This window comes from Novosphingobium sp. CCH12-A3, from assembly GCF_001556015.1.
Classification (GTDB): Bacteria; Pseudomonadota; Alphaproteobacteria; order Sphingomonadales; family Sphingomonadaceae; genus Novosphingobium; species Novosphingobium subterraneum.
This window is the reverse complement of record NZ_LSIA01000254.1, coordinates 1-54,846: the sequence shown is the minus strand read 5'-3', so window position 1 is coordinate 54,846 and position 54,846 is coordinate 1. Positions and strand designations below refer to the sequence as shown.

Sequence of the window (54,846 nt, the reverse complement as noted above, 5' to 3'; positions counted from 1 at the left end):
GCTGCACAAGCAGGCCGGTGATCGGCCCGGCCAGCTGGAGCATGGGCAACTGGGATTCATCAGCACCGAGATAACTGTAGATCGGCCCCATGTTGCCCTGTTGCAGGCCGAAACTGAACTGCAGGCCGAGGAATCCAAGATTCATTTCGAGAATGCGCGCCAAGGACAGTTTGGGTCTGGCGATGTTACTGGTTCCCACGTCCGGCTCTCCCATCGACCTATTTCGGCCCTCTCGCCGCTTCTTGCCACAGCATGTCGAGCCTTACAACAATCGATTGCAGAAATACCTGACCCCACACTCGAGGCTGTGATCGGAAGCTTTGATGGAATGCAATAAGTTACCAGAAAACAGACCTTTGCGAAATATATGCAAACTCAAGCCAGGTCTTGGTGAAGGGTTTCGATCCGCAGGACGTTAGACATCGGCAAACGATGATATCAGCGGGACAAAGGGACAGACATCCAATGCAGCATGGCGACATCACCGAAGACACCTCGCACGACCATCAGTCCGAGGGTCTTGCTGCCGATCTAGCCCAGATCGAACGCCTGCGAGTGGGACGGCGTCGCGCCCTTGCCCTCTTCGGCTCGGCCGGCGGCAGCGCATTGCTGTTTGGCTGCGGCGGCAGCGATGGGGCAGCATCAAGCACAACGACAGTAACAACCAGCACCGCAACGGCAACGGCGACAGCTTCGGCGACTGCAACTGCGACAGCTACTGCGACTGCTGGCACCTGCACCGTCCCCGCGACCGAGACCAACGGTCCCTACCCGGCAGACGGTACGAACACCACCTCTGGCCTTACCTCGAACGCTCTTACAGCCAGCGGAATCGTCCGAAGCGACATCAGGTCCAGCTTCCTCGGCAGTTCGACAGCCACCGCCGTCGGCGTTCAACTGACGCTTACGCTGACCGTGGTCGACGTGAACAACGGTTGTGCCCCACTTGCCGGTTACGCCGTATATATCTGGCACTGCACGGCAGATGGGTATTATTCGCTCTATACCCTGCCGAATGAAAGCTACCTGCGGGGCGTGCAGGTAACCGATACCAACGGGCAGGTTACATTCACCACGATCTTCCCGGGGTGCTATTCCGGCCGCTACCCGCACATCCACTTCGAGGTGTTCTCAAGCCTCGCCAACGCGACCAACGCGAATTACGCCCGACTGATTTCGCAGCTCGCACTGCCTGCGGCAGCCTGCAACGAAGTCTATGCACTTTCGGCGTATCCAAGCAGCAAGACGAACTTTGCAAACGTTACGCTTTCCAGCGACAACGTCTTCGGCAACAACACCGACGCGCAGCTCGCAGTAATGACACCCACGGTGACCGGCTCGACAACTACGGGGTACACGGGCACGACGACCATCGGCATCGCAACCTGACGGTCCTGCGATACCGAGCCTAGCCTTCAGCTCGGCCCTGAAAAGGCTCAGCCTCGGCAAGTCTCACACATCATTGCCCGGGATCTATCAGCACCTTGCACTGATGTGTGCGCTTGCGCAGGCTCTCGAACACGTCGGGCGTTGCATCGAGCGTAATGGTGTCGGTCACCAGCAGACGTGGTTCGACGGCGCCACGGTCAAGCGCGTCAAGCGCAACCTCGTACTCCTGCCGGGTGAAGAAGGCAGAGGTCACCAGCTTCACCTGCTTTGACAGCATGGCGAAGCTGTTGATGCTGTCAGGACGGGTGCAGAGGCCTAGCAGTGTGATCGTGCCATCGTTGCGCACCTGATCCACAGCCTGGGCGATAAGACCCGGAACCCCGACGCATTCGAACACGACATCGGCCTTGCCGCCGAGCGCGCGGTCGGCGCTGCCAACGGGATCGGCGGGCTCTACCACGAAATCATGGGCACCCATCAGCAGCGCACGATCGCGCTGCCAGTCGGCAAGGTCCTGCACGACTACGCGCCCCGCCCCGAACCTCCGCGCCCAGAAAGCCACAGCAAGACCAATGGGCCCCGCCCCCAGGACCAGCACCTTGTCACCGATCTTCATTCGGCTGAGCACGACGCCGTGGAGTGCAACGGCCAGCGGTTCGACGATCGCGCCATCGGCGAGGCTGGCGCTGGATGGCAGGCGCACGCACTGGTTCGGACGGGTCAGGGCGTATTCGGCGTACCCCCCGCCCTGCAAGCCGAAGCGCTCGCACCACTGGACTTCGCCAGTCTGGCAGGCATGGCAGTGGCCGCAGCTTTGCAGCGGTATTACCGAGACCAGATCGCCGTTGCGCAAACCTTCGACGCCCTTGCCGAGAGCGACGACCTCGCCAGCGAATTCATGGCCGAGCACCGAACCGGCACCCTGCCCATAGGCCGGGTCCTCGGTCATGTGCAGATCCGAACCGCAGATGCCGCAGCGGCCGACCTTTACCACGACATCGCCCTCCCCCGGCGTCGGGTCGGCGATGGTCTCGACGGCCAAGGGCTTGTGCAGCCCCTGCATCACGGCGGCGCGCATAACGGGGTCCTTACTTGTACTTGCCGAGCATCATGCCACCGTCGATCACCACGTGGCTGCCGGTCATGTAGTCCGAAGCATCCGAGGCGAGCAGCAGCGCAAGCGGCTTGAGTTGGTCTGTCTCTGCAACCGAACCGAGCGGGACGATGGCGTCCCATGCGGCCCGAGCGACCGGGTCTTTCTTGAGCCAACCGCCGCCGATGTTGGTGACGAACGGGCCCGGAGCAATGGCATTGATGCGGATCTTGAACTCGGCGAGTTCGAGGCCGAGCGCGCGCACCATGTGAAGAACGCCAGCCTTGGCGGGCATGTAGGGCAAGCCGACAATCGGTTCGGTGACGAGCCCGGCGTTGGACGCGGTGGTGATGATCGAGCCCCCGCTACGACCGCTGGCACGCCCCCCCTTCTTCATGATCCGCACGGCGTTGCTCACGGTATAGAACACGCCGTTGAGGTTGACCTGGATCGAACGGTCCCAGCGGTTGTGATCGTAAGTATCGACCTGGCCATCATCGTTGCGGTGGCCTGCCGGGTTCCAGAAGCCGGCGCCGGTGTCGATGCCGGCGTTGGCGAAACAGATGTCGAGCCCACCATAAGCGCTATCGTGCGCGTCGAAGGCGGCGACGACGTTCTCCCAGTTGGAAACGTCCAGTTGATCGGAGCGGACTTCATACCCCTCGCTCCGCAACCTTGCCGCTTCCCGGGCAGCGCCATCGGCATCGATGTCGGTCAGCGTCACTGCAGCGCCCGCCTCCGCCATGGCCTCGGCATAGGCGAGGCCGATCCCCGATGCGCCGCCGGTTACAAGCGCCGAGCGCCCCTTGATGTCGAACTTGTCGAGCGTTCCCATTTGCATCCTCTTGTTCTTAGTTTCGTTCAGGCAGCGGCACTGGCCTCGCGCTCGCGGTCGATCAGGCGCTGCAGCATACGGCGGGCACGCACGCCGCCGCCGTCTCCACCGAGAATGAGCGGGCGCAGATCCCAGAAGTCTGCCCCGCGCATCAGGCGGTGGCTGTCACGGATGATCGGCATGTCCTCCTGCTCGAACGCGAATTCGAGCGCGCCGCGCATGGCCGCCGTGAACTCGGCATCGCCCAGCTTGTAGTCGCGGGCCGTTGCCCAGAAATAGTGAGTGGTGTCGGGGGTTTCTGGCGTGAAGGCATGCAGCGAGGGCAGCAGCGTGCACTCCTCACGCGGGGTACCAGGATCGCCGGCGCGGAAGTCGAAGTAGAGCACTGCGGGTGCGTGCCATTGCACGAGGCCGTAGAAGTCCTGCCGGCGCCCCTCGGTCCCCATGACCGCGGCAATGCCGACCGAGAGGCGATCGTTCAGGCGGATGTATTCGGCGAAGACGCTGCTGCCATCCTGCCAGAATTTGCGCTCCCCCTCCGTGAAAGCACTGGCGACCAGCGCGGGGTGGACGAAATTGGCGTGGCTGAGATCGAGGATGTTGTCGCTGTAGAGCTCGTAATGCCCTTCGGCGACGGTTACGCCGCGGACGGCTTCCCACTTCGGGTCCGAGAGCCAGGAGAAGTCCGGGATCAGTGAGGCGTCGGCCTTGGCCGCGTCGCCCATCCAGATCCAGAGCAGGGCATGGCGTTCGACAAGGGGGTAGACCTGAAGGTTCGCATCGGGCAGCTGGCCGCCCGGGTGCGGGTTGTGGACGCACACACCGGCGCCGCTGAAGCGCAGACCGTGATACGGGCACATCAGCGCGCCATCCACCACCGTACCATGACCGAGCGGCGCGAAGCGATGGGGGCAGCGGCCGGTAATGGCCTGCGCCACGCCTGCTGCGTCGCGGAACAGGGCTACCGGCTCTTCAAGGAACGTGCGCTGCTGCGACTGTGTACCGAGATCGCTCGCCCAGCCTGCCACGTACCAGGTGTTGCGCAGGTATGTCCCCCGTGGCTCCTGCCCGAGCCGTGGAACCGGTGCCCTCTCCTCGCTCACGATCGCAGCGTCAGAGATAGAGGGCGGGGTTGATCGCGATGTTGTGCTCGCGGCAGTAGCTTTCGTAGTGGTTCATGAACCACCACACATCGAGCGTTTCGACGTGATTGCCCTGCTCGTCGAAGAACTCGTTCGCACCCTGCATGTGGAACAGCGCCTTCATACCGTTCGGGTCGTCAGTGACGAGGGTGTGTGCGGTTCCGGGCGTTTCGGTAATAAAATCGCCGGGGTGGCAAACCCAGTCATATTCGAGATAGCGGAACGTGCCTTCGAGGCCGATCGCCCAGACCTTGCCGCGGTGCTTGTGCGTGCCGATGACGCCCGGTCCCTTGATCCACAGCACGTTGACGTAGACGTTCTCGCGGACGTCGAATGCAAGGTGACGGATGGCGGCGTTGTCACCGAAGGGAACCCACGGGCTCTCGACTTCCGACGAGCCGACATAGGTGCCTTCAACACCCTTGGCGCGGATCAGATCACCGTAGAGTTCGGGAACGTTGACGATCTTGTAGGCACCCGATGGGGGTGCGGTCATGGTACCCATGGCAGCCTCAGAGATAGAGCTTGGGGTTGATGGCGATGCCGTTCTCGCGGCAGTACGTCTCGTAGTGGTTGATGAACCACCAGACGTCGGTGGTGTCGACCAGAACGGCGTTCTCGTCGTAGAATTCGATAGGGCCCTGCATCCAGCCGAACAGCTTGCAGCCTTCCGGGTGGTCGGTGACGAGCGTATGGCTCTCGCCGGGCGTCTCAAGGATCAGGCCACCAGGTGTGGCAACCCAATCGTACTCGAGATAGCGGACGCTGCCTTCGAGGCAGACCATGGTGATGGTGCCGCGATGGAAGTGCGTGCCGATGACGCCCGGCCCCTTCACCCACAGGATGTTCGAGAACAGGTTCTGGCGCACGTCAAACGCGAGGTGCTTGATCGCGGCGTTTTCACCGAACGGCACCCATGGACTGTCGACGTCGGTCTGCGCGTCAATGTAGCGACCGCCGGGGCTGAGGCGTTTGACCAGGTCCTTGTGCGCGAAAGGAACGTCGACGATCTCGGCCTTGTGCGAGGGCGGCGCGGTCATCACGGTGGCGGTGCTCATTGTGCAGCTCCTCTCAACGGATCAGCGTGTCGACATAGTCGGCGCCGATTCCGACGGCGTCATAGTGTTCGCGCGCTGCCTTCATGTAGTCGAACACGTCGTAGTGGCCGACAGTGTTGCCCTCTTCATCGAGCCACATGAGCGGGCCGGAGACGACGAAGAAGACCTTCATCGGGTCCTCATGCTCGTAGCAGACCAGCGTATGGCTCTCGCCCGGGGTTTCGTAAACGAAGTCACCGGCAGTGGCGGTCCAGCTGTGCTCGAGGTAGGCCCACTTGCCGCTGATCGTGTAGGCCCAGATCGGATGCGGGTGATAGTGGCGGTTCACCAGACCCGCCTGCTTGCTCATCAGGACGTCCGCCCACATGTTCTTTGCCGGGCTGATCCAGACGGGCTTCGAAAATACCGTTTCGGAGATTGGCACCCAGTAGCGCTCGTCGCCCTCGGCGATCTTGGGCATGTAGACTTCGGGCAGACCGCCTTCACGGAAGACCTTGTCGACCGGCTTGATGTCCTTCCAGAACTCTGTGTGCGCCGCTTCAGGCATTGTCTCTCTCCGTATTGATGGACGCGGGCGAAGCCGAAGGGGATACGACCCCGCCCGCGCACTCGTTCAGTTTATCAGAACTCCACGCCGAGACGCGCGAACCACTCACGCGGGCGGCTGTAGGTGCCGTAGAACTGACCACCGGCAATCTGGGCCTGGCCGGTGACCAGATAACGCTCGTCGGTGATGTTGGTCATGCCCACAGTCAGGTCCCAGTGGTTGCCCGACTTGTAGGTGATGTTGCCGTTGATGATGTCAGTCGGCCCACGCTGGAGCAGGTAGGCGCGCTCGGTATCATTCCAAAGCGACGTGGTGTGTGTCCAGTCAGCCAGCACGACAAGCTTGGAATCCCCGCCCATCGAAAGTTCGTAGCGCGGGCTGACGTTGAACTTCCACTTCGGCGTCTTGGGCAGATCGGCACCCGGGAACACGCCAGCCTGGAACGGATTTGCAGCAACCTGCGCTCCTGCAAGAACCGCAGTATAGTACGAGTCCGTGTAACCGACCGAGGCATTGATCAGGAAGCCATCCGTCGGAGCTGCGACGACCTCGACTTCAAAGCCCTTGATGCGCGCATCGCCGGCGTTCTGAATGGTCGGCGAAACGCCCTGCTGGAAGTTCAGCTGGATGCCCTTGTAGTCGGTGAGGAACGCAGCTGCGTTGATCTGCAGGCGACGATCCAGAAGCATCGACTTCACGCCCACTTCCCAAGTCGTTGCCTTCTCCTCGTTGAAGTCAGGCGCGGTTGGCAGCGGGTTGGAGAGGCGTGTCGTCCAGCCACCGGTCTTGTAGCCCTTCGACCAGCTGGCGTAGAGCATGGCGTCTTCGGTCGGGTGATACTGAAGGCCGATCTTGGGCGAGAAATCGCTGAACGACTTACGCTGCGTTCCGGCGACGTAGTAGCGCAGTGGCTGACCTTGATTGGGGAAACCGGCAGCGATACGGCATGCATCGGAGATCGGATTGATCGAGGCGCACTGCGGCACGCCGATCTGATTCAGGATCTTGTAGGTCAGGCCGTTGGCATCCGATTGGAAGCCCTCGAAGGTCTTGTTTTCCTTGGTGTAGCGACCGCCGATGGTGATGCCGAACTGTTCGGTGGGACGGTAGTCGATCTGGCCGAAGAAGGCATAATTCTTGGTCGAAAGATCGTTCGGACCGTCAACCTGCAGCAGACCTTCGGCGAACGTCACGTAGTCGTGAAGGTCGCCCGCTTCCTTGAAGAAGTATGCGCCCAGAACGTAATTCAGCTTCTTGTCCATCGCCGAACCATTGAGCTGCAGTTCCTGGCTGAACTGCCACTGGTTCATGGTGAAGCTGGTGTGCAGGAAGTTCAGCGGCGAACCGTCGAGGTCCATGCCGGCGTTCCAGTGCAGTTCGCGATAGGCCGTGATCGACTTGACCATCATCGTGTCCGAAAGATCGAACTCGATGGTGCCCGAACCGCCGTAGGTCTTCAGCTTCGAGTAGTTGTTGCCGTTCGCATACGACACGTCGATGTCCTTGGACACGAAACGGTCGTCGTAAGGCAGGCGATTGTTGGCCGGATTGGCATCGGCGTTGACGCCGAAGACGGTCGGATTGTCAAAAATGCTGTTCAGGCCGCCGATGCCACCAATGTACGCAAACGAGGGCGGACCACCACCGCAATCGCCAACGACAACGCCCTGAATGGCGCAGTTGTAGGTGCCTGCGAACACGGCCGGGGTCGTCTTGATCAGCGTATTGGCGAGCTGGGACTGGTCGATGTTGCTGTAGTCACCCGAAACGGTGACCCGCAGGTTCGACTTGTTGTCGTAGCGCAGCTTGCCGCGCAGGTTCCAGCTGTTGTCGCCGCCTTCGCTGCCGTAGCCGATATTGTTGTAGCCAGCGGCCTTATAGTTGGTGATCGGCGTAGATGCGAAGTTGTTCGCGCCGGGGAACGCAACGCGCTTGACGTAACCGTCGCGGTTCTTGGTTGCAAAGCTGACCGACGCTGCAAGACCGTCAGTCAGCGGCAGGTCCGCTGTGCCACGGGTCTGTACGAGGCCGAAACGGCCAGTCGTGATATCACCCTTGAAACGGAACTCGTCGCCCGGATCGTGCGTGACGATAGAGATTGCGCCGCCGATGGTGTTACGACCGAACAGCGTGCCCTGCGGGCCCTTGAGCACTTCGATGCGCTCCACGTCGGGAAGATCCTGGTTCGCACCGACCGAACGGGCGAGATAGACGCCGTCGAGATAGACACCTACGCCCGGATCGATGTTGAACGCGAAGTCGTTCGCGCCGATGCCACGGATATAGGCCGAGAGAACCGCCGACGAACCCGAGAACGGCGTACCGGCGTCCAGCGTGACGTTGGGCGAAATGTTCGAAAGACCCGCAACGCTGCCGACGGCACGTTCCTGCAGAGCATCTGCGCTGAATGCGGAAATCGCGATCGGCACGTCCTGGACGTTCTCCGCGCGCTTCTGTGCAGTCACGACAATCTGGGCGATGCCGCCGCCGCTGTCTTCGGCCTGAGCCTGATCCTGTGCAAACGCTGGCGCCGCAAGGACCGTCGCCATGGCTGCAATGGAAACCGATGCTATTCTCATGGTTTTCCTCTCCCTGTTTATGTCCGAAAGGGGCCGCTGCCCCGGAATTTCGCCAGCTTGATAGGCACTGGCGGAACTTGTCGCTTGCACTCACGCGCAAGCTGATCAGGACTGCCGCGCAAAAGTCCTGCTGCGCGGCATTCCCTTACGTCATGCTGGTGACTTTCTGCCCATTCGCCAGTCGCGCGGGGCAGCGCCGAACTGCTGCCGGAAGCAGCGGGTGAAGTAGGCACTGTCATTGAAGCCCAGCTCGAATGCGATCTCGGTTATGCTGGAATCGGGTCTGGCCACCAGCCTGTCAGCCGCGCGGCGCAGGCGCTGATCAAGGATGTAGGCCGTGGGCGTAGTACCCATCGCCGCGAAGATGTTCTGCACCGTACGAACCGATATGCTGCAGGCATCGGCTATGGACGTAGTGCGCAGGGCCGGGTCCTCGAGGTTGGCTGCAACCATGGCCAGCACCCGGCGGCGCATGTCGGCCTCGCCTGCGTCGGTTGAAGGACGCTGCGCCCCGCGTACGGCCATTGCGGCGAGATCATAGAATACGGCGTTGACACCGATTTCCCATTCCGGATCCTCTGAGGCGCGCTCGCCCTGCTGCCACAACGAAAGCAGGAAATCGTGGAACACGCGCCCGCCAGGCGTCGCGCCGCACATGCGTTGCATCAGCGCATCATCGATGCCCGGAAAACGCTCGGCCAGAGGCGCTCGCGGAAACTCGACCACAAGCAGTTCGTGGCCCGTGAGGCGGATCGCATAAGGATGGTGCGGACTGGCCAGAACGAAGTCACCCGGCTGGAGTGTGCATTCGCTGCGCCCCTGCATATGCTCGCTGTTGCCGCGGCATTGAAGGTGGAGGATCAGGCGCTCGTCATTCTGTGGCAGAGGATTGCGCCCTACTGCCGAGTGGGATGAATCCGTACGGATCATGTCGAGCTCGCCGACGCGCCAGGACAGCATCTTCCCCGCGAAGTCTTCTCCCGGCACGTTGACGAATGTGCCCGTAAAGGCCCGATCGGCAATCTCGTTCCAATATCGTGCCCGATCAGGGGGAGCCACGTCAGCAGTGTGAAATTTGAGAAGCGCACCCATGGTTCTTCTCCGTCGTGTCAGGCGATCGAGGGGATCGCATTGCCGGAGCGCCGCGCAACGATGCGCGGTGCGGATTCGATAAGTCCAAGTGTCAGGAAGCCCGCCAGCACGGTGCAGCCGAGCATCAGCCACAGCGGGGCAGCAAGACCGTAAGCGTCAGCCAAGGTTCCGGCGAGGAACGGGGACAGAACCCCGCCGAGCACCTCGCCTGTCCCCATGACGACGCCTGTGAGCGTTGCGGTCAACCGCGGGTCGACCGATTCCGACGGGATCGTGGCCATGAACATCGGGAAAAGCCCGTTGAGGCCCCAGCCGAAGAAGAAGATCGCTGCGAGGACCCACGCAGACCCTTCGTAATAAAGGCCACCCAAGGGCAGGATCACACCAAGGAAAGAGAAAAAGATCATCACCGGGCGGCGGCCAATGACGTCGGAGATCGCCGGTACAGCGAAGCTGCCCAGACCCGCGGAAATCCCGAGCGTTGCCATCAGCCAGCTCATTGTGTCCGGATCAAACCCGCGCACCTTGGTCAGGAACAGCGGCATGAAGGCCCAACACACAACCAGATAGGAAACCAGCAGGATCGAGATCAGGGCACAAAGGATCACGTTGCGATGGCCAAATGCCTCACGCAGCGTGACTTTGGGTGCGGTGTCGTCATGCGCCTCCACCGGCGGCTCGCGCAGCGTGAACCAGATCAGGGCCGCCGTCACGAGTCCGGGGAGCGCAGCCAGGTAGAAGCCGGTTCTCCAACCAACGGCAACAGCGACGGGCACCAACAGCAAGGGCGCAAGTCCCGAACCGAGCAGATTGGAACCCAGGTTCTGCGCAACCCCCATGGCAAGGCCGCGGCGCTCAGGGGCGACCTCGGCAACAATGATAGAATGGCTGACCGGCATGACACCACCCTCGGCAGCCCCCATCAAGAGGCGCGCGCCAAGCAGCATCAGAAACGAAGAGGCGGCGCCAGAGATGAAGGAGCACAAGCAGAATGCCACCGTCGCCACTACAACCACGGGCTTGCGCGACCCCAGCTTGTCCGAGATGCGCCCGACCAACAGGCCCGACAGCGCCCAAGTGAGCGACAGGGCCGAGCTGAACATGCCGACTTGCGTGTTGCTCAATTGCAGGTCCGGCTGGACGAACGGCATCAGGAAGTTGAGCGCGTTCCGGTCAAAGAACAGGATGCCGAAATTGAGGCTGAGGAGCGCGGTAACCCACACCTGATAGCCGCTGCCTCTTGCCTGTGTGCCCTTCATCCCGATCTCCCGTCCCTGCTATCGTTGTTATGGTTCAGATGAATGGACGGACCGGGTCGGCGCCATCCCACCCTTGCGAAGCCTGCCACATTGCCGTGAAATGCGCGTCCATCCCGGGCGTGGCCGGGATCAGTTCAAGAAAGCCCGGTGCCGCAGCATTCCCGCCTTCCAGATAGGCGACGCTGCCGCCTGTCGGCACAGCAGCCTTGAACGCAAGCTTGTAGCCCCGTGCGAGATAGCCGGGCAGTTCAGCCTCTACGTCCTCGCAGGCGATGCCGAAGTGGTGGAAGCCGTAGCCGCTCTTCTCGATGGTTTCGCGGTAAACGGACGGGTTGCCGTCGAGAGGCTGTATCAGTTCGACCTGCATGTGACCGATGAAGCCCATCGCGATCGTGACATCTGCGTTCGATGGCGCGCCCCGATAAAACTGGTCGGGACCGAGAAAATGGTCGAGCAGGAAGAACGGCCCGGCGGCGCAATCCTTCTGGAAGTGCGCGATCGACGCGCGGACATCCTCGACCACGAACGCGGTCTGCATGACGCCGCCGAACGGCTGGCCGAAGCCGAGCATCCTTGCCATTTCTGTCCTCTCCGCACGCCCCGCCTCTGGCGGACGGAAGCGTACCAAATGCTGCTAAAGCGTGATTGCGACCTTGCCGAACAAGCCTGCCGATGACTGGTAAGCGTAAGCGTCGCGGGCCTTCTCGATGGGGAATACCTTGTCGACCACGGGCTCGATCCCATGCTGGTCAATGAAGGCATTCAGGCGCTCGGCCATGCCTTTGGAACCGACGAAAATGCCGCGGATCGAGGCCCCCTTGAACATCAGGCCGTGCGGGTTGGTGTCGCCCTCGCGCGTCAGCACGCCGATCAGGGCGATTTCGCCCGCGAAGCCGACCGCGGCGATGGATTGCTTGAGCGTACCTGCGCCTCCCACCTCGACGACCTTGTCAACGCCGCCACCAGCGAGCCGTGCTGCTTCGGCACCCCACTCGGGCGTGGTGCGGTAATTGATCACATGATCGACACCCAGCGCTTTCACCCGCTCGAGCTTCTCGTCCGAGGACGAAGTGGCGATGACGGTGGCACCTGCCGCCTTGGCAATCTGCAGCGCCAGGAGAGAGACGCCCCCGGTGCCAAGAACCAGGACGGTGTCCCCCGCCTTTACCGGGCGCGGTCCCTCCATGAGGGCGTTCCACGCTGTGACACCGGCGCAGGGCAGACAGGCCGCCTGCGTGAAGTCCAAGGTTTCAGCCAGCGGGACAACGCCATGCTCGGGCAGGACAACATAATCCTGCAGCATGCCCGGCGCAGGCGGTGCGCCAAGGGCTGCGCCCATGCCGGGGTTGGGCGGGCCGTCCATCCAGTCCTGGAAGAATATACCGGCCACGCGGTCACCCACCTTGAGCGAGGCAACGCCCTCGCCCACCGCGGCAATCTCGCCGGCGCCGTCGGAAAGCGGTACGGTATCCTGCTGTACGACACCGCCCATGTAGAAGCCGAGCGGAATGATCTGGTCGCGGTAGTTCAGCGAGCACGCACGAACGCGCACCAGCACTTCGCCCGGACCGGGCTGCGGAATGTCGGTCTCGTCCAGCCGCAGATCATTCAGCGACGTAGAGCCTGCGGCTATCACCCACTGGCGCATCGGCATTTTCTCCCTATGAGACGATCATCACCGATCCAGCGTCACAAATTAATCAGTTGGACAAACCGATTTCACGGAGTGAAACCTAGTTTGGGTTGGCTTCGAGCGCCGCCGCGATTGCTCGCGCAGTTGCCTTCAAAGCTTCCAGATGTCTCTGGACAACTGCTTCGTCCGCTCCCCGCCTGCCCGGCCAGGTCACGTTGATGGTTGCTATTGGCGATCCACCCACCATGATCGGTACAGCCATCGACCGTCGCCCGTCTCGCAAGACGAGTTGCTTCGACCGATCTGGCCAGGGCAGCAGCGGATCGCGGGTTGCATATCCCCGCTGCTTTACCTGCTGCAGCATCTGCCGAAGCTCAGCCTCGCTGCCGTCAGGTGGATTGGCGGGGCGAAGGCGATCGATGATCGAGTCGCGCTCGGCATCTCCGCATGCCGCCAAGTATGCTCTCCCAGTCGCGGTATGGATGTAGGATAGCTTGACGCCCACTGGACCGAGAATAGCAGAATCCAGCCGGAAAAGCGGGCTGTTGGTCTCGAGGATCTCCATGTGATCAAGCCGCGGGGCGGCCAGCACGGACGGCCAAGCCACCCTTGTCGAAAGCGCCTTCAGGTGTGGAGAAGCGACTTCGGCAATATGCGCAGCTGAGGTGAAAGACGCGCGTTCGATCCGATCGACATGCGGAAGGTAGGCACCATCTGCCAGACGCTGCCAAACCAGCCCTTTTTGCCCAAGGGTGACAAGCATTCGCAGCAAGGTCGCTTTGGGCAACCCCGTCGCCTGGTGAAGTTCGTGCAGGCTTGCCGCCTTGCGCGTCTGCACCTCAATCAACACGTCCAGTCCACGCTCGAGCGCGCGCACGGTCTTGACCCTGCGTTCCAGCATCCATCCTGCTCCGGCAAATTCTGCGTTTCACCTTATGCAACGCAAAATCACGAAACCCCCGTGCAAAGTCAACCGCGCTGTCGCAGCAATAGGGGACGGAGAGGAAAACCTGACGATGACGAAGCCAAGCGTCCTGTTCATCTGCACGCAGGATACCAAGGAAGAGGAAGCCCGATTCACCCGAGCAGCCCTGGAGGCGGCAGGCGTTGACGTGGTCCACCTAGATCCCAGCGTCCGCCGCACTGTCGGCGGTGCGGAAATCTCGCCCGAGATGGTTGCGGAGGCCGCCGGCATGACGATCGAGGAGGTCCGGGCACTTGGCCACGAAGGCAAGTGCCAGGATGCGATGATTGGCGGTGCAATCGCAGCAGCCCACGCATGGGACGCCAAATCGCCCGTCTCGGGCATTCTTGCCGTCGGCGGCTCGATGGGCTCGGCGCTTGCCGGGGCACTGATGCAGAGCTTTCCCTATGGCTTGCCCAAGCTGATCGTCTCGACCATGGCCTCGGGATTCACCAAGCCATACATGGGCGTGAAGGACATCGCGATGATGAACGCGGTGACCGACATATCGGGCATCAACACCATCAGCCGCGACGTCTTCCGCAATGCCGCCAACGCCGTTGCAGGGATGGCCAAAGGCTATGATCGCGACAAGGGCCCGGAAAAGCCGCTGGTCTTGATTACCACTCTCGGCACCACCGAAGTCAGCGTGAAGCGCATCCGACAGGCTCTGGAAAGCGATGGCTGCGAAGTCATGGTATTCCACTCCTCTGGCGCGGGCGGGCCGACCCTTGATGGTCTGGCTACCGACAAGGACGTGGCGCTGGTGCTGGATCTTTCGCAGACCGAGATCCTCGACCATCTCTTCGGCGGGCTGGCAGATTCCGGCCCCGATCGCGGTCGCGCAGCGCTGCGCAAGGGCATACCGACGATCCTGGCACCGGGTAATGCCGATTTCATCATCGGCGGACCGATCGATGCAGCAGAAGTGCAGTTCCCCGGCCGCCGCTACCATCAGCACAACCCGCAGCTGACAGCGGTGCGAACCAAGGTGGATGATCTCAAGAAGCTGGCCGACCACCTTGCCGCAAACGTGCGCGAAGCCAAGGGGCCGGTTCGGGTTTTCACCCCGCTCAGGGGCTTTTCCAGCCACGATAGCGCAGCCGGACATCTGCAGGACCTCAGCGTGCCAGGCCCGTTCGCCGAGTACCTCGCGCAGGTGATGCCCGATCATGTGTCTGTCACCGCGATCGATTCCCACTTCAACGACGAAGCATTCTCGAGTGCGGTGATCGCCGCTGCCCGTGAATTGCTGGCCGCAAAGAACTGATCCGATGATGACCGACGACATTCCCCTGACCCACGAAGACATCGCCGAGATCGCCGAGATCCTGGAGAAGTCAGGCTACCGCGAACTCGACCTTTCGACGCGGCGCTTCCGGCTGCGCGTGGCCAAAGGCGAAGATGCTCAGGGTGGCGTGACCCAGGAATGGCAATGGGCCGGATCGGGACCCGAAGTCTCGACCGAAGCAAGCGCGGCAGTCGTCGATCCGAACGCAATCTGCTCGCCCCTGCCCGGCACCTTCTACCATGCCCCACAGCCCGGAGCGCCGCCGTTCGTGCAGCCGGGCGACGAAGTCGGCCCCGAAACAGTGATCGGCATCGTCGAAACGATGAAACTGATGAACCCGGTGCACGCCGGCCGCAGCGGCACGATTGCCGCGATCGTCGTCGCGAACGGAACCTTGGTCGCCAAGGGCGAAGCTCTGGTCCGGCTGACCTGAGATGATCCACAAGCTGTTCATCGCCAACCGCGGGGAGATTGCACTCCGCGTGATCCGCACCGCGCGCGCAATGGGGATCGAAACCGTCCTCGGAGCTTCCGAAGCCGACGCTGCATCGCTTCCGGCGCAGCTTGCAGACCATGTCCAGATCGTTGGCCCCGGGCCATCATCGCAAAGCTACCTGGCCATCGATGGCGTGGTTGACGCGATGGTGAAGTCAGGCTGCGACGCGGTGCATCCGGGCTACGGTTTTCTGTCCGAGAACGCCGCGTTTGCGCGCGCAGTGCAGGCCGCAGGCGTCCGCTTTGTCGGACCGGACATCAAGACACTCGAAGGCATGGGCGACAAGCTTGCTGCCCGTGCGCTTGCGGTTGAAGCCGGGCTTCCGGTGCTTCCGGGCGGCGAGGCGGCAACGCGCGCCCATGTGCACGCTCGCGCAGCGCAGACGGGCTATCCGCTGCTGCTCAAGGCCGTGGCAGGCGGCGGCGGCAAGGGCATGCGCCGCGTGGATCGCGCCGAAGATCTCGACAGCGCTCTCGACATGGCTCAAGCCGAGGCGCAGGCCGCTTTCGGCAATGCAGCAGTCTATGTCGAGCGGTTCGTCGCGCGGGGGCGCCACGTCGAAGTGCAGCTTCTTGGCGATGGCACGCAGGCCATCCACCTTGGTACGCGCGATTGCTCGATCCAGCGCCGCTTCCAGAAGCTGGTAGAGGAAGCACCTGCCCCGGCCATGCCCCCAGAGGCCCGTGAAGGTATCGAACAGGCGGCCGTACGGCTCGCCCGACACATCGGCTATCGCGGCGCGGGAACGGCCGAGTTCCTTGTCGATGCCGAGGACTTCTCGTTCTACTTCCTTGAACTGAACGCACGCATCCAGGTCGAACACCCGGTGACCGAGGCAATTACCGGCGTCGATCTTGTCGAGCAGCAATTGCTGGTTGCCATGGGCAAGCCGCTGTCCCTCACGCAGGCGATGGTGCGTCCGCACGGCCATGCTATCGAAGTACGCATCAATGCCGAGGACCCGGACGCCGATTTCCGCCCGTCGCCCGGACGTGCAGTCCGCGCCGCGTGGCCGGCCGGCGAGGGTATTCGTGTCGACACTCACATCGGCATCGGGGGCGAGGTGCCACCGTTCTACGATTCGCTGATGGGCAAGCTGATTGTGCACGGCGATACGCGCGAACAGGCCGTGACACGGCTCTCCGACGCGCTGCGCTCGCTTCACATCGAAGGACTGCCAACCACCGCTTCACTCCACCGCCGTATCGTCGCCGATCCGCGCTTTATCGCTGGCGGCGTCGATACCGGCTTCCTCGCGGGACTTGCCCAATGACCGAGATCCGTCTCGTCGACGTCACCATGCGCGACGGCAACCAGAGCCTGTGGGGCGCGACCGGCCTCAACACCGCACACATGCTGCAAGCTGCTGCGCTGACTGAAGCGTGCGGATTCAGGGCGATTGACTTCACCTCATCGAGCCACATGGCCGTGGCGGTGCGCTACTTCCAGAACAATCCCTGGGAGCGTCTCCGCCGCATGTCGGCTTCCATGCCGACAACGCCGCTTCAGTTCATCACCACCGGCCTGCGGTTCATTGCCTGGCAGCAGGCGGATCCCGAGTTCATGCGCCTTGTATACCGCGCCTTGCAGGCCAACGGGGTCGGGCGCTTTGTCCTGCTTGACCCGATGCACGAAGTGCCCGCGGTGATCGAGGCGGCAAAGCTGGTGAAGGAAGAGGGCAACGCCGAGGTCATGGCAGCCCTCACCTTCACGCTTTCCGAAATACACACAGACCAGTTCTACGCCGATTTTGCCCGCGCGGTGGGGCAGAGCCCGAACATCGACCTGTTCTACATCAAGGACCCGGCAGGCCTGCTATCTATGGACCGTGCGCGCACGCTTGTCCCGGCAGTGAAGGCCGTGATCGGCAATCGCCCGCTCGAGATCCACGCGCACACCACGGTGGGCCAAGGCATGTTGGCGAGTCTCGAAGCCGCCAAGCTCGGCATTTCGGCCATTCACGTTGGCGTCGGTCCAGGCGGTGATGGCTCGTCGCTACCCGAAGCAAACCGTACGGTCGCCAACCTCGAAGAAGCAGGCTTCTCTGTCGGTGTCGACAAGGCCGCGCTCAAGCGCCTGACCGCCTACTGGCAAAGCGTCGCGCTGGCCGAGGGCCTGCCACCGGGCACACCGCAGAACTTCGACGCCAGCTTCCTTCGTCACCAGATCGCAGGCGGAGTGATGACCACCATCGCACGTCAGCTCGAGGAGCTTGGCCTCTCGGACCGGATGAATGCCGTGATCGAGGAAACCGGTCAGGTCCGAGCCGACCTTGGCTTTCCGATCATGGTCACGCCATTTCCGCAGATGGTCATGACGCAAGCCCTGTTCAACGTGATTGGTGAGCGGCGTTACGCTCAAGTTTCGGATCAGGTGATTCGCTACTGCATGGGCAAGTTCGGCAAGCCCACTTCACCGGTCGACCGCGAGGTGCTCGCCACGATCATGGACCGGCCACGCTCGCGCGAGCTGGAGAAGGAGCCAAACTTCCCTGCTCTGGGGGATCTTCGCCGCCAGTTTGGCTACGACATGCCAGACGAGGAATTCCTTTTGCGCGCGGTAATGCCAGCCGAGCAGGTCGATGCGATGCTTGCCGCGGGACCATCGCGTGCCACTTATTCGCCAAAGGTCACCCCGATCCTCTCGCTGCTACGCAAGCTTGCCGCCAAGCCCGATGCACGCGACATCGTGATCGAGCGCGGCTCTTTCCGTTTAGCCCTTCATGCGGGAGCTGCGCTTTGACATTGACCTCGGATTTCAAGGCTCGCCTGCGCGATGCAGCCGGCTTCATTTTCGACATGGACGGCACGATTGCGCTGGGGAACTCCAAGAGCGGAGGGCACCGCGCGCTGCCGCACGCAATCGAGGTGCTGGGCGCGCTGAAGGATAGCGGGAAGCCGTTCGTCGTCTTTACCAACGGCACAGCCAAGCCGCCGGCCGCCTACGCAAACTCGCTGCGAAACGCAGGCTTTCCGGTGGACGATGACCAGATGTTGACACCATCATCGTCGGCGGCCGTATGGCTTTCGAAGAACGGGGTGAGCAAAGTGCGGGTTCTCGGCAATGCCGGTTGTGCCGCACCGCTTTCGGATGCAGGCCTCCATGTGGTCGGTCCGTCCGAAGAGGCCGAAGGTGTCGAGGCAGTTTACACCGGCTGGTTCCGAGAGTTTGACTTTGCCGCTCTTGAGGCTGCCTGCCATTCATTGTGGAACGGTGCACGGCTGTTCACGGCCAGCAATGTGCCCTTCTTCGCCACGGAAAATGGCCGGGCAATCGGCGCCAGCTTTCCGATCAATGCCATGCTCACGGCAATGACGCGCAAACGCCCCCGTATCCTCGGCAAGCCTTCGAAGATCGCGTTCGAGACGGCACTGACGATCATGGGCCTGCCGCAAAGCGCAGCGAAAAGTGTTGTCGTGATTGGCGACGATCCGGCACTGGAAATGCGGATGGCAAATGCCGTCGGCGCACATTCGATCGGGCTTGCGACGGGCATAATGGGAACCGATGCCCAGCTTCTCGAGAAGGACCGCCCGTCAGCGCTGTTGAGCGACCTCAAGCCTCTGCTCGACGTGCTCTAGCGCTTTCTCGCCGCAGTGGGCGCGTGAAAATCCGGGTCTTTGTCCGCAATCCACACCAGAAACCGGGCAATGTCGGGATTGGCTATGAGAGCCTCCCGGTCTGCGCCGAAACGCCCTAGTTCCCCGTTCGAAAACGTTGCGTGAAGCGTCCGGTGACAGATCGGGTGGACCGCTTCGGTCTGCCGCCCGCCCCGGCTCTTGGGTACGGGATGATGGAACTCCACGCGCTTCCCCAAGCGCCGCCCGCAAAGCCAGCAGGGCTTGGCAAGCGCGTCCATCAATCGGTCATGGCCGGTTCTGAAGGCGGCTTGCCAGCGCGCCACAGGTAAAGTCCCGCGCCAACGATGACCAACGCTCCGAAAGCTGCCACGAGATCCGGCCGCTCACCGAAGAGGACCCACCCGAACGTGCCGGCAAGCAGAAGCTGGACATAAGTCATCGGTGCAATCGAGGCCGGTCCGGCCCGCGTAGTCGCAACGTAGATCAGGGCGTGAGCGCAGCTCGCCGAGATCGCGATGACCGCACACTTGATGAGGACAGGCATTGGCAGCGCAGGAACCTGGAAGAAGTGGATGCCGCTTTCGTGGCCCGCCCACGTGCCCAGGCACAGGAAACCAGCGCCGATCAGCGCCACATTGAACTGCATCGACAGCAGGCTGCCCGTACCGGCAACCTTGCGGTTGGCAACCATGAGCAGGGCCATGCCGCTTGCCGCGACTACCGGTAGCAGTGCAACCGGACCCAGCATTGAAAGATTGGGCCGCAGGATCACCAGCACCCCTGAAAACGCCACCACGGTGGCGATCCAGGTTTCCTTGCGCATCGGCTCGCCCAACAGGATCGCGGAAAGAAGGGCCGTAATCATCGGGCTGGTAAAGGAAATGGCCGTTGCTTCACCGATGGGCATCAGGTGGACAGCGCTGAAGAAGCTTACGGCCGACATAGCCACGCTCAAGCCACGCAGAACCTGCCAGCGCAGTTTCGGGAAGGCAAAACCCCGGGGCCCCTCGCGAACGAGCAGGATAATGCCGAGCCCCAGCGCTCCGAACACATAGCGCAAGGCTGCGATTGCGGTACCGGGCCACGCGCCTGCCATGCTCTTAACCAGCACATCGCCCAGCGAAAGTAGAGCAAAACCGCCAAGGGCAAAGAGCAATCCGGACCTGTGACTATCCTGCAACGCCAAATCTCTGAACAGGGCGGACCCTGAGTTGAACAAGCCCGACCAATAGAGACTGCCATTTTGCGACGCCAGCGCAATTACGGCGATCCGTTCCACGCTGTGTTCAACGTCAGGTAGGCAAAGAAGCCTTGGGTGCAAGAGCGACTGCGGCTGCACGACGATCCCGGAGGTAGACCCAAGGCACGCGCCCCGTATCGAAGCGGGTTCTGATCGTACGCTGGAAGAAAGGAGGCATGTGGTCCCCAATGATCAGAATGTCAGTCTCTGGCATGTCGCCAGCAAGGATCGTCCGGGTAAGCGCGTCTGACAGTTCCGCATGCACCGTGTAGAGCCGGCACAGCATCGGGAATTGCGACCGCCATTCCTCGGTACCGAGTTTGCAAGCTTTCGTATGCAGGCTGTCCTTTGATCCGACCGGAAGGTGGGAATTGACCGTGAGCCAATAAACCAGTTTCCGCTGATCCGGCTCCTGCTGGAGCTTCTGCTTGATAAGCTGCGGAACATCGCGGTCGCAAGCACCCGGGAACACACCCTCGCACGGAGCAATGCCTTTCTGCGCGAGCAGGTCATCGGCAAACATGCGCTTCTGAAAACCCAGCAGGGGATACCACTGCTCGCGCTCGAAGAAACTGCCTTGGAACGAATGGATCGCGGTGGTCTCGAAGCCAGCCTTGGCAAACTTCTTCGGCAGGCAATTCGAATGCTTGAAATCGTAGTCGGTGTAATGAATCCAGATACCGCACAATTCGCGCAGTTCGGCATTCGTTGTGGAGCCGTAATATAGGCTCGAGCCTGAAGAAACGGCGTAACGCTGGTTCCATTCCGGACGCAGCCAGCTTTTCTCCCACAGCTTCCGGTCGTATGGATCGGTCGGTTCGCCTAGCGATTCCACCAAGATGATGACAAGGTTGCGGGCAGTGAGGGTGGACGGCGACAGACGCGTCTGCAGGACAGCGGAATCGATCGGAGTGTCGCTCGGTGGCAACCGCTTGTAGCTTCCCCGCGTATCGGCCGTCGCAAAGCCGTCGGCACTGATCATGATCATCAGCGAACCGAATGCGGAGAACCACTGCAACCGCCCTTGGGGTTTTGGCGCCTTGGTCGAAAGCTTTGCCGCCGCGACTATCGCCACCACCACTGCAATAGTTGCGAGTATATATTCCGGCGATTCAAACGGCCGGACTTCTTTGGCGAACTCCAAGGCTGGCGAGACGTCGAAGAACGAAAGGTTGAAGGATGTGCTGACATAGGCAGCCGTCGTTCCGACAACCGAGACCATTGCGGCAACCGCCTTTGCCCAGCCCCGCTGCCAACTGCATGCATAGTAGCCCAAACAACCGAAGATTAACATCGGCAAGGCAATCGTCGGGCCGCCGATCGGCCACATCGCGATAGCGCAGAGATTGGGCAGCAAGATCCAGGTCAGGAACCAGAGCCCGGGAAACTCCTGCACGAATTCGTGACGGCGAATGGTGCTTGCAACTTTGCCGAGCTTTCCGGACCCGAGAATCGACGCTGCCGAACGCCAACGTTCCTTCATCGCACCCGCGTTTCCGTCGAGCATCGATTAACCTTCGCTAAGAACCAAAGTGATACGGCATACTCCCAACTCTTGGTTAAGAAATTGTGTACGGGACCTGTAGCCTGACCAGTCCGCACTTTTCATTGATAGCCCATCCTTCGCCAGTTGAAGGTTAGGAAGGTTTTAAAGGTTCGATCGTAAACGGTTGCTGGACGTCGGGTGACGGTGGGCGCCCGGTTGATACGGAAACAGGACATACAAGATGAGCGCTTTCGGGCGGAAGAGCGGGATTTCGAGCAGTCCGGGCGGGAGCCGCCCCTCGTTTGGTGTTGCCCGGCCGATGCGCAGCGGCGAATCTGCGCCCGTGCCCGCAGCACCGACGGCAGTGCCGATGCCCATGGGCGGTGATCAGTTCCCGCCCCTGCCACCGCTCGATCCAGTTGATACCCCGATCAACGCCGCATCGCTCAAGGCTGATGCCCTCACCCGCCTTGCCGACCGTGCGAACGGCGTAAACGAAGGCAACTATCAGGCCGAGGGCTTCGAGGCTTCGGTTCACAAGATCAAGGAACAGGTGCTGCCGCGCCTGCTCGAGCGCGTCGATCCCGAAGCGGCGGCCACGCTGACCAAGGACGAGCTTTCCGAAGAATTTCGCCCGATCATCCTGGAAGTGCTGGCCGAACTCAAGGTCACCCTGAACCGGCGTGAACAGTTCGCGCTGGAGAAGGTGCTGATCGACGAGTTGCTCGGCTTCGGGCCGCTGGAAGAGCTGCTCAACGACCCTGACGTGTCGGACATCATGGTCAACGGCCCGGAGCAGACCTACATTGAAAAGAAGGGCAAGCTCCAGCTCGCCCCGATCCGCTTCCGCGATGAAAGCCACCTGTTCCAGATCGCGCAGCGCATCGTCAACCAGGTCGGCCGCCGCGTTGACCAGACGACGCCCCTGGCCGACGCCCGCCTCAAGGACGGTAGCCGCGTCAACGTGATCGTTCCGCCGCTGTCGCTGCGTGGCACGGCCATCTCGATCCGTAAGTTTTCCGAAAAGCCGATCACGCTCGACATGCTGCGCGATTTCGGTTCGATGTCGGACAAGATGTGCACTGCGCTGAAGATCGCGGGTGCCTGTCGCATGAACATCGTCATCTCGGGCGGTACCGGTTCGGGCAAGACGACCATGCTCAACGCCCTGTCAAAGATGATCGACCCCGGCGAGCGCGTGCTGACCATCGAAGACGCCGCCGAACTTCGCCTGCAGCAGCCGCACTGGCTGCCGCTCGAAACGCGCCCGCCGAACCTTGAAGGCCAGGGCGCAATCACCATCGGCGACCTGGTGAAGAACGCCCTGCGTATGCGCCCTGACCGCATCATCCTCGGCGAAATTCGCGGCGCAGAGTGCTTCGATCTGCTCGCGGCGATGAACACGGGCCACGATGGCTCGATGTGCACGCTTCACGCCAACTCCCCGCGCGAATGTCTGGGACGTATGGAAAACATGATCCTGATGGGCGACATCAAGATTCCCAAGGAAGCCATCAGCCGCCAGATCGCGGAATCGGTCGACATCATCGTTCAGGTCAAGCGCCTGCGGGACGGTTCGCGTCGCACTACCAACATCACCGAAGTGATCGGGATGGAAGGCGACGTGATCGTGACCCAGGAACTGTTCAAGTTCGAGTATCTGGACGAGACCGAAGAAGGCAAGATCATTGGCGAATTCCGACCGTCAGGCCTGCGCCCCTACACGCTCGAAAAGGCACGTCAGTTCGGCTTTGACCAAGCCTACCTGGAAGCCTGCCTCTGACATCGGATCAGGCCGCGAACCATTCTCTCGCGGCCAGGCCGAGGAATACGCACGCTGCCAGAAACGCGATCAAATAGATCACGGTCCACGGCATGAAGCCCACCGCGTCAAGATTTACGCGGCGCAAGCGCCGACGCTCAGCCCAGACCGATGTTGTCGCGACAGCGAGCGCCAGCGCGCCGGCGGCGAAGTGATATTGCCAGATATGCGGGAACCAGTCTTCCATTGCTCGCCAGATGGGCAACGAGGGGGTTGATCGCAAGGGGCAATGGCCTATGGCCCGAGCATGGCAAAAGCGATGTCCAGTGCCCACGATCGCCCCATGCTGGCCCTCGGCCTGCGACTGGTCGCGACGGTTCTGTTCTCGGTCATGCTGCTGCTGGTCAAGCTCACTGGCGAGCGAAACATAGCGCTGCCCGAAACGCTTTTCTTCCGGCAAGCCCTGCCGGCGCTATCGATCTTCGGGTGGCTGGCGGCGCGCGGGCAGATCGGGCGGTTGAGGACGCAGCGCCCCTGGATTCACGCCCGGCGCGCGTTGATCGGCGGGACAGGCATGTTCCTGACTCTGGGCGTGGTCAGGCTGCTGCCCCTGGCCGAAGCGACCATACTGGGCTTCACGACGCCGATCTTCGCCGTGATCCTTTCTGCGTTGTTCCTCAAGGAAAAGGTCGGTCCGTGGCGCTGGACTGCGGTCATAATGGGCCTGCTCGGGGTCGTGGTCATTGCTGGGCCCGACACTACCAGCCTGCCGCCGTTCGGCGTTGCGGTTGGCATTGGCGCCGCCTTCATGGTCGCGCTGGTGACCATCCAAGTCCGCGATCTTGGCCGCACCGAGGAACCGATTACGGTCGTGTTCTACTTCTCGGCTTTCAGTGCCCCCGTTCTGGCGCTTGGATTGATCGGACAGGATCTTGGCCATGACGCCGTTGGCTGGGCGATGCTGGCAGGGATCGGTATCTCCGGGCTGTTCGCACAGATTGCGATGACTGCTTCGCTCCGCTTCGGCTCGGTGTCGAGCGTCATCGTGGTTGACTACATCCAACTGGCATGGGCGACGTTCTGGGGTTGGCTGATCTTCAATCACCTTCCGCCGGCAACCACCTGGCTGGGCGCGCCGATCATCATCGGGGCAAGCCTCCTGATTGCCTGGCGCGAACATCTCTTGGCCCGCGCTCGGGAACGTGCCCCTCTGGCTGCATGATGGAACCGCGCCGCAATTGCGGCGTTTCGCCTCTTGTCCAGATCGTGAGGTTCCCCCGCCTCACCCCAAAGTTCGAAAGGTGTAAGCCATGATCCGCAAGTTCGTATTTGCCACCATGATGGGTGGTCTTCTGCTCGGCGCCACTGCCTGCAACACCGTGCGCGGTGCGGGCGACGACCTGAAGTCGGCAGCCAATGAAACCGAAGAAGCGATCAACTGATCGGTCTTGTGGTTGAGAAAAAGGGCCGCTCCGGATTTCCGGGGCGGCCCTTTTCGTATCCTCAGTCCTTGAAGACCAGCTTGGGCTTTCGCGCTGCAAGTGTCTCGTCGAGACGACGCCGCGGAGCCAAATGCGGCGCGGACTTCAGCAGCTCATCCCCTGCCTTGGCCCGCTGTGCCAAGGATCGCATCGCGCCAATGAACTGGTCAAGCCCAGCCTTGCTTTCGGTCTCGGTCGGCTCCACGAGCATGGCTCCGTGGACGACCAGCGGGAAGTAGACCGTCATCGGGTGATAGCCCTCGTCGATCAGACCCTTGGCGAGATCGTTGGTCGAGAAGCCTTCAGCAAAGCCATCGTCCGAGAACAGCGCTTCATGCATGCATGGTCCGGCGCCACCGAAGGGCGCATCAAGCACGTCATCAAGGCTGCGCAGAACGTAATTGGCGTTCAGCACCGCATCACCCGAGACCTGCCGCAAGCCATCCGCGCCGTGGCTGAGAATGTAGGCAAGGGCGCGGGTGTACATGCCCATCTGGCCATGGAATGCGCACATCCGGCCGAATGCTTGCGGGTGCTCCTGATGCGCCTGCTCTTCCTCGATGAGCTTGATCGAACCATCGGCCTGCCTCGCGGTAAATGGCAGCGGACCAAATGGCGAAAGCGCTTCGGACAGAACCACCGGCCCCGAACCCGGACCGCCACCACCGTGCGGGGTGGAGAAGGTCTTGTGCAGGTTGATGTGCATGGCGTCGACGCCAAGATCACCGGGACGCACGCGCCCGACGATGGCGTTGAAGTTCGCCCCATCACAATAGACGTAGCCGCCAGCGGCGTGAACCACGTCGGCAATGATCTTCAGGTCACGCTCGAACAACCCGCAGGTGTTGGGGTTGGTGATCATCACGCCCGCCACATCGGGACCAAGCCGCGCGGTCAGCGCGGCGGTATCGACACGGCCATCCGGAGTGGCCGGGATGTTTTCGACCTTGAACCCGGCGAAGGCCGCCGTTGCGGGATTGGTGCCGTGCGCGCTTTCCGGCACAAGGATGACATCACGCGGATCGCCCTTGGCTTCCAGCGCGGCACGGATGCAGAGCAGCCCGCAGAGTTCGCCGTGAGCCCCGGCCTTGGGCGTCATTGCGACGCCATGCATGCCTGTCAGCTCGATCAGCCAATGCGCCAGTTCGTTGATAACGCCGAGCGCGCCCTGCACTGTTTGGACTGGCTGCAGCGGGTGCACGTCGGCAAAGCCGGGCATGCGCGCCACCTTCTCGTCCAGTCGCGGATTGTGCTTCATCGTGCACGAGCCGAGCGGGAAAAGACCAAGATCGATCGCATAGTTCTGGCGCGAGAGGCGCGTATAATGACGCACCGTTTCCGGCTCCGACAGCCCCGGCAGATCGGGACGTTCGGCACGGGCCATTGGCCCCAATGCCGAGAGATCGATCCCGTCTGTTGCTGGAAAGTCCACGCCCGAGCGATCGGCATTGCCGAGTTCGAACAGGAGCGCTTCCTCCAGCTGCAGCGCGCGATTGCCGGTGAAGGTCTGGATACCGTTGTCGGGCGCATTCTCGCCCATCGAGGGACGCCATCCGGTGGGGTTGATCGCGTTCATGCCAGCACCTCCTTCAGCGCCGCGACCAGCGCAGCGATGTCTTCATCCGTCGTGCATTCGGTGGCGGCCACGACCATGCCGTTAGCGAGGCTCTCTTCCTGCGGGTAGAGCCGGCCGAGCGAGATGCCGCCAAGTACCTGGCGGTCAGCAAGTTCGCGCACGATCTGGCGCGCATCGCGCGGCAGGGTCACGGTGAATTCATTGAAGTAGTGTCTGTTCACCACCTCCACGCCCGGGACTTCGGCCAGCGCAGCGGCGGTCTTGCGTGCGGCAAGGTGGCTCAACTTCGCCATGTCTGACAGGCCCGAACCGCCCAGCAGGGTCATGTGGATCGAGAAAGCCAACGCGCACAGACCGGAGTTTGTGCAGATGTTGCTGGTCGCCTTCTCGCGGCGAATGTGCTGTTCGCGCGTAGACAGCGTAAGCACGAACCCGCGCTTGCCATCGGCATCGACCGTCTCGCCACAGAGACGGCCTGGGATCTGGCGCAGATACTTTTCGCGGCATCCGAACAGGCCAAGGTAGGGGCCGCCAAATTGCAGGCCGACCCCGAGCGACTGACCCTCGCCCACGACAATGTCCGCGCCCAGGCTACCCGGGCTCTGCAGCACGCCAAGCGCAACCGGTTCGGTCACAACGGCGATCAGCAGCGCGCCTGCGCCTTGCGCGGCGGCTGCAATCTTTGCCAGATCAGGTATGCGGCCCAGAATATCCGGGTACTGCACAACGACGCATGACGTTTCGACATCGATCTTTGCAATCAGTGCATCATCGTCCGGAGCCGTCGCAAGATCGGGAGCGGTGGTGTCGAGAACGTCACCCGTGAACTTCGCCATCGTGCGCGCGGTTTCGACGTAGTGGGGATGAAGCCCGCCCGAGAGGATCGCTTTGCCGCGCTTTGTGATGCGCCCAGCCATCGCGATCGCTTCCCAGCACGCGGTAGAGCCGTCGTACAGCGAGGCGTTGGCTACGTCCGTGCCGAAGAGCCGTGCGACCTGGGTTTGGAATTCGAACAGGACTTGCAGCGTGCCCTGCGCGATTTCCGGCTGATAGGGCGTGTACGCGGTCAGGAACTCGCCGCGCTGGATCATGTGATCGACGGTGGCCGGCACATGGTGGCGATAGGCACCGGCACCGAGGAAGAATGGCACAGATCCGGCGGTCGTATTGTCTGCCGAAAGTCGCGCCATGTGACGCTCGACCGTCATTTCGCTGGCGTGGTTCGGCAGGCCCGCAATGGGCGCAGAGAGACGCGCTTCGGCAGGCACGTCGGCGAATAGTTCGTCGATCGAGCCGGCACCGATGACCGAAAGCATCGCGCTCCGGTCGGCGTCGGTCAGGGGAAGATAGCGCATAGGATCAAAGCTCCGCGACGTAGGCCTGGTAGGAGGCCTCGTCCATCAGGCCATCGAGTTCGGCGGCTTCGGAAAGGGTCATCTTCCATAGCCAGCCTTCACCTTCGGGGTCGGAGTTGACCAGCTCCGGCTGTTCTTCGAGGGCGGCATTGGCAACCGTGACGGTGCCCGAAACCGGGGCATAGACGTCCGACGCTGCCTTGACGCTGTCGACAACAGAGGCGCTGTCGCCCTTGCCCACCTCACTGCCTGCACCGGGCAGTTCCACGAAGGTGATGTCGCCCAGCTGGCTCTGGGCATAGTCGGTGATCCCGACCGTTGCTTCATCGCCTTCAACCGCGATCCATTCGTGGTCCTTGGTGAAATAGCGGGTCATCAGGCGGCTCCTTTGCGATGGTAGCGATGGGGAACGAAAGGCATGGGCACGACGCTGGCAGCAAGCTTGCGGCCACGAACGTCGATGGAAAGCGGAGTGCCGGCAGCGGCAAGATCGACCGGCACATAAGCCATGGCGATGGGACGCTCGAGGCTGGGCGAGAAACCGCCGGAGGTGACGGTGCCAACTTCGGTTTCGCCCGAAAGCACCTTGGCGCCCTCACGCGCGGCCATGCGGCCGTCGATGGCGAGGCCCACACGGCGGTTGGCAGCACCAGTGGCGATGCGCGGCAGCACCCTGTCCGCACCGATGAAACCACCTTCGATGCGGCGGCGCTTGTTGATCCCGAACAGCAGGTCGGCGCTGACCGGATCCACCGTCTCGGTCATGTCGTGGCCGTAGAGCGGCAGCCCGGCCTCAAGCCGCAGACTGTCGCGTGCGCCAAGGCCGATCGGTTTTACTTGCGGTTGACCGCAAATCAGATCGGCAAGTTCAGCGGCGCTTTCGGCCGGGACCGCGATCTCGAATCCATCCTCGCCGGTATAGCCCGAGCGGCTGATCCATGCGTCGACGCCGCCAAGCTTGAACTGCCCGCCACGCATGAAAGTGAGCGCCGAGAGCGAGTATTCGCCCGTAACCAGCCGTTCCAGCGCTTCGAACGCCTTCGGCCCCTGCAAGGCAAACAGCGCGCTGTCCTCAAGGTGGTTCAGGCTTACGGCATCGGGCAAGTGCTCGCGCAGGTGGCCAATGTCGTCCCACTTGGTCGCGCCGTTGACGACGAGGTAGAAGCCGGTGCCCCAGCGCGTGACCATCAGGTCATCGAGAATCCCGCCATCCTCGTTGAGCAGAAGCGAGTAGCGCACGCCGCCCACAGGCAGCGTTGAAAGGTCGATCGGCAGGACTGCTTCCAGCGCCGCCTCAGCACCCTCACCCGAAACATAAAGCTGCCCCATGTGCGAAACATCGAAGAACCCGGCGCTCGTCCGCGTCCAGAGGTGTTCGGCGATGATCCCTTCGAACTGGACCGGCATCCAGTAGCCCGCGAAATCGACCATCCGTCCACCGCGCGCACGGTGCCACGCATCAAGCGGCAAGGTCAGCGGGCCGACAGGTACGTCAGGGTCGATATCGGAAATATCGCCAGAGTTATTGCCAGAGGTATTGTATGTGTCGCTCACAAATATCAGTCCCGTGCAGTTCAGACGCCATGCGGCGCCCCCTCTGTCACGGAAACCTGAGAGCTTTCCCCCGCCCGCCTCTCCAGACGGGATTGGATGGGGTTACCCCTTCGGCGGCCCTTCCCTTTGCGGGAAGCGGCACTTTCCAGAGTGTCGCTATCGACCAACGCGGTCCATTTGCCTGAGAGATTCCGGGGCGGTTGCTCCTTCGGCGTCTCTCGACCCTGAACGAATCGAGAGAGCTCTCCCGCGCGATCAGCGACGCTTCCTCATCGTTGCAGTGCAGCAGGAAGTCAACCGGAGTGAGACCAGCTTATCCCCTGCGCAGGATGCGCTGCATCTCGTCGTGCTGGTGCACCACACGCCCATGCTGCTTCGTGCCAGCCAGCTTCAGGATCACTTTCGCCACGTCGCTGGCCTTGGCGGAACGATACTTGCGCAAGCTGCCGAGCATCAGAAGGTCTGTCAGCGGGCTGAGGATCATGCCGATCCTTTCGGCGGGCCTGGGTGAACCATCGCGCTTGCCGCGCAAAAGTCCGGGCCGGATTACGTCGAGCCGATCGAAGTGCAGCTTCGCCAGCTTGTCTTCGACCTCGCCCTTTACAGAAAGGTAGAAGTTCTTCGACGAGAACTGCGCCCCCACCGAGGACACGACGATAAGTTGGCGCGCCCCTGCGGCCTTGGCTGCTGCCGCGCATTCCAGGACAAGGTCATGGTCCACGGCGCGAAAGGCCTGGCGGCTTCCGCCCACGGCATTGATCGTGGTGCCCAGCGCAATGACCACGGTATGCGGGCGTCCCGCCGCTATGGCATCAGGCCAATGGCTGGTATCAGACAGCAGCATTTCCATGCGCGCGCCGGGCGGCAGCGGAACCTCGCGACGCGCAACGGCGACCAGATGGATGTCGGGACGACCGACCGCCTCGACCATGACCGCACGACCGATCAGCCCAGTCGCGCCGACGAGAACCACGCGGGTCTGCTCAGACATTGCGCAAGCCCTCCGGCGCCTGACCGAACAGTCGCGCATAGCTGTCTATCGCGTAGCGGTCGGTCATGCCCGAAATGAAGTCGGCGATGTGCCGCGTCCGTGCCGGTTCCGCAGCGGGAAGCGAGGCGCGCCAGCTTTCGGGCATCTGCACGGGGTCCTCGGCATAGGCCCGGAACAGCGCCGCGATCACGCCGCGTGCGCGATCTGCCGTCTGGCACTGCTCCTCGTGCAGGTAGAGCCGGTCATACATGAACTGCTTGAGTGCCCGCTCTTCCTCGCCCATCGCAGGCGAGAACGTGGCCAGCGCAAGCCCAGCCGCGCGCACGTCCTCGACGCTAACGACCCCCGTTTCCGCGATGTTGGCCCGAGCCGTGGTGATGACATCATTGACCATCCGGCCGATCTGTCCACGCACAAGTTCACGCAACAGGCGGTCCTGCGGTGCACCGGGAAACCGACGCTCGATCGCGCGCCACTGCTCTGCCAGCGATGGCAGTTCGAGCAATTGATCGAGACACAGGAACCCCGCCCTGAGGCCATCATCAATGTCGTGATTGTCATAGGCGATATCGTCCGAAATCGCCGCGACCTGCGCCTCGAGCGAGGCGAAGGAAGACAGTTCCAGAGAGAATGCCCTGTCCAGTTCCTCCAGAGCCCAGGTCGGCTTCAGGATCGGCCCGTTGTGCTTTGCCAGGCCCTCCAGCGTTTCCCAGGAAAGGTTCAAGCCTTCGTGCCCGCAATAAGGGCTCTCCAGCCGCATCAATACGCGCAGGGTGTTGGCGTTGTGGTCGAAGCCGCCTGCCCCGGCCATTGCCTCTTCCAGAGCATCCTCTCCGGCATGGCCGAACGGCGGATGACCAATGTCGTGCGCCAGGCAGAGCGCTTCGGTCAGGTCTTCGTCCAGCCCCAGCGCGCGGGCGATCACCCGGCCGATCTGCGCCACCTCAAGGCTATGCGTCAGCCGCACCCGGTAATGATCGCCATCCGGCGCAATGAAGACCTGCGTCTTGTGGCGCAACCGGCGGAACGCGATCGAATGGATGATGCGGTCGCGATCGCGCTGGAACGCGCCGCGCGGCCCGCGCGAGGCCTTGTCGTCCAGCCCGAACTCCCGCCCGCGCGTGCGCGCAGGGTCGCTGGCATAAGAAGCGCGGCCCTCGATCACGCTGCGCTCAACCGAGAATCCAGTCAACTGCGGCCTGCGCGTGGATGCGCGTACCATCGAAAATCGGCAGCACGTTCGCGTCTACGTCGATAACCATGTCCAGTTCGGTGCAGGCCAGCACTGCGCCCTTTGCACCACGCTGGCCCATGTTGGTCAGCATGGTCTTGAACGTCCGCTCGGCCGAGCGCGAGGCCTTGCCCAGCATCAACTCGTCATAGATGATCTTGTCCATCGCTTCGACTTCCTCGACGACGGGTGGCAGCAGGCTCACGCCATGAGCGACGAGGCGCTTGCGATAGAAGCTCTCCATCACGACGTTGCGCGTGCCGATCAGCGTGGCATTCGTTACGCCCTTTTCCTTCATCTTCGCGCCGACAGCATCCGCAATATGGATCACCGGGATCGACACTGCGTCGACCACCTTGTCATAGACCTTGTGCATCGAATTGGCGCCGATCAGCAGCGCGGTGGCCCCCGCCTGCTCCAGCCTGCGGGCGCTGTCGGTCAGCACTTCAGCGGCATGGTCCCACTGCTCCGGCGTCGAAAGGCGAATAAGGTTGGTGAAATCGAGGCTTTCGATCAGCAGCGGCGCGCTGGCCGTCTTCGAGGTGCGCGCCTGCACCAGCTGGTTGATGTCTTCGTAATAAGTGCGGGTCGAAACCCAGCTCATGCCGCCGATAAGGCCGATCTTGCGCAAAACGATAACTCCCCGGGCTTGAATGACAGGCCCCTGTTTGCACCGGCCTTACGAAAGGCGGCGGGGGAGGTCCAGACCGCTAACGCTTCCTCTCTGGCGCCAGACCGCTTGCACAGAGCGCTGCGGCGCTTGTCGTGACACCAAGCAGTTCGGCATCGCCAAGGCGCTTCACCGTGGCGACATAATCGGCCAACCCGCGTTTAGGTGCCTGAAGCGACTGCAACCGCTGCAACTGGCCGATGCTCAGGCGGTCGGTCATGCGCTCCGCCATGCACGAAGCGTTGGAATCGGAAAGGCCCGCATCGACGAGCGCCGAGCGGACCTTTCCATAAGCCAGCTTTGATGGCGAGCAGGCTGCCAGCGTCAAGGCCGTGGCGATGACAGCGGCAGCCTTGCGCATCAGTGCTGCAGCGCCTTGACGATATCCTCGACCATCTTCTTGGCGTCAGCCAAGAGCATCATGGTCTGGTCCATGTAGAACACGTCGTTGTCGACGCCGGCATAGCCCACGCCGCCCATCGAGCGCTTGACGAAGAAGATCGTCTTGGCCTTGTCGACGTCGAACACCGGCATGCCATAGATCGGCGAGGACTTGTCGGTCTTGGCCGCCGGGTTGACCACGTCGTTGGCGCCGATGATGAAGGCCACGTCGGCCTGCGCGAACTCGCTGTTGATGTCTTCCAGCTCGAACACTTCATCATAGGGCACGTTGGCTTCAGCCAGCAGCACGTTCATGTGTCCGGGCATGCGACCCGCCACGGGGTGGATGGCGTACTTGACGTTGACGCCTTCCTTCTTGAGCACGTCGCCCATCTCGCGCAGCGCGTGCTGCGCCTGGGATACGGCCATGCCGTAGCCCGGGATGATGATGACGTTCTCGGCTTCCCTCATCATGTAGGCCGCATCCTCGGCAGACCCGCGCTTCCACGGGCGCTGCTCGCGGGCAGCGCCACCAGCGGCAGTGGCCTCGGCGCCAAACCCGCCCGCGATAACCGCAAGGAACCCGCGGTTCATCGCCTTGCACATGATGTACGAAAGGATCGCGCCCGAGGAACCGACCAGCGCGCCGGTCACGATCATCGCGGTGTTGTGCAGCGTGAAGCCCATCGCCGCAGCCGCCCAGCCCGAGTACGAGTTGAGCATCGAGACGACCACCGGCATGTCCGCGCCGCCGATCGGGATGATCAGCAGGAAGCCGATGATGAAGCTGAGAACCGTGATCGTCGCGATCACCCAGGACGACTGGTTCTGCGTGAAGTAGGCTACAAGGCCGATGATCGCCACCAGCGTGCCGAGGTTCAGCACGTGGCGTCCCGGCAGCAGGATCGGCGATCCGCTCATCTTGCCCGCAAGCTTGAGGAACGCGATGACCGAGCCCGAGAACGTGATCGCACCGATCGCAATGCCAAGGCCTAGCTCGATGCGGCTGACGGGGTTGATCTGGCCGTCAGGCAGCATGATCGCGAAGGCATCGGGATTGAGGTAGGCGGCAAGGCCCACCAGGACGGCGGCAAGGCCGACCAGCGAGTGGAACGCGGCGACCAGCTGCGGCATGTCGGTCATCGCGATCTTGCGGGCGATGACGAAGCCGATGCCGCCACCGATGGCCAGCGCCACGATGATTTCCGGCAAGCTGGCGATCTCGTGTGTCAGCAGCGTGGTGGCGACCGCGATGGTCATGCCGATCATGCCATAGCGGTTGCCCGCACGGCTCGTCGCCGGGCTGGAAAGCCCGCGCAGCGCGAGGATGAAGAGGACGCCCGAAACCAGATAGGCCAGCGCCACCCAAGGAGAGACAGCGACGTGTTCCATCACTTCTTCTCCTTCTTCTTGTACATCGCCAGCATGCGCGCCGTCACGGCGAACCCGCCAAAGATGTTGACCGAAGCCAGCACCACCGCGCCCAGCCCCAGCCACTTCGCCGAAGGGCTACCGGCAGCGGCCGAAGCCACCAGCGCGCCGACCACGATCACCGACGAGATCGCGTTGGTCACCGCCATCAGCGGCGTGTGCAGAGCCGGCGTGACCGACCAGACGACGTAATAGCCCACGAAACAGGCTAGCACGAATATGCTGAGAATTGAGATGAAGTCCAAAGCGAGGCTCCCCCAGGGTCTTATTCGAAATACATTCCGCTCATAAGCCGCGCGCCCATCAGACGAGGTGCCACGTCGAAACGAACGGAAATTTCGCGCTTCGGGGCGATGATCTTAAGGTCGTAAGCGGGCTTATCCGCAGTACCCACCGACTGCCTCACCGCCAGGAAGCCCGGATCCATGCACACGTAGGCATTCTGGTTGTCAGCCACAATCGTGTCACCGGCCTTCACGCAACGCAGGGAGAACCGGTGCTCGTTCTCAATCACGATGCCCATACGGACTTCGCCATCTTTGTCAGCTTTGAACGACATGTCCAGATAGGGGCGTTCCGGCGCCTGCGTGCGATCCATCTCAGAGAGCTGGAGCGGCTGGATGGGACCTACAGGCTTTGGAATGTTGTTATTCATGGCAAACCACATCTGGTCGCCTGTCATGAACGATCGTCCACGACTGCGGGTAAAGTAAGCATCGAGCTTCCCGTCACCGTCGGTATCGCGAAGACACACCCGATTGCTCTTCCCCAAATAACCTTCCGGCGCGACCGCTTGGCTGCAAACCATGAACTTCGGCCCTACCATCAGGTAAAGAGGCGCCCCTGCCGGAAGCAATTTCACCCCGGCCTCCGACATCACCTCCGCAGCAGGTGCAAACATCTTGCGCGGCACGGGGCGCAAACCAATCTCGCGGCGCTCACCACTATTTAACGCAACTTCGTCTATGCCGCCCGCTGGGATAACCCAGTCGATCTGCAGATCATCAACAGCAGCCATGGCGCTTGCAGGCTGGAAGACCGCTGCAAGTGCGAATGCAAAGCTAAGGGTTGCTCGGCCCATCAGCTGAGCAGTCGTTCGTTCACAACCTTCCCGCCCTGCGTCAGGCGGATGGCGTTGCCAATTTCCTCGTCCAGAACAGGCTTGCCCTGCTCCTTGTCCCAGAAGGCCGAGAGGAAGTTGTAGAGGTTGCGGCTGAAAAGGGCCGAGGCATCCGCTGGCAGGTGCGCCGGCGTGTTCGAATAGCCGACGATCTTGACGCCGTGCTTCTCGACCACCTGATCGGGCACCGAGCCCTCGACGTTGCCACCTTGCGCCACGGCAAGGTCGAAGATCACCGAACCGGGCTTCATCGTGGCGATCTGCTCGTCGGAAATCAGGCGCGGCGCGGCACGGCCCGGGATCAGCGCAGTCGTGATGACGATGTCCTGCTTGGCGATGTGCGCGCTGACCAGCTCGGCCTGCGCCTTCTGGTATTCCTCGCTCATTTCCGTGGCATAGCCACCGGCGCCCTCGCCTTCGATACCGGCGACGCTTTCCACGAAGATCGGCTTGGCGCCGAGCGACTGGATCTGCTCCTTGGTGGCAGAGCGCACGTCGGTCGCCGAGACCTGCGCACCGAGGCGGCGCGCCGTGGCAATCGCCTGAAGACCGGCAACGCCGACGCCCATGACGAAGCACTTGGCAGCCGAGACCGTGCCTGCCGCCGTCATCATCATCGGGAACGCGCGGCCATAGAGGTTCGCGGCGACCAGCACTGCCTTGTACCCGGCAAGGTTCGACTGCGAAGACAGAATGTCCATGGACTGCGCACGCGTGATGCGCGGCATGAACTCCATCGCCAGCGCTTCGTATCCGGCAGCGGCATAGGCATCCACCCGCGCGCGCTTGCCGAAAGGATCAAGCCCGGCGACGATCCATGCGCCGGGCTTTGCGCCTGCCAGTTGCTCAGGCTCCGGTCCCTGCACGCCAAGCACGATGTCCGCGCCCTGCACTGCATTGTCCGCAACCTCGGCCCCGGCGGCGCGGTATTCATCGTCGGAGATCGAAGCGGTAACTCCCGCCCCGCTCTCGACAGCCACTTTGGCCCCGAGGGCAATGAACTTCTTCACGGTCTCAGGCGATGCCGAAACCCTGCTCTCCCCCGTCGCACGTTCCCGAAGGACGGCGATCTTTATTGCCCCCGCCACGGCGCTCTTACTGGATCACCAGGATGACCACGAAAACCAGCGCGCAGATCGCCGGCGTGGCCCACTTCACCATGTTCACGAAACCTTCGTACGTCGACTTTGCAGCCTTGATGTCGTTTGCCGGAGCCATTTTCTTCCCCAAAAACCATGCGCCACTGGGGCGCGACGTGCATGCTCTAGCGATGGCCGCCCCTGCGCTCAAGTGCGGAGCAGTCTCATCGCGCTTAATCGGCTCTTTACCCTATCGGCCTAGAGCAATGCTCCTGACGTATTTGCGGGGGAGTCAAAAGACTAGGTCATGCAGGAGCCCGAACAGCGCCTTCTCATGCTCATCGACGATGAACCCGCCCAGTGCCGCCTGATTTCGGCGCTGGCTTCGCGGGAAGGCTGGCGCACGGTCATCGCCCGCGATTCGGAAAGCGCGATCGCCACGCTGGGCACCCGCCAGGGTATGCAACTCGGCGCGATCATTCTGGATCAATGGGTTCCGGGCGACGATGCCTGCGCACTCATCGCCGAATTGAAGGCACGCCGTCCCGCACTTCCGATCCTGATGCTGACTACCAGCAACTCGCCCCTGCTCGCTGTGGAGGCAATGCGCGCGGGCGCCACCGATTACCTTATCAAGCCGGTCGCGCCGGAACGCCTGCTCCAGGCCCTGCGCAGCGCGACTTCGCGCGAGACCGACGCCAGTGAACTGCAACCCCTGACCGAGAAATTCGGCGCCCCGCTCGACTTCGATTCGATGATCGGCGCAACCCCGGCCTTCCGCGCGGCGCTGGCCGTGGCGGCAAAGGCCGCGCGCACCCATGGCAGCGTGTTGATCGAAGGCGAAAGCGGCACAGGCAAGGAAATGCTGGTCCGCGCCATGCACGCCGCCAGCCCGCGCAGCCGGACCGCACTCAAGACTATCAACGTCGGCGGCATGCCTGCCAATCAGGTTGAATCCGCGTTGTTCGGACACGAGAAAGGCGCTTTCGCCGGAGCATTCGAACGTCACGTCGGATTGCTCCAGCACGCCGATGGCGGCACCCTTGTCATCGACGAGGTTGATCGCCTGCCGGATTACGTGCAGGAGCGAATGATCCGCTTTCTCGAACGGGGTGACGTCCAGCCCATCGGTGCGCGGCATTCATTCCGCGTCGATGTTCGAGTGATCGCCTGCGCCAATGCTGGCCTGCGGGACCTTGTCGAGACCCGCGACTTCCGCGCCGAACTCCATGCCTTGCTGAGCCAGACACAGGTCCTGCTGCCCGCCTTGCGCGAGCGCTCCGCCGATATTCCGGCCCTTGCAAGGCATTTCCTGACCCGCATCGGCGAACAGCCAGGGCTCAGGCCGCTCGGCATTACTGATGGAGCGTTGGCACTTCTGTCGGCATATGATTGGCCTGGAAATGTCCGCCAGTTGCAGGCCACCCTGTTCCGCGCCGCCGTATTCTGCGATGGCGAGGCGCTAACGGCACAAGACTTCCCCAGCCTTTCGAACCTGATCGGGGAATCCAGCCGCCGCGCACCGAATGTTACCGATGGCGCCGGCATCACCCTGTTCGCACCCGATGGCAACCTGCGACCTCTCGAAGACATCGAGGCCGACGTCATCCGGCTGGCAATCGGCCACTATCGCGGTCGCATGACCGAAGTTGCCCGCCGCCTTGGTATCGGCCGCTCCACTCTTTACCGCAAGCTTTCGGAACTTGGCATCGACAACGCGGCCTGACCCGCGCTAGCTTCCCGGCATGACGGGAAATAAGGAATTTGCAGGTTGCGTCGCGCTTGTCACCGGTGCCGCCTCGGGGATAGGAGCCAGCGCCGCGCGCTGGCTCGATGCGCAGGGGATCGGCGAGCTCGTTCTGGTCGATATTGACAGGCCAGCGCTCGACCGGCTGGGCCTGTCCTGCAAGGTCCATCCTTTTGGCGGCGACGTCTCGGATCCCTCGCTCTGGAAACTGCTGGAGCGCGAGGTGCCTCGGATCGATTACGCCGTGCTCAATGCCGGTATCGCCAGCAACGGCGAGATCACTGACCTCGACATCACCGCCTGGCGCAAGACACTGTCGGTCAATCTCGACGGCATGTTCCTTTCGCTGCGTACCGCCTTGCGCGCCATGAAGAGGGCAAACCGCGGAGCGGTCGTGCTGACGGCCTCGGTCTCCGGCATCAAGGCAGCCGCCGGAACCGCGGCCTATTCCGCATCGAAGGCCGCGACGATCCAGCTGGCAAAGGTCGCGGCTGCCGAAGCCGCAAGGTACGGGGTTCGGGTGAACGCGATCGCACCGGGCGGCGTCGACACTGGCATTTGGGACCGCGCCGAATGGTTCGCACCGCTGATAGAGCAGCATGGTGGACGCGCCGAAGCGCTTGCCGCAATGGCAAAGGACGCCACGCCACTTGGGCGCTTCGCCAGCGCGGATGAGGTTGCGGCTCAGATCGGCTTCCTGCTGTCCGACGCAGCAGCGACCATCACCGGCACCTGCCTGGTCAGCGATGGCGGCGTCTCGCTCTAGGCAAGCTGGCTGAAATCCGTCAGCGCCGCATCGCGCAGGCCGCGCCAGACGTGCATGGCCTGCACGGTTTCGGCCACATCGTGCACGCGCACCATCTGGCAGCCGGCATCCATCGCCTTGAGCGCCAGCATGACCGAACCGGCCATGCGCTGATGGGCTGGCACCTCGTTGGAAAGCGCCCCGATCATCCGCTTGCGACTGGCCCCGAACAGGATCGGCTGACCAAGCGCATGGAACAATGGCAGGGCATTGATCAGCGCAAGGTTCTCCGCGAGCGACTTGCCAAAGCCTATGCCGGGATCCAGCAGGACCTTCTCCCGCGCAATCCCCGCCGCGACGGCTGCGTCACGGCGTTCGCGCAAGGCATCGAACACATCGAGCACAACGTCGGCGTAGTCGCCATCGGCATGCAGATCGCCGTCGTTGCCAGGCGCATGCATCAGCACCACCGGAGCCCCGGAACGAGCCACGATCTCGGTCGTCCGGGCGTCATGACGCATAGCCGAAACATCGTTGACGATGTGTGCCCCTGCCGCCAGCGCCGCCTCGATTACCGAGGAGCGCCGACTGTCGATGGAAATCGCTGCGCCTGCTGCCGCAAGCTGCTCGATCACCGGCACCACGCGCTTTGCCTCGTCGCCTTCCCACACCGCCGCGGCGCCGGGGCGGGTGGATTCACCACCGACGTCGATCACCCCCGCCCCGGCTGATAGCATCGCGTGGGCGTGCTCAAGCGCGGCGTCAGGCTTGTCGAGGAATTGGCCACCATCGGAAAAGCTGTCGGGCGTCACATTGAGGATACCCATCACCACCGGCTGATCGAGCCGCACCATCCGCTGCCCGCAGGCAATGGGCGCGTGCGTGCAGCGCAGGTTGTCCCATTGCTCCGCTGCATCGGCGGCCAAGGCATCGGGCAAGGTGGCAATTGCCTTCTGAACATCGCCCGCGCCGAACCTCTGCCGCGAGACCACCTTTCCGCCCTCGCGCACGATCAGGACAAAGCGGCTGGCGTAGATCAGACCCCCGCCCAGCCTGATCGCCTCGCCATCTTCCGCTTGCGGACTGTCGGCGAACGCGATCGGACGGATATAGACGCGAGGCATCAATCCTCGACAGCGAGCAGGTACAACTGGCGCAGCGCGTCGATCGGCTTCACCTCGCCCTCGTGCTCGACATGCCAGAAGGTCCAGCCATTGCACGATGGCGCGCCCTGCAGCTTTGCACCAAGCCCATGGATCGAACCGATCTCCGCGCCTGCCTGGAGCGAACCATCAGCCCGCACCACTGCCTCGAACTTGCCCTTCTTGGCGGTCAGCCGGGTACCAGGGGCCAGATAGCCACTCTCAACCAGCGCGCCAAAGGCAACCTTGGGCGCCGTGCGCTTCGACTGCATCGTAACAAGCGCAGATTCGTCAAGCGGCAGCGCCAGTTCGATGCGCTCCTGCGCCACTTCGATGTAGTCGTCCTCGCGCTCGCAGCCGATCCAGTCGCGACCCAGGCGCTTGGCCACCGCGCCTGTGGTGCCCGTGCCGAAGAATGGGTCAAGCACCACATCGCCCTTGTTGGTCGTTGCCAGCATCACACGATAGAGCAGCGCCTCGGGCTTCTGCGTCGGGTGAGCCTTGGCGCCGTTGCGACGCAGGCGTTCGGGGCCGGAGCAGATCGGCAGGACCCAGTCCGAGCGCATTTGCAGTTCATCATTGAGCGTCTTCATGGCGCGGTAGTTGAAGGTGTACTTCGACTTCTCGCTCTTTGACGCCCAGATCAGCGTCTCGTGCGCATTGGTAAAGCGCGTGCCCTTGAAGTTGGGCATCGGGTTGGCCTTGCGCCAGATGATATCGTTGAGGATCCAGAAGCCAAGGTCCTGCAGGATCGTGCCGACGCGGAAGATGTTGTGATAGCTGCCGATCACCCAGATCGAGCCATCGGGCTTGAGCAAGCGGCGTGCCTCGGTCAGCCACTCGCGCGTGAACTGGTCATAGACGGCAAAGCTCGAGAACTTGTCCCAGTCGTTGGTCACCGCATCGACATGGCTGCCATCGGGCCGCGCCAGATCGCCGCCCAACTGGAGATTATAGGGGGGGTCGGCAAAGATCATGTCGATCGAGGCATCGGGCAGCTTGCGCATTTCCGAAATGCAGTCACCGCGCAGGATCTGGTTCACCGGAAGCGCAACATCTGCCTTGAGCACCTTTGCCGGCGCCGCACGCAAAGCCTTCGCGCGTTCCTTGACTGCAACTGCCATATCTTGTCCCTGACCCCTTGTGGATAAGGGCACCGTTTGAGTCATCGGAGACTCGCCGTCAAGCTTCGACTCGCCAGATTCCGGCGAGTCGCGCGCCATCCGGGATGAGAACGAAAAGAGTCTATTTCGACATGTTGAGTCTGGCTGGCGGCGTGGGACTCAACATCTAGTGGTGTGCCCGGACGGACTCACCGGCAAATTTTTTCGTTAGAGCAGCTGCAACTGCGCCACCGGGGCAAAGCTGCGCCGGTGCAATGGCGTCGGCCCATGTTCTCTCAATGCCGCCAGATGCTCGGGTGTGCCATAGCCCGCATTGCGCTCCCATCCGTAGTGCGGATGCGTCAGCGCCGCCTCGCGCATGATCCGGTCGCGATGTTCCTTGGCAATGATCGAGGCCGCCGAAATGCAAGGCTCGAGGGCATCACCGCCAACGATCGGCCGCGCCGGCCAGCACCATTCCGGGCGACGGCCGTGCGGCGTGAGGTTGCCATCCACAAGCACCTCGCCCACGCCTTCGTCATGCGCGATCTGCTCGCACAGCGCCTGCACCGCAAGCGTCATCGCCAGCATCGTCGCACCGAAGATGTTCAGCCGGTCGATCTCCTCGGGCTCGACCACACCCACCGCCCACCGGCAGCGCCGCTTGATCTTCTCCTCAAGCTCCGCGCGGCGCGCCGCGCTCAGCTTCTTGGAATCGTCCAGCCCCGAAGGGCGCGGCTTGCACAGCACCACCGCTGCCGCCACGACCGGCCCAGCCAGCGGCCCACGCCCCGCCTCGTCCACGCCGATGGTGACCATGGACGAAAAGGAGGTGGCACAACTGGCGTTCAGAGGCATTGTGGGCTGCATGACGAATCCGATCCTGCGCTCGCTATCGCCTCTCGCCCTGCTCCTCGCAAGCTGCGGCTCATCGATTTCTGCCCAGGGCGCTGACCCTTCCACAGCGGGCATCGCGATCACCGATGTCGCCACGTTCGACGAGCCTTGGGCGATGACCTTCCTTCCCGGCACCAACCAGGCGCTGATCACCGAGAAGAAGGGCAAGCTCAAGCTCTGGACCGAAGGCACCGATAAGACCGTCGAGATCTCGGGTACCCCCACGGTCGATTACGGCGGACAAGGCGGCTTTGGCGATGTCGTCGCAGCGCCCGATTTCGCGCAGAGCGGCATGGTCTATCTGAGTTGGGCGGAAGCGGGTCAGAACGATACGCGCGGCGCAGTCGTCGCTCGCGCCAGACTGGTGATGGGCGATGCCCCCCGCCTCGCCCCACGCCTTGAGGGCCTCAGCATCATCTGGCGGCAATTTCCCAAGGTCACCGGGCGCGGCCACTATTCGCATCGCATCGCCTTCTCGCCCGATGGCAAATACTTGTTCATCACCTCTGGCGACCGGCAGAAATTCACGCCCGCGCAGGACCTGAACGCGAACCTCGGCAAGGTCCTCCGCCTCCTGCCCGATGGCACTCCTGCGCCGGGCAACCCGTTTGCGGGCAAGGGCGGCGTTTCGGCACAGATCTGGTCCTACGGCCACCGCAACCTGCTCGGCCTTGCCTTCTCGCCCGATGGCCGGCTGTGGGACATTGAGCACGGCCCCGCTGGCGGTGACGAGATCAACCACGTCGAACCGGCCAGGAACTACGGCTGGCCCCTGGTGTCAGACGGCGACCACTACGACGGCAAGCCGATCCCGCGCAACAAGACGCGCCCCGACCTCGCCCAGCCCGCAATCAGCTGGAACCCGGTCATCGCGCCGGGCAACATGATCTTCTACACCGGCAAAGCCTTCCCCCAATGGCAAGGCCAGGCCCTGATCGCCGCATTAGGTGCAGGCGGCATCGTCCGCGTAAAGATTGACGGCGAGATGGCGGCGGAACTCGAACGCATAGACCTCGGCAACCGCATCCGCGAGATCGAGCAAGCGCCGGATGGGACGTTGTATGTGCTGGAGGATGGCGAAGGGGCGAAGTTGCGGCATGTTGTGCCGAAGGGATGAGGATAAGCATCATTGTCGTGTAAGACCCGCTGGACCTCACCCGACTTTTCGAAAGTCTGGTCTCGCCCACTTGCGGATCGCCTGCGCATGACTGATAAAGTTCAGCATGCGGCTACCGACTGGAATCCATCAATTACGAAAATTGATACTCGCAACTGCAATTGCAGGGTTAGCTTCTTGCGCTTCTGAACCTAGGGAGGAAAATGAAGGCGACCGGGATTCTCGTTACGTCGTACTTACGATTGCCGACCATACCGGCGGAGGGATAAAAGGCGCAGCGTCATGTACTGACGAATCTGGCAGGTTTTCGATGGCATTGCCGTGCCTGCCGGGTGGCGAAAACTTAATGTCAGCGGTGCAGAGTTGCGGTCCGGAAATAGTGACATTGGATACTTCCCAGCTCCATTACGTGTCCGTGTCATTTCCCGCAGCATCGCAGGACGGCCCGCGCGATTTGGACGTGGTACGATGCGTCCAGAGCAAGGTGGGGTACAGATTTTCTGCTTTCAACGCAAAGGGACCGGGAACCGAAGCAGGTCTCAATGGGGACCAAAAGACCTTTGCAGCGCTTTACTCGGAGCCAGAGGCTAATCGCTAAAGAACAGCGGTTGTCTTGCCGCTAAGAGTTCTACTCTCGCGCTCAAAACTCCCGCGACCACCTCACTGTAACTCCGCCATCATCATCCGCACCGGCAAGATGCCCCGGCTCCTTGCGGAAGAACACGCTGGCCGAGGCATCGCCGCCCCACAGTGCCGTCGCCCATGCGAGTTCCGCATCAAGCTCCCGCCCCTTCGGCGCCAGCGACAGCGGTACACGGGCAAAGGTGGCGCTTTGCGTCGCATAGTCCCACGCCACCGGCAGGTTCAGGTTCAGCCCGCCGCGCTCTACCCTCAGGGGTTGCGATACACGCAAGGCCAGACGGTCACCGTCCGCCAGCACGCCCTCGCGCGAAAGATCGACGCTCCACGATGACGAGACCAGTCGCGAACCACCGGTCGTCACCGCGCCGCTGTCAATCCGCGTGAAGCCGAGGCTTCCCGTCGCCCCCAGCGCCCAGCCCTTCCCGAAGCGCCAGCCGAGGCCCGGCGATACCGTCGCCGTCGTCGCCCCGCCGCCACCCAGCGCATCGGCAAACCGCGCGCCCAGCACCGTGCGCTCCTCACGCATCAGGCCAAGGCCGAGCCGCCAATCCAACGCGCCACCCTGCCCGCCATCCAGAGCCAAGCCAAACTGCGTCATCCGGTCCTCGCGCCGTTCTCGCAGCGGATCGCTCCGCACCAGCACACTGCGCTCCGCCGAAACCGTCAGCCCCATACGTCCCAACCGATAGCGCGCCGCCATGCCGGTCTCGGGCCGCGTGAACACGCCGCCCGCCATCCCCGCGACGAGGAACTGCGGCTCGTGCCGCTGCTGCAACCGCGCGGTCAGGCTATCGGCTCTGACTTTCCAGCCCAGCGCCAGATCGAGCGACCGGTCCAGCCGCGTCACCACCGAGGAGGCCAGCACCCGCGCCTGCTGCCCCTCACCCGGCGCCAGTCGCAAGGGCACCGCGCCGAAGCGCCGGTCCACCGTAAACGCCAGCGCAAAGCCCGAAGCATCCATCGCCACCGGCCTGCCGCCCGCCGCCAGCGCTTCATGCAAAGGCAACCTCGCTTGGCCTGACCGCAAGCCCGCCGCAAGGTTCAGCCTGTAAGCCCGCTGGTAGCCATCCAGCATTACCGTGCCGAGCGAGGCTCCCGCCAAGGCATCGCCCATCGCCCCGCTGCTCGTGCCCGCAAGGCTGTCGAGCGACACTGCCACCTGCGTCCCCGCCAATCCGGTCTGCCCCTGCGGCGAAAACGCCCGCGCAATGTCCAGAATGCCGCGGCCATAGATCGTATCCGTCCCCGTCGCCCCCGCATCGCGCGCGGTCCGCAGCAGCAGGTCAACGATCTGGGTGCCGGTCAGGTTCGGGAAAGCCTGCGCCAGAAGCGCGGCCGCGCCCGAAACCTGCGGCGCAGCAAAGCTTGTCCCGCTGACCACTGTCACGAATGTTCCCTGCGCATTCGTCTCGGTCTTGATCTGGCTGCCCTGGTAGACGCAGCAGACGTCCTCACCCTGCGCCATCAGCACCGACGCCGCCGAGCTTCCCGGCTTGTTGCTGAAGGCCGAAGCCACGCCGCTGGCATTGACCGAGCCGACAATGATCACGTTGCTTCCGCCCGCCTGAAGCAGTGATTGCGCAAAGGGATCGGGGTTGTTGGGATCAATCCCGGCATCGGTGCTGTCGCCGTCGTTGCCCGCTGAAACGATGATCACCGCGCCCGCCGCGGCCGCCCGGGCAACCGCCGAACGCAGGGTCGAGTTCGCGGGATCGCCACCGAGCGAAAGATTGATGACCTTTGCGCCCGAGGCGACCGCAGCATTGATGCCTGCCGCTATCGCACTGTCGGCAAAAGTGCAGCCATCCGACGCCGCGCAGGAACCCGGCGTATCGGCCCGCAGCATCTGGATCGTTGCGCCCCAGGCGATCCCGACGATCCCCGAATTGTTGCGGGCCGCTGCTGCCGTCAGGGCAACCTGCGTGCCGTGATCATCGTCGGCGTTGTCCAATCCGCGCGATTGCACCACGTCGGTCGATGATGAGGCAATCCTTCCGGCAAACTCGGTATTGGAGGTATTGATGCCGGAATCGACGATGGCAATCGTGGTCCCCGCCCCACTCGCGCCCGATTGCCAGGCCGTGATCGCGCCATGCAGCGAAGGCCCATCCGACCGGCGATGCTCTGCGGTATCGAAATTGACCGGAGTGGGAGTGGGGGTTGGCGTTGGGACTGGGGTGGGCGTCGGCGTGGGCGTCGGGGCCGGCGCAGGCGCGGGCGTGCTGGAGACGCTGCCTCCCCCTCCGCATGCCGCCAATCCAGCAGCCAGCGCGGCCACTGCGGCGTAACCAAACCAGCGAATTTCCGACATCACCGCACCCCGGCTCCGGTAGCTTTGCCCAAGTCTTGCTGATAACCCGTTGGCCGTAAATGCCGAATGACACAGTTCCGGACTGGAATGCGCAAATGCCCTTCGATCCCACGATTGTTGACTGCTGGATCTTCGATCTCGACAACACGCTCTATCCCCCATCGACCCGGCTATTCGATCAGATCGATGAGCGCATGGGCCTGTTCATCAAGGACCTGCTCGGCTGCGACGAGCTGGAGGCCCGGCGCGTGCAGAAGCTCTACTTCCACGATCACGGCACCACCCTTTCAGGCCTGATGCATTACCACGCCACCGATCCGCACCATTTTCTCGGCTTCGTGCACGACATCGACATGAGCCCGCTGGCTGCCGCACCGCGTCTGGCAGACAGGCTGGCGAAACTCCCGGGCCGCAAGATCCTCTTCACCAATGGCGATGATGCCTATGCCGCCAGGGTGCTTGCCGGACTCGATCTTTCCGACAGTTTCGACGGGCTGTGGGACATCCACGCCATGGCCTACAAACCCAAGCCCGAGCCCACGGCATACACCAGCATGATCGAAGCGTTGAGCGTCAATCCCGAGACTTCGGTCTTCGTCGAAGACATGGCGCGCAACCTCGCCCCGGCCAAGGCCCTCGGGATGCAGACGGTCTGGCTCGATCTCGCCACGGACTGGGGCGATCGCGCCAAGGATGATGCCGCAATCGACGTGGTCGCAGACGATGTGGTCGCATGGCTGGATCATACGATTGCGGCGCTTGCCGATCAGGCAACGCTCGGCTAGTCGCCACGCAATTTTGTTCCATACCGATCCCGCACGGAGAAACGCCATGACAGACCAGCTGCAAGCTGCCATCGAAGCCGCCTGGGAAGACCGCGCCAATGTCACCCCGGCCAGCGATGCCGTGCGAGAAGTGGTTGAGGCCGCGCTCGAACTGCTCGACAGCGGCAAGGCCCGCGCTGCCGAAAAGGTGGACGGCGAATGGCGCGTCAACCAGTGGCTCAAGAAGGCCGTGCTGCTCTCGTTCCGCCTGAACGACAACGCAGTGATCGAGGCCGGCTCGGGCGGCGCTCCTGCATTTGACAAGGTGCCCTCGAAGTTTGCAGGCTGGGGCGAGAACCGCTTCCGCGAAGCCGGTTTCCGCGTCGTCCCCGGTGCCGTCGCGCGCAAGGGCGCGCACATCGCCAAGGGCGTGGTGCTGATGCCAAGCTTCGTCAACATCGGCGCCTTCGTCGATGAAGGCACCATGGTTGATACCTGGGCAACGGTCGGCTCCTGCGCCCAGATCGGCAAGAACGTCCACATCTCGGGCGGCGCCGGCATCGGCGGTGTGCTCGAACCGCTTCAGGCAGGCCCCGTCATCATCGAGGACGGCGCATTCATCGGCGCCCGCTCCGAAGTGGCCGAAGGCGTCATCGTCGGCGAAGGCGCAGTGCTGTCGATGGGCGTCTACCTCGGCGCTTCCACCAAGATCGTCGACCGCGCCACGGGTGAAGTCCACGTTGGCCGCGTGCCGCCCTATGCGGTCGTCGTTCCCGGTGCCATGCCGGGCAAGCCCCTGCCCGACGGCACCCCCGGCCCGTCGCTCTACTGCGCCGTCATCGTCAAGACGGTTGACGCGCAGACCCGTAGCAAGACCGGGATCAACGAACTCCTGCGCGATTGATTGATCTGAATTAATCACCGTTCCGGTCATGTCCATGGGGGCATTGCCGGAACAGGGCGCTTGCCTGCGCGTAGAGTCGCCAAGCACGGTTCTACCGAAGGAGAAGCGCCATGGAACGACGCGGCGAAGAAACGCACATCACCACCGAAGAGGCTCGCGGCGGCGAAGGCCTCAACGTGGTACGCTGGGTCCTGCTGATCAGCCTGGTCCTGGCAATCGGTGCATTGACAGTCATCTGGGTAACCGGGGCGCTCACCACGCCCCAGTAAAATGAACGAGGGGGCGGCATGACGCTGGGTTGGAAGCTGGACAGAACCCAGCGCGAAAACCTCCTTGCCGCCCTCCCGCCTCGTTACGAGCGAGCCATTGCTGACCACGTGACTCTGTCAGTCGCAGGAACAATTCCGCCAGAGGCGGTGCATGGTGCTGAAATTGTCGGATATGTCGACGATGCTGAAGGGGTTGAGGCATATATCGTTTCAATTGATGGGACGACTGGCAGACCAGACGGCGGCACTTGGCACATAACCTGGTCGCTCGCTGAACACAGGACTGCCAAGGAAAGCAACTCGGCCATCGCGGCGCTTGGCTGGACCGAAGTTTCTCCTGTTCCCCTTCAACTTACCCCAGCACTGTGGTGATTGACTCAGCGCGCATGTCGGGCAACCGTTTCATGATGCCCGCGCATGAAATCATTTCCAGCCTGAACCTCGCGCCCCATCCTGAGGGAGGGTGGTTCCGGGAAACTTGGCGTGCGCTTGCAGTCGGCGGCGGACGCGCCTCGAGCACGGCGATCCTGTTCCTGCTGGCAGCTGGCGAAAGATCACACTGGCACCGCGTCGATGCTGACGAGATCTGGATCTGGCAGGCGGGTGATGCTCTTGCACTGCACACTGCAGCGGAATCCACAACTGCACCCTCGACGCTGATCCTCGGAAACGATCTCGCCACGCAAGATCTGCAGGGGATCGTTCCTGCCGGGCACTGGCAGGCCGCCGAACCTGTCGCCGGTGAACATGGCTACGTGCTTGTCTCATGCATTGTGGCGCCGGGATTTGACTTTGCCGGGTTCACCCTCGCCCCGCCCGGATGGAAACCCGGCGCATGATCCGCGCCGCTGCCCGTCTGGCGCTGGCACTGTTCTACTTCGCGGCGGGCGTGATCCACATCGCATCGCCCCGCCCGTTCCTGATCATCATGCCGCAATGGGTCCCTGCCCCCGAAGCTGTCGTGCTGTGGACAGGCATTGCCGAACTGCTCGGGGCTGTTGGCCTGGCGCAAGGCGTTTCCCTGCCGATCCGCCGGGCTGCGTCCATCGGTCTCGCACTCTATGCGGTGTGTGTCTTCCCGGCCAACATCAACCACTTTGCGATTGATCTGGCAAAGCCGGATCACGGCGCGGGCCTCGCCTATCATGTCCCTCGCATGTTTGCGCAACCGGTGCTCGTCTGGCTTGCGCTGTGGGCCGGCGGGGTCATCGAATGGCCATGGAAGCCACGGACCCGATAGACAGATGCTCCTTTCCGATCCTGCAACCCTCGCCGCCTGCGCAGTGGCTGTCATTCTCGTTGGCATGGCCAAGGGCGGATTTTCCGGGCTCGGAGCACTTGGCACACCCGTTGCCGCCTTGGCTCTTCCGCCATCGACCGCCGCCGCCATCCTCTTGCCCATCCTCATCGTTCAGGACGTCGTCAGCGTCTGGTCCTTCCGGCATGCCTGGGACAAATGGATCGTCGGCTGGATGCTGCCGGGAGCCATGGTCGGCATCGGCATCGGCTGGGCCATTGCTGCCAGTATCGACGAGAAGGCACTCATGGGCGTTCTCGGTGGCATCACGCTCATGTTCGGCCTTTACCGCCTGTGGATTGAGCGTGGCAATCGCGTGGCCGCCGCGTCTGCATCTCCGGGCTGGGTCGGCGCGCTGTTCGGAATGGCCACCGGCTTTACCAGCCAGGTCGCCCATGCGGGCGGTCCGCCCTTCCAGATGTGGGTCACCCCGCGCAAGCTTCCGCACCTGATGTATGCCGGAACCAACGCGATCCTTTTCGCCGCGATCAATTGGCTCAAGGTGCCAAGTTATATCATGCTTGGGGCCTTCACCCACGAAGTGGTGGTGGCCGCCGCTCTGCTCGTCCCGTTGGCGGTCATTACCACACTGATCTCTGTCCGTGTCGTCCGCGCGCTCAAGCCTGATCGGTTCTACACCATCATCTACCTGCTGATGGTCATGCTTGGCGGCAAGCTGATGGTCGATGCCTTCACCTGAACGGCACCGGCCTGGCCATGGTCCAGAATGTCGGGCCCTTTCTGGCGACCGGCCACGTGTCGATCAGTTCGAAACCCATCGAGCGGTAAAGCCCGACATTGCTCTCCGTCGCGGTTTCCAGAACGGCCGGTAGCCCCGCAGCGTCGGCTTCGGCAAGGCCAGCCCGGATGGCAAGGCCGCCAAGGCCCTGCCCCTGCCTGTCAGGTCGAACACCGGCCATGCGCAGATAGAACTGGCGCTCACCCTTCGGCAAATGCTTGCCGATCATCCGGTCCGCGCGCTCCGCCCGCAGCACGGCCGTGCCGAGCATCGCGATAAAGCGCACCAGCGCCGGCGGCGTCAGACTTGCATGCTCATGAACGCTCCCCGGTGGCCGCCACAGCGTGACGACTTCACATCCGGCCGTTCCCAGTACCATACCGTGCCGCAGGTGATCGTGGAACATCCAGCGGATCAACTGCGGCATTCGACGCTCGCGGGATTCATCATTGGCAAACATCCAGTTCATCGCCGGATCTTGACGGAAGGCAGCAGTCAACGTCTCGGTCGCTGCGTCAGCATCGCCAGGTCCCAGGCGAACGATTGTCCGATCCAAGCATATCCTCCCTCGAATGCCGCTTTTGCTGGCAAGCAGCGCCCCCGCGTGCCACGGGGATGCGCGAATGGAGGGAACGATGAGCGAAGATGAAGACTATGTCTACGACGAGGACAGCGGCGAATGGCTGCCAGCATCCGAACTCGCGGCAAAGCGCCAAGCCGCCAGCGCCGTTGAGGTTCGCGACGCCGTCGGCAACCTCCTGGCTGATGGTGACCAGGTTACCCTGATCAAGGATCTCGACGTCAAGGGCGCCGGGCAAACCTTGAAGCAGGGCACGCTGATCAAGTCGATCCGGCTGACGGGCGACCCGCAGGAGATCGACTGCAAGTATCCCGGCATCAAGGGATTGGTCCTGCGGGCCGAATTCGTTCGCAAACGCTGACCGGCCGAGGCGTGGGGTCGGCAAGTTGCCCCCCGCCAGCGTAGCTTTCGATTCGACGGCATCCCTGCGACGAATCGTTATTCATGCTTACGTATGAAGGGGCATGGCGGGATTGGCGCAACCTCTGGCAAACGACTGTTTTCGCGGCGAAAAGCACCGAGTTGCAAATCATGCAACTGACAGCACGGCAAATACAATTGCCGCACTGCACACGATTAGTATGCTGCAACGCAACAAGATAAGGGTGCTGAAGGCAATCTTTCCTTATCTTCCAGGAGATATTGCCATGATCAAGACTATCCTCGCTGCCGCTGCTGCCGTCCTCGTCGCCACCCCCGTGTTTGCTGCCGAACCGGAAACCGGCTCGTTCACGTACCAGGGCGTGAAGTACGATTACACCGCCGAACAGCAGGGCGATGTCAAGGTTCTCAAGGGCTCGGCCTATGCCGGCAAGGTTCCCTTCGAACTGAAGGTCACCAAGCGCACCGTCACCGGCCGCTTCAACGGTCGTCCGGTCACCTTCGACGTCAAGGACGTCAAGAAGATCTCCAGCAAGGCTGCTGCCAGCAACGATTGACTGCCCCGCAACACGGGACTGCCCAGAGGCTCGACGCAAAGTCGCCAGCTCGCAAGCAGCGCCTCACCCGTGAGCAAGGCCAGCTTCGTGCTGCACCGCTGATCCCAGCAAAGGGCGCTTCCCGCAGGAGGCGCCCTTTCTGTTTTGAATCTGGTTACCTTCCCAAGCACGCGCCGTCAGCACCAGCGCTGTGTTGCCAACGTCAGGACCGCGACGATCGGTTGCTGGACTCGGCCCCGCCGGGGCTGATCCACTGTCAATTGACGGGCGAACCGGTCGCCCCGGAACCGCCGCAACGCTCCGGCATTCCTTCCCCAAGGGAGGGTTGCAGGAGCCAGGTTCGTGTTGTTCGATCGCTTTGCCACCGTCATGATCGCCATCGGCGCCGGCTTGGGCCTTGCCGCAACCAGCACGATACCGACGCGCATGCCCTCACCGGAGCGACCATACCCTGCTGCCCGACCGGACGCCTATCCCGAAATCACTGCCGTCACCTACGAGAGTTATCCGGTGGCTCCGGCACCTATTTTCCATCGCCCCATGCGTATTGCTTATTGGGAGCAGCCTTGGGAAGAGCCAGAGGACCTGCCTCCGGCAGAGGCGCTTCCGGAATATGAGGATTACGAGATTGCGCCTGACCCCCAGGTCATCGAAGACGAAGAGGCGGATCTGCCGGCTCAGGCGGACCGGGAAATGCGACAGGAAGCTATCGTTATGAATATCTTGCCAACCGCCTCGTGAAGGCATTGGCGGGCTCAGCCGAGCGTCAAGAAAATTTCCGCGACCAAAACCCAGCCGTTACCGATCTTGCGCCACTTGGCGGCATAGGTCCCGGCGGCCGTCACTTCGCCGGATTCCTGAACAGTTGCGCTCCAGCGCCCGTGCTCCATGGCGATCGGTTCTACGGCTGAAGCGATCACGCTATCCGTGCTGCGCACGTAGACGGCTCGAGGAGTTTGCGCGAAATCTCGCTTCCAAGCCGCCAGTTGCGCCTTTCGCCCGGAAATGACTGCACTGTCGCTGCCGGTGATCAGAACCACATCGGGCGAGAGAAGCGGCGCTATCGCGGCAAGATCCCCCTCCGCCAGCGCGCGGTTGAACGCGGCGCGGCGGAGGCGGACTTGCAGTTCGGCATCGGCAGGGTTGCTCATCGCGTTGCGATGACAGGGCTCAGCCAATTTGCAAAGCCCCGTCGCCAGTCGATGCCGAGGTTGGTTCCGATCAGGCCGAAACGAGGTTCACGGCCGAAGCCTTGCCGTTGCGGCCGGTCTCGACTTCGTAGCTTACGCGCTGGTCCTTATCGAGGCTGGCCATGCCGGCAGCCTGGACGGCCGAGATGTGCACGAAGCTGTCAGCGCCGCCGTTGTCGGGCTGAATGAAGCCGTAGCCCTTTTCGGTGTTGAAGAATTTTACGGTGCCTACTGGCATGGGATGTTCCTTCCAAGAACGAGGGTTGCCCGGAAGCGAAAGTGCCGCCGGGCCGTGCGTGGTTCGTCAATTGAAAGGAAATCGTCGTCGAAGGCCCCGCGAGAACCGAAGCGCCAGCGTGGTAGTCAATGCCGAAGTCCGTCGCAAAATTCGACGTCAGCGATGCTCTTGTAGCACCCCGCCCGCGCTTTGGCGAACTTAATCGGACGGTGGCCATCCCGCTCCGGCAAAGCTACTGGACGATCATGCCTGAAACGCCCACCGACGCCGTGCGCATCCTTGTCGATGGCGATGCATGCCCGGTCAAGGAAGAGATCTACAAGGTCGCCTTCCGCCGCAACGTGCCAGTAACCGTCGTCAGCAACTCACCCTTCCGCGTGCCAGTACATCCTCTTGTCCGCCGCGTGGTGGTCAGAGATGGCTTCGACGCCGCCGACGACTGGATTGCCGAAGCGGCAGGTTCCAAAGCCGTGGTCGTCACCGCCGATATACTCCTGGCAGACCGATGCCTGAAAGCGGGCGCGGCAGTGATTTCTCCCGCTGGCAAACCCTTTACCACAAGCTCCATCGGCAGTCAGATCGCCACGCGCGCGATCATGGCAGACCTGCGCGCTGGCGGAGACATCATCGGCGGTCCCGCACCGTTCTCCAAGGCAGATCGGTCACGCTTTCTCTCGGTGCTGGACGAAGCCTTGGCGCGGCTGATGCGTTAAAGTTCGCTATTTCTCCGATACAGGCCTAGCCTGAACTTCGGGCACGCGCCCGCATGGAGAACGATAATGGCGAAGAGCCAGAAAAAGTCGAACCGCGAGGTTCGCAAGCCCAAAGCCGAAAAGCCCAAGAAGCCCAACGCATCGAACCCGTCGATGAAACCCGGTGTGATCGCAGGGCTGGATAATATCAAGAATACCTGACGAACTGGTGGGCTCCCCATGGAGCCCACCGTTCATCCATCACTTACCTGCAGCGCACGTTGCTGCGATTGCGGCTGTCGATTGCCGCACCGATCGCCGCGCCACCGATCGCGCCGATGATCGCGCCGAGCGGCTTGCTGTCACCTTCGGCGATGATCGCTCCTGCCGCCGCGCCCCCGAGGCCGCCGACGATCAGTCCGGTCGAACCGTCCGAACGGCGGCAGTAATAGCGGCCGTCTCGCCCGCGATAGACCCGGTCATCGTAGGAAAGCTGGCGCTCGCGATAGCGGGCATTATTGCGATAATAACGGTCGGCATAATAGCCGCCATAGCGCGGATCGGGATTATTGTAATCATACCGGCCATACTGCTGGTAATACCCTCGATCGTAATAACCCCAATCGCCATAGCCATCCGCATAGCCGGGGCGGTCATAATACCCATTGTTCGTGCATGCTGCAGTCAAAGTCGTCGCAGCAGCCACTGCCAGCACAATTGCCGCCTTGCGAGCTTTCGTCATGGCCTTCTCCAATGCTTCCCGAAGAGCGAACGTAATCGTCGCCCAGTTGCTCAGCCAATGGATGGTGAAGACGGCAGTTCCCCGGCCAGCATTAAGAGCCCGATCCGAAACTAAGTTGAGTGGTATCAGTGGGTTAGCTTGACGACCCGCCCAGTCGTTGATTCAGGGGTTTCGCCAAAAACTACCTGGGATACAACGATGTGGACCGATACCACTCGCGCTCTCCATGCGCGAAGCATGCTAGCTTTACCAACAGATTTAACCGATGCCGAATGGGCTTTCTTCGAGCCCCTTCTTCCTCCACCAGCAAAGACAGGTCGACCACGGAAGTGGGAGATGCGCCGGATTGTTGAGGCCATCTTCTATCTGCTCCGGGGTGGGCTGCCATGGCGAATGCTGCCACCTTGCTTTCCACCGGTCTCAACGGTGCGACGCTGGTTCTACATATGGCGCGATACTGGGCTATGGCAGGC

At 62.6% G+C, this 54,846-nt stretch carries 63 protein-coding genes and 2 riboswitches (1 of these 65 only partly in view); of the genes, 25 read left to right on the top strand and 38 right to left on the bottom strand.

Translation table 11 applies throughout. The features are described 5' to 3' along the window. On the bottom strand, positions 1 to 145 hold the 5' end (the start) of the coding sequence (locus AX703_RS20590) for an MFS transporter (RefSeq protein ID WP_062346790.1). The gene continues 1,178 nt to the left of window position 1, outside the view; 145 of the gene's 1,323 nt are visible here — the first part of the coding sequence; its start codon is at positions 143 to 145; the stop codon falls past the left edge of the window. Between the two features lie 320 nt (positions 146 to 465). Here AX703_RS20590 and AX703_RS20585 point away from each other — a divergent pair, with 320 nt between their 5' ends. Continuing rightward, complete coding sequence (locus tag AX703_RS20585; RefSeq protein WP_062346788.1) at positions 466 to 1,389, top strand: intradiol ring-cleavage dioxygenase; 924 nt, start codon at positions 466 to 468, stop codon at positions 1,387 to 1,389. 70 nt (positions 1,390 to 1,459) lie between these two features. On the opposite strand, the gene AX703_RS20580 is transcribed toward AX703_RS20585, so the two are convergent. From AX703_RS20580 to AX703_RS20525, 12 genes are all read right to left on the bottom strand, one after another. Beyond that, positions 1,460 to 2,467, bottom strand: a complete 1,008-nt coding sequence (locus AX703_RS20580) for a zinc-binding dehydrogenase (protein ID WP_062346786.1) — start codon at positions 2,465 to 2,467, stop codon at positions 1,460 to 1,462. A gap of 10 nt (positions 2,468 to 2,477) precedes the next feature. After that, on the bottom strand, positions 2,478 to 3,317 hold the full coding sequence (locus AX703_RS20575) for an SDR family NAD(P)-dependent oxidoreductase (RefSeq protein ID WP_039332135.1): 840 nt from the start codon (positions 3,315 to 3,317) through the stop codon (positions 2,478 to 2,480). Positions 3,318 to 3,343: 26 nt separating this feature from the next. Beyond that, positions 3,344 to 4,420: an aromatic ring-hydroxylating dioxygenase subunit alpha gene (locus AX703_RS20570; RefSeq protein ID WP_062346784.1), complete on the bottom strand. Its 1,077-nt coding sequence runs from the start codon at positions 4,418 to 4,420 to the stop codon at positions 3,344 to 3,346. A gap of 10 nt (positions 4,421 to 4,430) precedes the next feature. Continuing rightward, on the bottom strand, positions 4,431 to 4,964 hold the full coding sequence (locus AX703_RS20565) for a 2,4'-dihydroxyacetophenone dioxygenase family protein (RefSeq protein ID WP_062346783.1): 534 nt from the start codon (positions 4,962 to 4,964) through the stop codon (positions 4,431 to 4,433). Between the two features lie 7 nt (positions 4,965 to 4,971). Continuing rightward, the gene (locus tag AX703_RS20560; RefSeq protein ID WP_062346780.1) at positions 4,972 to 5,517 is read right to left on the bottom strand and encodes a 2,4'-dihydroxyacetophenone dioxygenase family protein; all 546 of its coding nucleotides are present in this window, start codon (positions 5,515 to 5,517) and stop codon (positions 4,972 to 4,974) included. A 13-nt stretch (positions 5,518 to 5,530) separates the two neighbouring features. Further along, positions 5,531 to 6,064, bottom strand: a complete 534-nt coding sequence (locus AX703_RS20555) for a 2,4'-dihydroxyacetophenone dioxygenase family protein (RefSeq protein WP_039332130.1) — start codon at positions 6,062 to 6,064, stop codon at positions 5,531 to 5,533. A gap of 74 nt (positions 6,065 to 6,138) precedes the next feature. Next, positions 6,139 to 8,643, bottom strand: a complete 2,505-nt coding sequence (locus tag AX703_RS20550) for a TonB-dependent receptor (RefSeq protein WP_062346778.1) — start codon at positions 8,641 to 8,643, stop codon at positions 6,139 to 6,141. A gap of 150 nt (positions 8,644 to 8,793) precedes the next feature. Further along, the gene (locus tag AX703_RS20545; RefSeq protein ID WP_062346776.1) at positions 8,794 to 9,735 is read right to left on the bottom strand and encodes a helix-turn-helix domain-containing protein; all 942 of its coding nucleotides are present in this window, start codon (positions 9,733 to 9,735) and stop codon (positions 8,794 to 8,796) included. Positions 9,736 to 9,752: 17 nt separating this feature from the next. Next, a complete protein-coding gene (locus AX703_RS20540; protein ID WP_062346774.1) occupies positions 9,753 to 10,994 on the bottom strand; it encodes an MFS transporter in 1,242 nt (413 codons plus the stop codon). 34 nt (positions 10,995 to 11,028) lie between these two features. Continuing rightward, complete coding sequence (locus tag AX703_RS20535; protein ID WP_062346772.1) at positions 11,029 to 11,574, bottom strand: VOC family protein; 546 nt, start codon at positions 11,572 to 11,574, stop codon at positions 11,029 to 11,031. A gap of 54 nt (positions 11,575 to 11,628) precedes the next feature. Continuing rightward, positions 11,629 to 12,642, bottom strand: a complete 1,014-nt coding sequence (locus AX703_RS20530) for an NAD(P)-dependent alcohol dehydrogenase (RefSeq protein WP_039332122.1) — start codon at positions 12,640 to 12,642, stop codon at positions 11,629 to 11,631. A gap of 85 nt (positions 12,643 to 12,727) precedes the next feature. Then, complete coding sequence (locus AX703_RS20525) at positions 12,728 to 13,528, bottom strand: IclR family transcriptional regulator C-terminal domain-containing protein (protein ID WP_039332120.1); 801 nt, start codon at positions 13,526 to 13,528, stop codon at positions 12,728 to 12,730. Between the two features lie 115 nt (positions 13,529 to 13,643). On the opposite strand from AX703_RS20525, the gene AX703_RS20520 reads away from it, so the two are divergent. From AX703_RS20520 to AX703_RS20500, 5 genes are read left to right on the top strand one after another with little or no spacing between them, the layout of a single operon-like run. After that, complete coding sequence (locus AX703_RS20520; protein ID WP_062346874.1) at positions 13,644 to 14,861, top strand: Tm-1-like ATP-binding domain-containing protein; 1,218 nt, start codon at positions 13,644 to 13,646, stop codon at positions 14,859 to 14,861. Positions 14,862 to 14,865: 4 nt separating this feature from the next. Further along, positions 14,866 to 15,315, top strand: coding sequence for a biotin/lipoyl-containing protein (locus AX703_RS20515; protein WP_062346770.1), 450 nt, complete (start codon positions 14,866 to 14,868; stop codon positions 15,313 to 15,315). Between the two features lies 1 nt (position 15,316). Then, positions 15,317 to 16,651 (top strand): acetyl/propionyl/methylcrotonyl-CoA carboxylase subunit alpha, encoded by a 1,335-nt coding sequence (locus AX703_RS20510; protein WP_062346768.1) that lies wholly within the window; start codon positions 15,317 to 15,319, stop codon positions 16,649 to 16,651. Beyond that, positions 16,648 to 18,120, top strand: a complete 1,473-nt coding sequence (locus tag AX703_RS20505; protein WP_062346767.1) for a biotin carboxyl carrier protein — start codon at positions 16,648 to 16,650, stop codon at positions 18,118 to 18,120. The genes AX703_RS20510 and AX703_RS20505 overlap by 4 nt, the downstream gene beginning before the upstream one ends. Beyond that, a complete protein-coding gene (locus AX703_RS20500) occupies positions 18,117 to 18,959 on the top strand; it encodes an HAD-IIA family hydrolase (RefSeq protein ID WP_062346765.1) in 843 nt (280 codons plus the stop codon). Before AX703_RS20505 ends, AX703_RS20500 begins: the two co-directional genes overlap by 4 nt. Here the strand turns inward: AX703_RS20500 and AX703_RS28525 are convergent. The 3 genes from AX703_RS28525 to AX703_RS20485 form a co-directional block, all read right to left on the bottom strand. After that, on the bottom strand, positions 18,956 to 19,237 hold the full coding sequence (locus AX703_RS28525; protein ID WP_039332112.1) for an HNH endonuclease: 282 nt from the start codon (positions 19,235 to 19,237) through the stop codon (positions 18,956 to 18,958). The genes AX703_RS20500 and AX703_RS28525 overlap by 4 nt on opposite strands. Further along, on the bottom strand, positions 19,237 to 20,115 hold the full coding sequence (locus tag AX703_RS20490; protein WP_255355087.1) for a DMT family transporter: 879 nt from the start codon (positions 20,113 to 20,115) through the stop codon (positions 19,237 to 19,239). The genes AX703_RS28525 and AX703_RS20490 overlap by 1 nt, the downstream gene beginning before the upstream one ends. A gap of 136 nt (positions 20,116 to 20,251) precedes the next feature. Further along, positions 20,252 to 21,706, bottom strand: coding sequence for a sulfatase-like hydrolase/transferase (locus AX703_RS20485; protein ID WP_062346763.1), 1,455 nt, complete (start codon positions 21,704 to 21,706; stop codon positions 20,252 to 20,254). 220 nt (positions 21,707 to 21,926) lie between these two features. Between AX703_RS20485 and AX703_RS20480 the strand changes: the two genes are divergently transcribed. Then, positions 21,927 to 23,468: a CpaF family protein gene (locus tag AX703_RS20480; RefSeq protein ID WP_062346761.1), complete on the top strand. Its 1,542-nt coding sequence runs from the start codon at positions 21,927 to 21,929 to the stop codon at positions 23,466 to 23,468. A 7-nt stretch (positions 23,469 to 23,475) separates the two neighbouring features. Here the strand turns inward: AX703_RS20480 and AX703_RS20475 are convergent, their stop codons facing one another. After that, positions 23,476 to 23,694 (bottom strand): hypothetical protein, encoded by a 219-nt coding sequence (locus tag AX703_RS20475; RefSeq protein WP_062346759.1) that lies wholly within the window; start codon positions 23,692 to 23,694, stop codon positions 23,476 to 23,478. Between the two features lie 60 nt (positions 23,695 to 23,754). Here AX703_RS20475 and AX703_RS20470 point away from each other — a divergent pair, with 60 nt between their 5' ends. Both AX703_RS20470 and AX703_RS28715 read left to right on the top strand, forming a co-directional pair. Then, positions 23,755 to 24,669: a DMT family transporter gene (locus tag AX703_RS20470; RefSeq protein ID WP_231735639.1), complete on the top strand. Its 915-nt coding sequence runs from the start codon at positions 23,755 to 23,757 to the stop codon at positions 24,667 to 24,669. 88 nt (positions 24,670 to 24,757) lie between these two features. Beyond that, complete coding sequence (locus tag AX703_RS28715) at positions 24,758 to 24,889, top strand: hypothetical protein (RefSeq protein ID WP_255355086.1); 132 nt, start codon at positions 24,758 to 24,760, stop codon at positions 24,887 to 24,889. 61 nt (positions 24,890 to 24,950) lie between these two features. On the opposite strand, the gene gcvPB is transcribed toward AX703_RS28715, so the two are convergent. From gcvPB to AX703_RS26915, 13 genes are all read right to left on the bottom strand, one after another. Then, positions 24,951 to 26,504: an aminomethyl-transferring glycine dehydrogenase subunit GcvPB gene (gcvPB, locus tag AX703_RS20465; RefSeq protein ID WP_062346757.1), complete on the bottom strand. Its 1,554-nt coding sequence runs from the start codon at positions 26,502 to 26,504 to the stop codon at positions 24,951 to 24,953. Then, entirely contained in the window at positions 26,501 to 27,859 is a 1,359-nt protein-coding gene (gene gcvPA / locus AX703_RS20460) for an aminomethyl-transferring glycine dehydrogenase subunit GcvPA (RefSeq protein ID WP_062346755.1), read from the bottom strand. Before gcvPA ends, gcvPB begins: the two co-directional genes overlap by 4 nt. 4 nt (positions 27,860 to 27,863) lie before the next feature. Then, a complete protein-coding gene (gcvH, locus tag AX703_RS20455) occupies positions 27,864 to 28,235 on the bottom strand; it encodes a glycine cleavage system protein GcvH (RefSeq protein WP_039332096.1) in 372 nt (123 codons plus the stop codon). After that, complete coding sequence (gcvT, locus tag AX703_RS20450; protein ID WP_082734717.1) at positions 28,235 to 29,371, bottom strand: glycine cleavage system aminomethyltransferase GcvT; 1,137 nt, start codon at positions 29,369 to 29,371, stop codon at positions 28,235 to 28,237. Before gcvT ends, gcvH begins: the two co-directional genes overlap by 1 nt. Before the next feature lie 75 nt (positions 29,372 to 29,446). Then, positions 29,447 to 29,572: riboswitch (glycine riboswitch) on the bottom strand. Further along, a riboswitch (glycine riboswitch) is annotated at positions 29,573 to 29,673 on the bottom strand. 53 nt (positions 29,674 to 29,726) lie between these two features. Continuing rightward, the gene (locus tag AX703_RS20445) at positions 29,727 to 30,404 is read right to left on the bottom strand and encodes an NAD(P)H-binding protein (protein ID WP_039332094.1); all 678 of its coding nucleotides are present in this window, start codon (positions 30,402 to 30,404) and stop codon (positions 29,727 to 29,729) included. Beyond that, positions 30,397 to 31,596, bottom strand: a complete 1,200-nt coding sequence (locus AX703_RS20440) for a deoxyguanosinetriphosphate triphosphohydrolase (protein WP_231735638.1) — start codon at positions 31,594 to 31,596, stop codon at positions 30,397 to 30,399. Before AX703_RS20440 ends, AX703_RS20445 begins: the two co-directional genes overlap by 8 nt. Beyond that, positions 31,577 to 32,266 carry an aspartate/glutamate racemase family protein gene (locus AX703_RS20435; protein ID WP_039332092.1) on the bottom strand — a complete coding sequence of 230 codons (690 nt, stop codon included), beginning with the start codon at positions 32,264 to 32,266 and terminating at the stop codon, positions 31,577 to 31,579. Before AX703_RS20435 ends, AX703_RS20440 begins: the two co-directional genes overlap by 20 nt. A gap of 79 nt (positions 32,267 to 32,345) precedes the next feature. Continuing rightward, positions 32,346 to 32,666: a hypothetical protein gene (locus AX703_RS20430; RefSeq protein WP_062346751.1), complete on the bottom strand. Its 321-nt coding sequence runs from the start codon at positions 32,664 to 32,666 to the stop codon at positions 32,346 to 32,348. Then, positions 32,666 to 34,078 carry an NAD(P)(+) transhydrogenase (Re/Si-specific) subunit beta gene (locus tag AX703_RS20425; protein WP_062346749.1) on the bottom strand — a complete coding sequence of 471 codons (1,413 nt, stop codon included), beginning with the start codon at positions 34,076 to 34,078 and terminating at the stop codon, positions 32,666 to 32,668. Before AX703_RS20425 ends, AX703_RS20430 begins: the two co-directional genes overlap by 1 nt. Beyond that, positions 34,078 to 34,362: an NAD(P) transhydrogenase subunit alpha gene (locus AX703_RS20420; protein ID WP_011445494.1), complete on the bottom strand. Its 285-nt coding sequence runs from the start codon at positions 34,360 to 34,362 to the stop codon at positions 34,078 to 34,080. The genes AX703_RS20425 and AX703_RS20420 overlap by 1 nt, the downstream gene beginning before the upstream one ends. Positions 34,363 to 34,382: 20 nt before the next feature. Further along, entirely contained in the window at positions 34,383 to 35,135 is a 753-nt protein-coding gene (locus AX703_RS20415; RefSeq protein ID WP_062346747.1) for a hypothetical protein, read from the bottom strand. 62 nt (positions 35,136 to 35,197) lie between these two features. Continuing rightward, on the bottom strand, positions 35,198 to 36,313 hold the full coding sequence (locus AX703_RS20410) for an NAD(P) transhydrogenase subunit alpha (RefSeq protein WP_062346868.1): 1,116 nt from the start codon (positions 36,311 to 36,313) through the stop codon (positions 35,198 to 35,200). 19 nt (positions 36,314 to 36,332) lie between these two features. After that, the gene (locus tag AX703_RS26915) at positions 36,333 to 36,455 is read right to left on the bottom strand and encodes an aa3-type cytochrome c oxidase subunit IV (protein WP_082013273.1); all 123 of its coding nucleotides are present in this window, start codon (positions 36,453 to 36,455) and stop codon (positions 36,333 to 36,335) included. Positions 36,456 to 36,623: 168 nt separating this feature from the next. Between AX703_RS26915 and AX703_RS20405 the strand changes: the two genes are divergently transcribed. Continuing rightward, positions 36,624 to 38,042, top strand: coding sequence for a sigma-54 dependent transcriptional regulator (locus AX703_RS20405; RefSeq protein WP_039332086.1), 1,419 nt, complete (start codon positions 36,624 to 36,626; stop codon positions 38,040 to 38,042). Positions 38,043 to 38,061: 19 nt separating this feature from the next. Then, positions 38,062 to 38,829, top strand: coding sequence for an SDR family NAD(P)-dependent oxidoreductase (locus AX703_RS20400; protein WP_062346745.1), 768 nt, complete (start codon positions 38,062 to 38,064; stop codon positions 38,827 to 38,829). On the opposite strand, the gene folP is transcribed toward AX703_RS20400, so the two are convergent. The 3 genes from folP to AX703_RS20385 all read right to left on the bottom strand — a co-directional run bounded on the left by folP (position 38,826) and on the right by AX703_RS20385 (position 41,872). After that, positions 38,826 to 39,932 (bottom strand): dihydropteroate synthase, encoded by a 1,107-nt coding sequence (gene folP, locus AX703_RS20395; protein WP_062346743.1) that lies wholly within the window; start codon positions 39,930 to 39,932, stop codon positions 38,826 to 38,828. The genes AX703_RS20400 and folP overlap by 4 nt on opposite strands. Next, positions 39,932 to 41,074 (bottom strand): site-specific DNA-methyltransferase, encoded by a 1,143-nt coding sequence (locus AX703_RS20390; protein ID WP_062346741.1) that lies wholly within the window; start codon positions 41,072 to 41,074, stop codon positions 39,932 to 39,934. The genes folP and AX703_RS20390 overlap by 1 nt, the downstream gene beginning before the upstream one ends. Positions 41,075 to 41,281: 207 nt before the next feature. After that, positions 41,282 to 41,872: a ribonuclease HII gene (locus AX703_RS20385; protein WP_062346739.1), complete on the bottom strand. Its 591-nt coding sequence runs from the start codon at positions 41,870 to 41,872 to the stop codon at positions 41,282 to 41,284. 49 nt (positions 41,873 to 41,921) lie between these two features. Between AX703_RS20385 and AX703_RS20380 the strand changes: the two genes are divergently transcribed. Further along, positions 41,922 to 43,067 carry a PQQ-dependent sugar dehydrogenase gene (locus AX703_RS20380; protein ID WP_062346866.1) on the top strand — a complete coding sequence of 382 codons (1,146 nt, stop codon included), beginning with the start codon at positions 41,922 to 41,924 and terminating at the stop codon, positions 43,065 to 43,067. 640 nt (positions 43,068 to 43,707) lie between these two features. Here the strand turns inward: AX703_RS20380 and AX703_RS20375 are convergent. Beyond that, positions 43,708 to 46,020 carry a S8 family peptidase gene (locus AX703_RS20375; protein WP_062346736.1) on the bottom strand — a complete coding sequence of 771 codons (2,313 nt, stop codon included), beginning with the start codon at positions 46,018 to 46,020 and terminating at the stop codon, positions 43,708 to 43,710. 95 nt (positions 46,021 to 46,115) lie between these two features. On the opposite strand from AX703_RS20375, the gene AX703_RS20370 reads away from it, so the two are divergent. From AX703_RS20370 to AX703_RS20350, 7 genes are all read left to right on the top strand, one after another. After that, positions 46,116 to 46,805, top strand: coding sequence for a pyrimidine 5'-nucleotidase (locus tag AX703_RS20370; RefSeq protein ID WP_062346858.1), 690 nt, complete (start codon positions 46,116 to 46,118; stop codon positions 46,803 to 46,805). A 46-nt stretch (positions 46,806 to 46,851) separates the two neighbouring features. After that, complete coding sequence (gene dapD / locus AX703_RS20365; RefSeq protein ID WP_062346734.1) at positions 46,852 to 47,688, top strand: 2,3,4,5-tetrahydropyridine-2,6-dicarboxylate N-succinyltransferase; 837 nt, start codon at positions 46,852 to 46,854, stop codon at positions 47,686 to 47,688. Positions 47,689 to 47,798: 110 nt separating this feature from the next. Continuing rightward, complete coding sequence (locus AX703_RS28050) at positions 47,799 to 47,957, top strand: hypothetical protein (RefSeq protein WP_169745699.1); 159 nt, start codon at positions 47,799 to 47,801, stop codon at positions 47,955 to 47,957. Between the two features lie 18 nt (positions 47,958 to 47,975). After that, a complete protein-coding gene (locus AX703_RS26910; protein WP_082734707.1) occupies positions 47,976 to 48,329 on the top strand; it encodes a hypothetical protein in 354 nt (117 codons plus the stop codon). Between the two features lie 32 nt (positions 48,330 to 48,361). After that, positions 48,362 to 48,796: a cupin domain-containing protein gene (locus AX703_RS20360; protein ID WP_062346853.1), complete on the top strand. Its 435-nt coding sequence runs from the start codon at positions 48,362 to 48,364 to the stop codon at positions 48,794 to 48,796. Then, entirely contained in the window at positions 48,793 to 49,197 is a 405-nt protein-coding gene (locus AX703_RS20355) for a DoxX family protein (protein ID WP_062346855.1), read from the top strand. The genes AX703_RS20360 and AX703_RS20355 overlap by 4 nt, the downstream gene beginning before the upstream one ends. A 4-nt stretch (positions 49,198 to 49,201) precedes the next feature. Further along, a complete protein-coding gene (locus AX703_RS20350) occupies positions 49,202 to 49,954 on the top strand; it encodes a sulfite exporter TauE/SafE family protein (RefSeq protein WP_039332071.1) in 753 nt (250 codons plus the stop codon). Here AX703_RS20350 and AX703_RS20345 read toward each other — a convergent pair. Beyond that, positions 49,947 to 50,549: a GNAT family N-acetyltransferase gene (locus tag AX703_RS20345; protein ID WP_052242022.1), complete on the bottom strand. Its 603-nt coding sequence runs from the start codon at positions 50,547 to 50,549 to the stop codon at positions 49,947 to 49,949. The genes AX703_RS20350 and AX703_RS20345 overlap by 8 nt on opposite strands. Before the next feature lie 79 nt (positions 50,550 to 50,628). On the opposite strand from AX703_RS20345, the gene AX703_RS20340 reads away from it, so the two are divergent. The 3 genes from AX703_RS20340 (at position 50,629) to AX703_RS20330 (ending at position 52,252) form a co-directional block, all read left to right on the top strand. After that, positions 50,629 to 50,934, top strand: a complete 306-nt coding sequence (locus AX703_RS20340; protein WP_062346733.1) for an alkylphosphonate utilization protein — start codon at positions 50,629 to 50,631, stop codon at positions 50,932 to 50,934. A 286-nt stretch (positions 50,935 to 51,220) separates the two neighbouring features. Then, entirely contained in the window at positions 51,221 to 51,511 is a 291-nt protein-coding gene (locus AX703_RS20335; RefSeq protein WP_039332377.1) for a hypothetical protein, read from the top strand. Positions 51,512 to 51,853: 342 nt separating this feature from the next. Continuing rightward, positions 51,854 to 52,252 (top strand): hypothetical protein, encoded by a 399-nt coding sequence (locus tag AX703_RS20330; RefSeq protein WP_039332067.1) that lies wholly within the window; start codon positions 51,854 to 51,856, stop codon positions 52,250 to 52,252. Positions 52,253 to 52,266: 14 nt separating this feature from the next. Here AX703_RS20330 and AX703_RS20325 read toward each other — a convergent pair whose 3' ends face one another. Together AX703_RS20325 and AX703_RS20320 are read right to left on the bottom strand one after the other, a co-directional pair. Beyond that, on the bottom strand, positions 52,267 to 52,662 hold the full coding sequence (locus AX703_RS20325; RefSeq protein WP_062346730.1) for a DUF4440 domain-containing protein: 396 nt from the start codon (positions 52,660 to 52,662) through the stop codon (positions 52,267 to 52,269). 70 nt (positions 52,663 to 52,732) lie between these two features. After that, entirely contained in the window at positions 52,733 to 52,939 is a 207-nt protein-coding gene (locus AX703_RS20320) for a cold-shock protein (protein WP_039332064.1), read from the bottom strand. Between the two features lie 269 nt (positions 52,940 to 53,208). On the opposite strand from AX703_RS20320, the gene AX703_RS20315 reads away from it, so the two are divergent. Beyond that, the gene (locus AX703_RS20315) at positions 53,209 to 53,652 is read left to right on the top strand and encodes a YaiI/YqxD family protein (RefSeq protein WP_062346850.1); all 444 of its coding nucleotides are present in this window, start codon (positions 53,209 to 53,211) and stop codon (positions 53,650 to 53,652) included. A 66-nt stretch (positions 53,653 to 53,718) separates the two neighbouring features. Next, complete coding sequence (locus AX703_RS28710) at positions 53,719 to 53,853, top strand: hypothetical protein (protein ID WP_255355085.1); 135 nt, start codon at positions 53,719 to 53,721, stop codon at positions 53,851 to 53,853. Positions 53,854 to 53,896: 43 nt separating this feature from the next. On the opposite strand, the gene AX703_RS20310 is transcribed toward AX703_RS28710, so the two are convergent. Continuing rightward, positions 53,897 to 54,373, bottom strand: a complete 477-nt coding sequence (locus tag AX703_RS20310; protein ID WP_156452149.1) for a hypothetical protein — start codon at positions 54,371 to 54,373, stop codon at positions 53,897 to 53,899. 198 nt (positions 54,374 to 54,571) lie between these two features. On the opposite strand from AX703_RS20310, the gene AX703_RS26905 reads away from it, so the two are divergent. Further along, positions 54,572 to 54,846, top strand: a 275-nt coding sequence (locus AX703_RS26905; protein WP_156452148.1) for a transposase, incomplete at its 3' end; no start/stop codon positions are given.

Coding starts and splice junctions, on each gene's coding strand:
- AX703_RS20585 (WP_062346788.1), top strand. CDS start 466: ATGCAGCATGGCGACATCACCGAAGACACCTCGCACGACCATCAGTCC.
- AX703_RS20580 (WP_062346786.1), bottom strand. CDS start 2,467: ATGCGCGCCGCCGTGATGCAGGGGCTGCACAAGCCCTTGGCCGTCGAG.
- AX703_RS20575 (WP_039332135.1), bottom strand. CDS start 3,317: ATGGGAACGCTCGACAAGTTCGACATCAAGGGGCGCTCGGCGCTTGTA.
- AX703_RS20565 (WP_062346783.1), bottom strand. CDS start 4,964: ATGGGTACCATGACCGCACCCCCATCGGGTGCCTACAAGATCGTCAAC.
- AX703_RS20560 (WP_062346780.1), bottom strand. CDS start 5,517: ATGAGCACCGCCACCGTGATGACCGCGCCGCCCTCGCACAAGGCCGAG.
- AX703_RS20555 (WP_039332130.1), bottom strand. CDS start 6,064: ATGCCTGAAGCGGCGCACACAGAGTTCTGGAAGGACATCAAGCCGGTC.
- AX703_RS20550 (WP_062346778.1), bottom strand. CDS start 8,643: ATGAGAATAGCATCGGTTTCCATTGCAGCCATGGCGACGGTCCTTGCG.
- AX703_RS20545 (WP_062346776.1), bottom strand. CDS start 9,735: ATGGGTGCGCTTCTCAAATTTCACACTGCTGACGTGGCTCCCCCTGAT.
- AX703_RS20540 (WP_062346774.1), bottom strand. CDS start 10,994: ATGAAGGGCACACAGGCAAGAGGCAGCGGCTATCAGGTGTGGGTTACC.
- AX703_RS20535 (WP_062346772.1), bottom strand. CDS start 11,574: ATGGCAAGGATGCTCGGCTTCGGCCAGCCGTTCGGCGGCGTCATGCAG.
- AX703_RS20530 (WP_039332122.1), bottom strand. CDS start 12,642: ATGCGCCAGTGGGTGATAGCCGCAGGCTCTACGTCGCTGAATGATCTG.
- AX703_RS20525 (WP_039332120.1), bottom strand. CDS start 13,528: ATGCTGGAACGCAGGGTCAAGACCGTGCGCGCGCTCGAGCGTGGACTG.
- AX703_RS20520 (WP_062346874.1), top strand. CDS start 13,644: ATGACGAAGCCAAGCGTCCTGTTCATCTGCACGCAGGATACCAAGGAA.
- AX703_RS20515 (WP_062346770.1), top strand. CDS start 14,866: ATGATGACCGACGACATTCCCCTGACCCACGAAGACATCGCCGAGATC.
- AX703_RS20510 (WP_062346768.1), top strand. CDS start 15,317: ATGATCCACAAGCTGTTCATCGCCAACCGCGGGGAGATTGCACTCCGC.
- AX703_RS20505 (WP_062346767.1), top strand. CDS start 16,648: ATGACCGAGATCCGTCTCGTCGACGTCACCATGCGCGACGGCAACCAG.
- AX703_RS28525 (WP_039332112.1), bottom strand. CDS start 19,237: ATGGACGCGCTTGCCAAGCCCTGCTGGCTTTGCGGGCGGCGCTTGGGG.
- AX703_RS20485 (WP_062346763.1), bottom strand. CDS start 21,706: ATGCTCGACGGAAACGCGGGTGCGATGAAGGAACGTTGGCGTTCGGCA.
- AX703_RS20480 (WP_062346761.1), top strand. CDS start 21,927: ATGAGCGCTTTCGGGCGGAAGAGCGGGATTTCGAGCAGTCCGGGCGGG.
- AX703_RS20475 (WP_062346759.1), bottom strand. CDS start 23,694: ATGGAAGACTGGTTCCCGCATATCTGGCAATATCACTTCGCCGCCGGC.
- AX703_RS20470 (WP_231735639.1), top strand. CDS start 23,755: ATGGCAAAAGCGATGTCCAGTGCCCACGATCGCCCCATGCTGGCCCTC.
- AX703_RS28715 (WP_255355086.1), top strand. CDS start 24,758: ATGATCCGCAAGTTCGTATTTGCCACCATGATGGGTGGTCTTCTGCTC.
- gcvPB (WP_062346757.1), bottom strand. CDS start 26,504: ATGAACGCGATCAACCCCACCGGATGGCGTCCCTCGATGGGCGAGAAT.
- gcvPA (WP_062346755.1), bottom strand. CDS start 27,859: ATGCGCTATCTTCCCCTGACCGACGCCGACCGGAGCGCGATGCTTTCG.
- gcvH (WP_039332096.1), bottom strand. CDS start 28,235: ATGACCCGCTATTTCACCAAGGACCACGAATGGATCGCGGTTGAAGGC.
- AX703_RS20445 (WP_039332094.1), bottom strand. CDS start 30,404: ATGTCTGAGCAGACCCGCGTGGTTCTCGTCGGCGCGACTGGGCTGATC.
- AX703_RS20430 (WP_062346751.1), bottom strand. CDS start 32,666: ATGCGCAAGGCTGCCGCTGTCATCGCCACGGCCTTGACGCTGGCAGCC.
- AX703_RS20425 (WP_062346749.1), bottom strand. CDS start 34,078: ATGGAACACGTCGCTGTCTCTCCTTGGGTGGCGCTGGCCTATCTGGTT.
- AX703_RS20415 (WP_062346747.1), bottom strand. CDS start 35,135: ATGGCTGCTGTTGATGATCTGCAGATCGACTGGGTTATCCCAGCGGGC.
- AX703_RS26915 (WP_082013273.1), bottom strand. CDS start 36,455: ATGGCTCCGGCAAACGACATCAAGGCTGCAAAGTCGACGTACGAAGGT.
- AX703_RS20405 (WP_039332086.1), top strand. CDS start 36,624: ATGCAGGAGCCCGAACAGCGCCTTCTCATGCTCATCGACGATGAACCC.
- AX703_RS20400 (WP_062346745.1), top strand. CDS start 38,062: ATGACGGGAAATAAGGAATTTGCAGGTTGCGTCGCGCTTGTCACCGGT.
- folP (WP_062346743.1), bottom strand. CDS start 39,932: ATGCCTCGCGTCTATATCCGTCCGATCGCGTTCGCCGACAGTCCGCAA.
- AX703_RS20390 (WP_062346741.1), bottom strand. CDS start 41,074: ATGGCAGTTGCAGTCAAGGAACGCGCGAAGGCTTTGCGTGCGGCGCCG.
- AX703_RS20385 (WP_062346739.1), bottom strand. CDS start 41,872: ATGGTCACCATCGGCGTGGACGAGGCGGGGCGTGGGCCGCTGGCTGGG.
- AX703_RS20380 (WP_062346866.1), top strand. CDS start 41,922: ATGACGAATCCGATCCTGCGCTCGCTATCGCCTCTCGCCCTGCTCCTC.
- AX703_RS20375 (WP_062346736.1), bottom strand. CDS start 46,020: ATGTCGGAAATTCGCTGGTTTGGTTACGCCGCAGTGGCCGCGCTGGCT.
- AX703_RS20370 (WP_062346858.1), top strand. CDS start 46,116: ATGCCCTTCGATCCCACGATTGTTGACTGCTGGATCTTCGATCTCGAC.
- dapD (WP_062346734.1), top strand. CDS start 46,852: ATGACAGACCAGCTGCAAGCTGCCATCGAAGCCGCCTGGGAAGACCGC.
- AX703_RS28050 (WP_169745699.1), top strand. CDS start 47,799: ATGGAACGACGCGGCGAAGAAACGCACATCACCACCGAAGAGGCTCGC.
- AX703_RS26910 (WP_082734707.1), top strand. CDS start 47,976: ATGACGCTGGGTTGGAAGCTGGACAGAACCCAGCGCGAAAACCTCCTT.
- AX703_RS20360 (WP_062346853.1), top strand. CDS start 48,362: ATGATGCCCGCGCATGAAATCATTTCCAGCCTGAACCTCGCGCCCCAT.
- AX703_RS20355 (WP_062346855.1), top strand. CDS start 48,793: ATGATCCGCGCCGCTGCCCGTCTGGCGCTGGCACTGTTCTACTTCGCG.
- AX703_RS20350 (WP_039332071.1), top strand. CDS start 49,202: ATGCTCCTTTCCGATCCTGCAACCCTCGCCGCCTGCGCAGTGGCTGTC.
- AX703_RS20340 (WP_062346733.1), top strand. CDS start 50,629: ATGAGCGAAGATGAAGACTATGTCTACGACGAGGACAGCGGCGAATGG.
- AX703_RS20335 (WP_039332377.1), top strand. CDS start 51,221: ATGATCAAGACTATCCTCGCTGCCGCTGCTGCCGTCCTCGTCGCCACC.
- AX703_RS20325 (WP_062346730.1), bottom strand. CDS start 52,662: ATGAGCAACCCTGCCGATGCCGAACTGCAAGTCCGCCTCCGCCGCGCC.
- AX703_RS20320 (WP_039332064.1), bottom strand. CDS start 52,939: ATGCCAGTAGGCACCGTAAAATTCTTCAACACCGAAAAGGGCTACGGC.
- AX703_RS28710 (WP_255355085.1), top strand. CDS start 53,719: ATGGCGAAGAGCCAGAAAAAGTCGAACCGCGAGGTTCGCAAGCCCAAA.
- AX703_RS20310 (WP_156452149.1), bottom strand. CDS start 54,373: ATGACGAAAGCTCGCAAGGCGGCAATTGTGCTGGCAGTGGCTGCTGCG.